Annotated in this window: 58 protein-coding genes; 27 read left to right on the forward strand and 31 right to left on the reverse strand. The window is 71.9% G+C overall.

Features of this window, described 5'->3' with window-relative positions:
* Positions 1–149: 149 nt before the first annotated feature.
* Genes AB0M30_RS34145 through AB0M30_RS34155 form a run of 3 tightly spaced genes read left to right on the forward strand, consistent with a single transcriptional unit; the run spans position 150 to position 2,532 of the window.
* The gene (locus AB0M30_RS34145; protein ID WP_364592463.1) at positions 150–1,412 is read left to right on the forward strand and encodes a sensor domain-containing protein; all 1,263 of its coding nucleotides are present in this window, start codon (positions 150–152) and stop codon (positions 1,410–1,412) included.
* A gap of 9 nt (positions 1,413–1,421) precedes the next feature.
* Positions 1,422–2,066, forward strand: coding sequence for a response regulator transcription factor (locus AB0M30_RS34150; RefSeq protein ID WP_364592465.1), 645 nt, complete (start codon positions 1,422–1,424; stop codon positions 2,064–2,066).
* A 55-nt stretch (positions 2,067–2,121) separates the two neighbouring features.
* Complete coding sequence (locus AB0M30_RS34155; protein WP_014466759.1) at positions 2,122–2,532, forward strand: secondary thiamine-phosphate synthase enzyme YjbQ; 411 nt, start codon at positions 2,122–2,124, stop codon at positions 2,530–2,532.
* Here AB0M30_RS34155 and AB0M30_RS34160 read toward each other — a convergent pair.
* Entirely contained in the window at positions 2,470–3,471 is a 1,002-nt protein-coding gene (locus AB0M30_RS34160; RefSeq protein ID WP_364592469.1) for an ABC transporter permease, read from the reverse strand. The genes AB0M30_RS34155 and AB0M30_RS34160 overlap by 63 nt on opposite strands.
* Positions 3,472–3,576: 105 nt before the next feature.
* On the opposite strand from AB0M30_RS34160, the gene AB0M30_RS34165 reads away from it, so the two are divergent.
* From AB0M30_RS34165 to AB0M30_RS34180, 4 genes are all read left to right on the forward strand, one after another.
* Entirely contained in the window at positions 3,577–4,272 is a 696-nt protein-coding gene (locus AB0M30_RS34165) for a haloacid dehalogenase-like hydrolase (RefSeq protein WP_364592472.1), read from the forward strand.
* A gap of 246 nt (positions 4,273–4,518) precedes the next feature.
* Positions 4,519–7,704 (forward strand): RHS repeat-associated core domain-containing protein, encoded by a 3,186-nt coding sequence (locus AB0M30_RS34170; protein WP_364592475.1) that lies wholly within the window; start codon positions 4,519–4,521, stop codon positions 7,702–7,704.
* A gap of 31 nt (positions 7,705–7,735) precedes the next feature.
* A complete protein-coding gene (locus AB0M30_RS34175) occupies positions 7,736–7,912 on the forward strand; it encodes a hypothetical protein (protein WP_364592478.1) in 177 nt (58 codons plus the stop codon).
* A 195-nt stretch (positions 7,913–8,107) separates the two neighbouring features.
* A complete protein-coding gene (locus tag AB0M30_RS34180) occupies positions 8,108–10,231 on the forward strand; it encodes a DUF2156 domain-containing protein (RefSeq protein WP_364592481.1) in 2,124 nt (707 codons plus the stop codon).
* A 589-nt stretch (positions 10,232–10,820) separates the two neighbouring features.
* Here the strand turns inward: AB0M30_RS34180 and AB0M30_RS34185 are convergent.
* Positions 10,821–11,495: a hypothetical protein gene (locus tag AB0M30_RS34185; RefSeq protein WP_364592484.1), complete on the reverse strand. Its 675-nt coding sequence runs from the start codon at positions 11,493–11,495 to the stop codon at positions 10,821–10,823.
* Positions 11,496–11,560: 65 nt separating this feature from the next.
* Between AB0M30_RS34185 and AB0M30_RS34190 the strand changes: the two genes are divergently transcribed.
* Positions 11,561–12,031, forward strand: coding sequence for a DUF4231 domain-containing protein (locus AB0M30_RS34190; protein ID WP_364592486.1), 471 nt, complete (start codon positions 11,561–11,563; stop codon positions 12,029–12,031).
* Positions 12,032–12,044: 13 nt separating this feature from the next.
* On the opposite strand, the gene AB0M30_RS34195 is transcribed toward AB0M30_RS34190, so the two are convergent.
* Both AB0M30_RS34195 and AB0M30_RS34200 read right to left on the reverse strand, forming a co-directional pair.
* Entirely contained in the window at positions 12,045–12,896 is an 852-nt protein-coding gene (locus AB0M30_RS34195) for a hypothetical protein (protein ID WP_364592489.1), read from the reverse strand.
* Complete coding sequence (locus AB0M30_RS34200; protein ID WP_364592491.1) at positions 12,896–14,644, reverse strand: proline--tRNA ligase; 1,749 nt, start codon at positions 14,642–14,644, stop codon at positions 12,896–12,898. The genes AB0M30_RS34195 and AB0M30_RS34200 overlap by 1 nt, the downstream gene beginning before the upstream one ends.
* A gap of 123 nt (positions 14,645–14,767) precedes the next feature.
* Between AB0M30_RS34200 and AB0M30_RS34205 the strand changes: the two genes are divergently transcribed.
* The gene (locus AB0M30_RS34205) at positions 14,768–15,121 is read left to right on the forward strand and encodes a VOC family protein (RefSeq protein WP_360182424.1); all 354 of its coding nucleotides are present in this window, start codon (positions 14,768–14,770) and stop codon (positions 15,119–15,121) included.
* A 90-nt stretch (positions 15,122–15,211) separates the two neighbouring features.
* Here the strand turns inward: AB0M30_RS34205 and AB0M30_RS34210 are convergent, their stop codons facing one another.
* Positions 15,212–15,748 carry a TetR/AcrR family transcriptional regulator gene (locus AB0M30_RS34210; RefSeq protein WP_364592494.1) on the reverse strand — a complete coding sequence of 179 codons (537 nt, stop codon included), beginning with the start codon at positions 15,746–15,748 and terminating at the stop codon, positions 15,212–15,214.
* A gap of 5 nt (positions 15,749–15,753) precedes the next feature.
* On the reverse strand, positions 15,754–16,206 hold the full coding sequence (locus AB0M30_RS34215; protein WP_364592497.1) for a nuclear transport factor 2 family protein: 453 nt from the start codon (positions 16,204–16,206) through the stop codon (positions 15,754–15,756).
* 84 nt (positions 16,207–16,290) lie between these two features.
* Between AB0M30_RS34215 and AB0M30_RS34220 the strand changes: the two genes are divergently transcribed.
* On the forward strand, positions 16,291–17,193 hold the full coding sequence (locus tag AB0M30_RS34220; RefSeq protein ID WP_364592500.1) for a 2-hydroxyacid dehydrogenase: 903 nt from the start codon (positions 16,291–16,293) through the stop codon (positions 17,191–17,193).
* Here AB0M30_RS34220 and AB0M30_RS34225 read toward each other — a convergent pair.
* From AB0M30_RS34225 to AB0M30_RS34235, 3 genes are read right to left on the reverse strand one after another with little or no spacing between them, the layout of a single operon-like run.
* Positions 17,174–17,344: a DUF397 domain-containing protein gene (locus AB0M30_RS34225; protein ID WP_364592503.1), complete on the reverse strand. Its 171-nt coding sequence runs from the start codon at positions 17,342–17,344 to the stop codon at positions 17,174–17,176. The genes AB0M30_RS34220 and AB0M30_RS34225 overlap by 20 nt on opposite strands.
* 16 nt (positions 17,345–17,360) lie before the next feature.
* Positions 17,361–18,194 (reverse strand): helix-turn-helix transcriptional regulator, encoded by an 834-nt coding sequence (locus AB0M30_RS34230; RefSeq protein WP_364592506.1) that lies wholly within the window; start codon positions 18,192–18,194, stop codon positions 17,361–17,363.
* Positions 18,195–18,249: 55 nt separating this feature from the next.
* The gene (locus AB0M30_RS34235; RefSeq protein WP_364592509.1) at positions 18,250–19,203 is read right to left on the reverse strand and encodes a GNAT family N-acetyltransferase; all 954 of its coding nucleotides are present in this window, start codon (positions 19,201–19,203) and stop codon (positions 18,250–18,252) included.
* 157 nt (positions 19,204–19,360) lie between these two features.
* Here AB0M30_RS34235 and yaaA point away from each other — a divergent pair, with 157 nt between their 5' ends.
* A complete protein-coding gene (yaaA, locus tag AB0M30_RS34240) occupies positions 19,361–20,107 on the forward strand; it encodes a peroxide stress protein YaaA (RefSeq protein ID WP_364592512.1) in 747 nt (248 codons plus the stop codon).
* On the opposite strand, the gene AB0M30_RS34245 is transcribed toward yaaA, so the two are convergent.
* The gene (locus tag AB0M30_RS34245) at positions 20,094–21,023 is read right to left on the reverse strand and encodes a GNAT family N-acetyltransferase (protein ID WP_364592515.1); all 930 of its coding nucleotides are present in this window, start codon (positions 21,021–21,023) and stop codon (positions 20,094–20,096) included. The two genes, yaaA and AB0M30_RS34245, sit on opposite strands and share 14 nt — an antisense overlap.
* 35 nt (positions 21,024–21,058) lie before the next feature.
* A complete protein-coding gene (locus AB0M30_RS34250) occupies positions 21,059–22,132 on the reverse strand; it encodes an FAD-dependent oxidoreductase (RefSeq protein ID WP_364592518.1) in 1,074 nt (357 codons plus the stop codon).
* Between the two features lie 83 nt (positions 22,133–22,215).
* On the opposite strand from AB0M30_RS34250, the gene AB0M30_RS34255 reads away from it, so the two are divergent.
* A complete protein-coding gene (locus AB0M30_RS34255) occupies positions 22,216–22,770 on the forward strand; it encodes a suppressor of fused domain protein (RefSeq protein ID WP_364592521.1) in 555 nt (184 codons plus the stop codon).
* Here the strand turns inward: AB0M30_RS34255 and AB0M30_RS34260 are convergent.
* The 3 genes from AB0M30_RS34260 to AB0M30_RS34270 are packed head-to-tail and all read right to left on the reverse strand — an operon-like array spanning position 22,767 to position 24,995.
* On the reverse strand, positions 22,767–23,300 hold the full coding sequence (locus AB0M30_RS34260; RefSeq protein ID WP_364592524.1) for a TetR/AcrR family transcriptional regulator: 534 nt from the start codon (positions 23,298–23,300) through the stop codon (positions 22,767–22,769). The two genes, AB0M30_RS34255 and AB0M30_RS34260, sit on opposite strands and share 4 nt — an antisense overlap.
* Positions 23,300–24,103 carry an SAM-dependent methyltransferase gene (locus tag AB0M30_RS34265; protein ID WP_364592526.1) on the reverse strand — a complete coding sequence of 268 codons (804 nt, stop codon included), beginning with the start codon at positions 24,101–24,103 and terminating at the stop codon, positions 23,300–23,302. The genes AB0M30_RS34260 and AB0M30_RS34265 overlap by 1 nt, the downstream gene beginning before the upstream one ends.
* A 46-nt stretch (positions 24,104–24,149) precedes the next feature.
* Entirely contained in the window at positions 24,150–24,995 is an 846-nt protein-coding gene (locus AB0M30_RS34270; RefSeq protein ID WP_364592529.1) for a LysR substrate-binding domain-containing protein, read from the reverse strand.
* A gap of 82 nt (positions 24,996–25,077) precedes the next feature.
* Here AB0M30_RS34270 and AB0M30_RS34275 point away from each other — a divergent pair, with 82 nt between their 5' ends.
* Positions 25,078–25,971 (forward strand): MBL fold metallo-hydrolase, encoded by an 894-nt coding sequence (locus AB0M30_RS34275; RefSeq protein WP_364592532.1) that lies wholly within the window; start codon positions 25,078–25,080, stop codon positions 25,969–25,971.
* Here AB0M30_RS34275 and AB0M30_RS34280 read toward each other — a convergent pair.
* From AB0M30_RS34280 to AB0M30_RS34300, 5 genes are all read right to left on the reverse strand, one after another.
* On the reverse strand, positions 25,961–26,863 hold the full coding sequence (locus tag AB0M30_RS34280) for a hypothetical protein (RefSeq protein WP_364592535.1): 903 nt from the start codon (positions 26,861–26,863) through the stop codon (positions 25,961–25,963). The genes AB0M30_RS34275 and AB0M30_RS34280 overlap by 11 nt on opposite strands.
* Positions 26,860–27,633: a hypothetical protein gene (locus AB0M30_RS34285; RefSeq protein ID WP_364592538.1), complete on the reverse strand. Its 774-nt coding sequence runs from the start codon at positions 27,631–27,633 to the stop codon at positions 26,860–26,862. The genes AB0M30_RS34280 and AB0M30_RS34285 overlap by 4 nt, the downstream gene beginning before the upstream one ends.
* Positions 27,630–27,785: a hypothetical protein gene (locus AB0M30_RS34290; RefSeq protein WP_364592541.1), complete on the reverse strand. Its 156-nt coding sequence runs from the start codon at positions 27,783–27,785 to the stop codon at positions 27,630–27,632. The genes AB0M30_RS34285 and AB0M30_RS34290 overlap by 4 nt, the downstream gene beginning before the upstream one ends.
* A complete protein-coding gene (locus tag AB0M30_RS34295) occupies positions 27,766–28,035 on the reverse strand; it encodes a hypothetical protein (protein ID WP_364592543.1) in 270 nt (89 codons plus the stop codon). Before AB0M30_RS34295 ends, AB0M30_RS34290 begins: the two co-directional genes overlap by 20 nt.
* Before the next feature lie 169 nt (positions 28,036–28,204).
* Complete coding sequence (locus AB0M30_RS34300; RefSeq protein ID WP_364592545.1) at positions 28,205–29,743, reverse strand: NAD(P)/FAD-dependent oxidoreductase; 1,539 nt, start codon at positions 29,741–29,743, stop codon at positions 28,205–28,207.
* Between the two features lie 287 nt (positions 29,744–30,030).
* Here AB0M30_RS34300 and AB0M30_RS34305 point away from each other — a divergent pair, with 287 nt between their 5' ends.
* From AB0M30_RS34305 to AB0M30_RS34315, 3 genes are all read left to right on the forward strand, one after another.
* Complete coding sequence (locus AB0M30_RS34305) at positions 30,031–30,993, forward strand: RIO1 family regulatory kinase/ATPase (RefSeq protein WP_364592546.1); 963 nt, start codon at positions 30,031–30,033, stop codon at positions 30,991–30,993.
* A gap of 342 nt (positions 30,994–31,335) precedes the next feature.
* Positions 31,336–32,904 carry a DEAD/DEAH box helicase gene (locus AB0M30_RS34310; protein ID WP_364592548.1) on the forward strand — a complete coding sequence of 523 codons (1,569 nt, stop codon included), beginning with the start codon at positions 31,336–31,338 and terminating at the stop codon, positions 32,902–32,904.
* 101 nt (positions 32,905–33,005) lie between these two features.
* Positions 33,006–34,181: an 8-amino-7-oxononanoate synthase gene (locus AB0M30_RS34315; protein ID WP_103335546.1), complete on the forward strand. Its 1,176-nt coding sequence runs from the start codon at positions 33,006–33,008 to the stop codon at positions 34,179–34,181.
* A gap of 144 nt (positions 34,182–34,325) precedes the next feature.
* On the opposite strand, the gene AB0M30_RS34320 is transcribed toward AB0M30_RS34315, so the two are convergent.
* Both AB0M30_RS34320 and AB0M30_RS34325 read right to left on the reverse strand, forming a co-directional pair.
* Positions 34,326–34,757 carry a GNAT family N-acetyltransferase gene (locus tag AB0M30_RS34320; protein ID WP_364592550.1) on the reverse strand — a complete coding sequence of 144 codons (432 nt, stop codon included), beginning with the start codon at positions 34,755–34,757 and terminating at the stop codon, positions 34,326–34,328.
* 17 nt (positions 34,758–34,774) lie between these two features.
* Complete coding sequence (locus AB0M30_RS34325) at positions 34,775–35,599, reverse strand: serine protease (RefSeq protein ID WP_364592553.1); 825 nt, start codon at positions 35,597–35,599, stop codon at positions 34,775–34,777.
* Between the two features lie 195 nt (positions 35,600–35,794).
* Between AB0M30_RS34325 and AB0M30_RS34330 the strand changes: the two genes are divergently transcribed.
* Together AB0M30_RS34330 and AB0M30_RS34335 are read left to right on the forward strand one after the other, a co-directional pair.
* Complete coding sequence (locus AB0M30_RS34330; protein ID WP_364592556.1) at positions 35,795–36,643, forward strand: M15 family metallopeptidase; 849 nt, start codon at positions 35,795–35,797, stop codon at positions 36,641–36,643.
* Between the two features lie 96 nt (positions 36,644–36,739).
* Positions 36,740–38,134, forward strand: a complete 1,395-nt coding sequence (locus AB0M30_RS34335) for a mycothione reductase (protein ID WP_364592559.1) — start codon at positions 36,740–36,742, stop codon at positions 38,132–38,134.
* A 13-nt stretch (positions 38,135–38,147) separates the two neighbouring features.
* On the opposite strand, the gene AB0M30_RS34340 is transcribed toward AB0M30_RS34335, so the two are convergent.
* Positions 38,148–39,365 (reverse strand): MFS transporter, encoded by a 1,218-nt coding sequence (locus AB0M30_RS34340; RefSeq protein WP_364592562.1) that lies wholly within the window; start codon positions 39,363–39,365, stop codon positions 38,148–38,150.
* 48 nt (positions 39,366–39,413) lie between these two features.
* Between AB0M30_RS34340 and AB0M30_RS34345 the strand changes: the two genes are divergently transcribed.
* The 5 genes from AB0M30_RS34345 to AB0M30_RS34365 all read left to right on the forward strand — a co-directional run bounded on the left by AB0M30_RS34345 (position 39,414) and on the right by AB0M30_RS34365 (position 43,379).
* Complete coding sequence (locus AB0M30_RS34345) at positions 39,414–40,097, forward strand: FadR/GntR family transcriptional regulator (RefSeq protein WP_364592565.1); 684 nt, start codon at positions 39,414–39,416, stop codon at positions 40,095–40,097.
* Between the two features lie 81 nt (positions 40,098–40,178).
* Positions 40,179–40,667, forward strand: coding sequence for a toxin-antitoxin system HicB family antitoxin (locus AB0M30_RS34350; protein WP_364592568.1), 489 nt, complete (start codon positions 40,179–40,181; stop codon positions 40,665–40,667).
* Between the two features lie 73 nt (positions 40,668–40,740).
* The gene (locus AB0M30_RS34355; protein ID WP_364592571.1) at positions 40,741–41,583 is read left to right on the forward strand and encodes a DUF4097 family beta strand repeat-containing protein; all 843 of its coding nucleotides are present in this window, start codon (positions 40,741–40,743) and stop codon (positions 41,581–41,583) included.
* 27 nt (positions 41,584–41,610) lie between these two features.
* Complete coding sequence (locus AB0M30_RS34360) at positions 41,611–42,576, forward strand: ATP-binding cassette domain-containing protein (RefSeq protein ID WP_364592574.1); 966 nt, start codon at positions 41,611–41,613, stop codon at positions 42,574–42,576.
* Positions 42,576–43,379 carry an ABC transporter permease gene (locus tag AB0M30_RS34365; protein ID WP_199191069.1) on the forward strand — a complete coding sequence of 268 codons (804 nt, stop codon included), beginning with the start codon at positions 42,576–42,578 and terminating at the stop codon, positions 43,377–43,379. The genes AB0M30_RS34360 and AB0M30_RS34365 overlap by 1 nt, the downstream gene beginning before the upstream one ends.
* Position 43,380: 1 nt before the next feature.
* Here the strand turns inward: AB0M30_RS34365 and map are convergent, their stop codons facing one another.
* The 3 genes from map to AB0M30_RS34380 form a co-directional block, all read right to left on the reverse strand.
* Complete coding sequence (map, locus tag AB0M30_RS34370) at positions 43,381–44,238, reverse strand: type I methionyl aminopeptidase (protein WP_364592577.1); 858 nt, start codon at positions 44,236–44,238, stop codon at positions 43,381–43,383.
* Between the two features lie 23 nt (positions 44,239–44,261).
* On the reverse strand, positions 44,262–46,052 hold the full coding sequence (locus AB0M30_RS34375; protein WP_364592580.1) for a penicillin-binding transpeptidase domain-containing protein: 1,791 nt from the start codon (positions 46,050–46,052) through the stop codon (positions 44,262–44,264).
* A gap of 84 nt (positions 46,053–46,136) precedes the next feature.
* Positions 46,137–46,991, reverse strand: coding sequence for a GNAT family N-acetyltransferase (locus tag AB0M30_RS34380; protein ID WP_364592583.1), 855 nt, complete (start codon positions 46,989–46,991; stop codon positions 46,137–46,139).
* A gap of 100 nt (positions 46,992–47,091) precedes the next feature.
* Between AB0M30_RS34380 and AB0M30_RS34385 the strand changes: the two genes are divergently transcribed.
* Complete coding sequence (locus AB0M30_RS34385; RefSeq protein WP_103335566.1) at positions 47,092–47,298, forward strand: DUF4177 domain-containing protein; 207 nt, start codon at positions 47,092–47,094, stop codon at positions 47,296–47,298.
* 464 nt (positions 47,299–47,762) lie between these two features.
* Here AB0M30_RS34385 and AB0M30_RS34390 read toward each other — a convergent pair whose 3' ends face one another.
* Positions 47,763–48,158, reverse strand: a complete 396-nt coding sequence (locus AB0M30_RS34390) for a VOC family protein (protein WP_364592585.1) — start codon at positions 48,156–48,158, stop codon at positions 47,763–47,765.
* Positions 48,159–48,162: 4 nt separating this feature from the next.
* Complete coding sequence (locus tag AB0M30_RS34395; RefSeq protein WP_364592588.1) at positions 48,163–48,957, reverse strand: AraC family transcriptional regulator; 795 nt, start codon at positions 48,955–48,957, stop codon at positions 48,163–48,165.
* Positions 48,958–49,041: 84 nt separating this feature from the next.
* On the opposite strand from AB0M30_RS34395, the gene AB0M30_RS34400 reads away from it, so the two are divergent.
* Both AB0M30_RS34400 and AB0M30_RS34405 read left to right on the forward strand, forming a co-directional pair.
* The gene (locus AB0M30_RS34400; protein ID WP_103343055.1) at positions 49,042–49,296 is read left to right on the forward strand and encodes a hypothetical protein; all 255 of its coding nucleotides are present in this window, start codon (positions 49,042–49,044) and stop codon (positions 49,294–49,296) included.
* 124 nt (positions 49,297–49,420) lie between these two features.
* Positions 49,421–50,218 (forward strand): alpha/beta hydrolase, encoded by a 798-nt coding sequence (locus AB0M30_RS34405; RefSeq protein WP_364592591.1) that lies wholly within the window; start codon positions 49,421–49,423, stop codon positions 50,216–50,218.
* A gap of 7 nt (positions 50,219–50,225) precedes the next feature.
* Here the strand turns inward: AB0M30_RS34405 and AB0M30_RS34410 are convergent, their stop codons facing one another.
* From AB0M30_RS34410 to dxr, 4 genes are all read right to left on the reverse strand, one after another.
* A complete protein-coding gene (locus tag AB0M30_RS34410) occupies positions 50,226–50,828 on the reverse strand; it encodes a class I SAM-dependent methyltransferase (RefSeq protein ID WP_364592594.1) in 603 nt (200 codons plus the stop codon).
* 34 nt (positions 50,829–50,862) lie between these two features.
* The gene (ispG, locus tag AB0M30_RS34415; protein WP_167384597.1) at positions 50,863–52,014 is read right to left on the reverse strand and encodes a flavodoxin-dependent (E)-4-hydroxy-3-methylbut-2-enyl-diphosphate synthase; all 1,152 of its coding nucleotides are present in this window, start codon (positions 52,012–52,014) and stop codon (positions 50,863–50,865) included.
* Between the two features lie 113 nt (positions 52,015–52,127).
* Complete coding sequence (locus AB0M30_RS34420; protein ID WP_364592597.1) at positions 52,128–53,363, reverse strand: site-2 protease family protein; 1,236 nt, start codon at positions 53,361–53,363, stop codon at positions 52,128–52,130.
* Between the two features lie 3 nt (positions 53,364–53,366).
* On the reverse strand, positions 53,367–54,569 hold the full coding sequence (dxr, locus tag AB0M30_RS34425) for a 1-deoxy-D-xylulose-5-phosphate reductoisomerase (RefSeq protein WP_364592599.1): 1,203 nt from the start codon (positions 54,567–54,569) through the stop codon (positions 53,367–53,369).
* Between the two features lie 94 nt (positions 54,570–54,663).
* Between dxr and AB0M30_RS34430 the strand changes: the two genes are divergently transcribed.
* Entirely contained in the window at positions 54,664–54,921 is a 258-nt protein-coding gene (locus tag AB0M30_RS34430; protein WP_364592602.1) for a DUF2631 domain-containing protein, read from the forward strand.
* The last annotated feature ends 12 nt before the right edge of the window (positions 54,922–54,933 follow it).

Raw genomic sequence — 54,933 nt, forward strand, 5'->3', positions numbered from 1 at the left:
CGGAATTGTCGGTGCCCACCGGTAGTGTGGAAATCGGGGGGCGCCCCCGCGCGGGGGAAGGCACCGAACACCACATCGGGGCGTTTCCGGAGCGCAGTCCGGGGGAAAACCGGATGGGCCCGTCGCCCGAGCCGGGCAACACTGAATCCGTGACCACCCTCGACCCACCCCACCCCCTGCGCCGCGTCTTCGGCCCCCTCGTCACGCGGGACTTCCGGGCCGAGTACCTCTGGCTGTGGCTCGCCGCCCCGCTCACCGTCTTCTCGCTGCTCAGCTTCCTCGTCCTCCTCGCGCTCGGCCTCTGGCTCACGCCGGTCCTGCTCGGCTTCCTCGTCCTCGCCGGCGCCGTCTCCTACGCCCGCGGCCTCGGCGCCGCCCACCGCGGCCTGGCGAAACACCTGCTCGGCGTCAGCGCCCCCGCCCCGCGGCGGCCCGAGCTCAAGCCCGGGCTGTGGAGCTGGGTCAAAGCGCGCGTCGGCGATCCCGCGGGCTGGCGGGCCGCCGGTTACCTGCTCCTGCGCCTGCCGCTGACGCTCGCCGGGCTCTTCACCGTCTTCACCGCGACCCTCTACAGCTTCGCCGCCACCACCTACTCCTTCTTCTGGTTCCCGCTCGGCGAACGGCAGCTGCCCATCTTCGACATCCGCGCCGACAGCTGGCCCGGCGCGCTCGCCTGGTCGGCGTCCGGGCTGCTCGTGCTGGTCGCGCTGCCGCGGGTGACGCACGCCTTCGTCGCCCTCGACCGGTTGCTGGTCGTCGGGCTGCTCGGCGAGCGTGTGCTGTCCGAACGGGTGCGCGACCTCGAAGCGAGCCGCGCGACGGCGGTCGAGGACGCCGCCCTGCGGCTGCGGCGCATCGAACGCGACCTCCACGACGGCGCGCAGGCCCAGCTCGTCGCGCTGGCCATGAAGCTCGGCCTGGCCAAGGACGAACTGGCGAACGCCGATCTCCCGCAGGTCGAAGAGCTGGTCACCGCCGCGCACGCCAACGCCAAGCAGGCCCTGACCGAGCTGCGCGACCTCGCCCGCGGCATCCACCCGGCGGCCTTGGACGCCGGCCTCGACGTCGCTCTCGCCACGCTCGTCGCGACGTCCGGGATCGACGCGCGGGTGATGGCGGACCTGCCGCGCCGGCCACCGCCGTCACTGGAGACGATCATCTACTTCAGCGCCGCCGAGCTGCTGACCAACGCCGCGAAACACGGCGGGATGACGCTGGTCGAAGTCACCGAGGAGCGGGACGTCCTGCGCCTGCGTGTCCGCGACAACGGCCCCGGCGGCGCGCGGATCGTGCCGGGCGGCGGGCTGGCCGGCGTCGCCGAACGGCTGCGGACGGTCGACGGCGAGCTGACCGTCACCAGCCCGGTGGGCGGTCCGACCGAAGTGTCCGCGCGGGTGCCGCTGCCCCGCTAGGGTCGCGGCATGCGGATCGTCATCGCGGAGGACTCCACCATCCTGCGCCACGGCCTCGTCGAGCTGCTCACCTTCCGCGGCCACGAAGTCGTCGCCGCGGTGAAGGACGCCGAAGCGCTGCGCGAAGCGGTCGGCACCCACGCACCCGATGTGTCCATTGTGGATATCAGGATGCCGCCGACGCACACCGACGAAGGCCTGCGGGCGGCGATCGCGCTGCGCCGCGAGCTCCCGGGCTGCGCGATCCTGCTGTTTTCCCAGTACGTCGAGACGAGGTACGCGGCCGAGCTGCTGGCCGACCGCGCGGGCGGCGTCGGCTACCTGCTCAAAGACCGCGTGGCCGAGGTCTCGGACTTCCTCGACGCGCTGCGCCGGGTGGCGGACGGCGAAACGGTCCTCGACCCCGAAGTCGTCAGCCAGCTGTTCTCCGCGACGCGCCGGACGGACGCGCTGAGCGGGCTCACCCCTCGGGAGCGCGAAGTGCTGGGCCTGATGGCGGAGGGCCGGTCGAACTCCGCGATCGCGGCGGAGCTGTTCCTTTCGCCCGGCTCGGTGGAGAAGTACGTGACGTCGATCTTCGGCAAGCTCGGCCTGCCACCGTCCGAAGGGGACAATCGCCGGGTGCTGGCGGTGCTGCGCTACCTGGATTCCTGACCGCCGGCGAAGGCGCACCCCGCGAAGAAGCCCGCAACTGCCTAGGCTGGACCGCATGTACTCCACCGAGATCGAGGTCCGCACCGGCTCCGAAGCCGTCGTCCACGACCTCACCCACGAAGCCGAGGCATTCCTGCGCGACGCCGACGCCACCGACGGGCTGCTCCACGTCTGGGTCCCGCACGCCACCGCCGGCCTGGCCATCCTGGAAACCGGCGCCGGCAGCGACGAGGACCTGCTGACCGCGCTCGACGAGCTGCTCCCCCGCGACGGCCGCTGGCGGCACCGGCACGGGAGCCCGGGTCACGGCCGTGACCACGTGCTCCCGGCGCTGGTGCCGCCCTACGCGACGGTCCCGGTGCTCGGCGGCGTCCTGGCGCTCGGCACCTGGCAGTCGATCTGCCTAGTGGACACCAACCTCGACAACCCCGTCCGCAAGGTGCGGTTCAGCCTCCTGGCGGGCTGACCGGCCCGGCCACAGCGCCACCAGCAGGCCTGTGGCCAGCAGGGCGCCGAGCACCCACAGCGCGGTCGTCACGTCCGGCGCGTCCGGCACGCCCTGCAGCAGGCTGCGCAGGCCTTCGGCCGAGAACCGGAACGGCGTCCACGACCACAGCAGCGCGCGGTAGGCCGGGTGCAGCAGCTCCGGCACCTGCCCGGCCACCGCGGGCGCGACCAGGTACAGCGGCGCGAGGACGGCCATCGCGCGCAGGCCCAGCAGGCGCAGCAACGCGGCCTGCAGTGCGGCGAAGGCCGTCGCGGCGAGGAAGACGAAGCCGAGGACGTCCGCGGTCAGCGGCAACGTCGAATCCCACAGCGTGAAGAACCCGGCCACCGCCGCCGTGATCAGCACGCCGGCCCCGGTCACCTGCAGGAACCGCGCCCCGGCCCCGATCGGGCGGCCGGTCCGCTTCGCGAGCTGCGTCAGCGCGAGCCCGGCGACGAGCGCGCCGATCCACGCCAGCGCGCTCGCGGCCAGCGGCGCGACCCGGCCCGCGACCCCCGCCGGGTGCAGGACCTCCTGCTTCGGCGCGCCGGCCAGCGCGGTCGCGGCGCCGGTCAGCGCCTGCTGGGCGACCTGGGTGCCGGCCGGGTTGACCGCCCCCGAAGTCACGACCGTCACGACCGTGGCGGCCGGTCCCGGCGCGAGTTCGAGCACGCCGTAGACCTTCTTGTCTTCCAGGAGCTGCCGCGCTTCGGCCGGGGTCGCGACGGTCCAGGCGAGCTGGCCGCCGCCGTGCGCGGCGATGCGCTGCGCGATCTCCGGCGGAGCGGCGACGGCGACCGGGACGCCGTCGGGTGCGACGGTCGCCTGCGCGCCGAAGGTGAGGAATCCGAGCACCACCGCCACCAGCGCGCCGGCCACGGCGGCGACCAGGGCGAGTACCCCCGCGGGACGGGTCATCACTGCCTCCACTTATTCGTCACTTGTTGAATTACGCCCCAAGGTACGACGCGGTCTCGTAGAAGTCAACGCGTGTTGAATAATGTCCCCGGTAGCCTCGGAGCCGTGACGAAGAAGCGGCTGGTGCTCTGGGACATCGACCACACGCTCGTGGACTTCTCCGAACTGGGCGCGGCCTGGTACGGGACCGCGTTCACCGCCGCGACGGGGGCGACCCTGCGCGTGCACCCGGTGTTCGGGGGCCGCACGGAACGCGCGACGACCACTGACCTGCTCACCGCGAACGGCTTCGAGGCCGCGGAGGAGACGATCCAGGCGCTGTTCGAGGCGCTGGTGGCGGAGTCGGAACGCCACCGGCACACCTTCGCGGAGACGGCCCGCGCGCTGCCGGGAGCAGCCGAGGCGCTGACCTCGTTCGCCGCGGGCGGGGACGTCGTGCAAACGCTCGTCACCGGCAACCTGCCGGAGATTTCGCGGCACAAGCTCGTCCCCTTCGGCCTGGACGAGCACCTCGACCTGGAGATCGGCGGCTACGGGACGCTGTCGGTGCACCGCCCGGACCTGGTCCCGCACGCGGTGGGCCTGGCGGCGGCCAAGCACGGCACCGAGTTCGGCGCCGACGCGGTGGTCGTCATCGGCGACACCCCGAACGACGTCCGCGCCGCAGTGGCCAACGGCGCGGTCTCGGTCGCCGTGGCCACCGGGCACTATTCCGCCGAGGAACTGCTGGCCGAGGGCGCGCACACCGTGCTCCCCGACCTGACCGACACCGAAGCGGTCCGGCGCGCGGTCCTCGGCTGAGCCGCGACCGGCGAAACAGCTTGCCCGCGCAAGATTTCCCGCCTGTCCTGCACGCGCAGGCGTCCGGTCTGCCGATCGGAGCAATGTGCGTGGCCCGCGTTAGAACGTTCGAGTGGTCCGGATCTTTCCCGCTCGCATCCCCGTGATCGTTGGTCATAAATTCGCAGGGTCTGGCGACATCGTGTCGCCCGGGGTGGAACCTGTGGGTTCCGAGGGGAGATTTACCTTATTATGCAACGGAAATCGTTGCGGCATTTTGTGCTGCGCACGATCACGTTCATTTCCGCGGGCGCGCTGATCGCCGCCGTTCCGGTGCCCGCGCTGGCGGCTCCGCAGGCCGGTCGGGGCGGCGTGCCGCTGCCGGTGTCGTGGACGCCGCCGGCGCGGGTGAACCGCACGCCGACCGGCGTCCCGGCCGATCAGGTGCCGGCGAGACGGGCGCCGAGATCGGGTGCGTCGATCCGGTCGGAGGTGTGCGCATCGAGCCAGTCGGGCACGCAGTCGTGGTTCGCGATGGACCGGTACGCGATCTCGGACCGCACGGAGTTGCTGGTCAACCGCTACAACGGCAACGCGGTCATCACCGACCGGGCGCTGACGATCAAGGGCACCGGCCTGAACATGTCGGTGGACGCGGTCTACAACAGCATCACCGAACGCCCCGGGGCGTTCGGGAAGTTCTGGACCGTCACCGGCGGCCCGGATGTCGAGCTGGACATCTATCCCGCCCCCGACCGGCGAGTGGTGTTCTACGACCCCACCGGGTATTGCGCGGTGTTCACGAAGAACGACGACGGCAGCTTCGCCACTCCGTCCGGCATGCACGCCACGTTGACGAAACTGCCCAACGGTACCTACTCCCTGACGCAGGACTCCTCGGGAGAAGCGTTGTCGTTCACCGGCGACGGACGGCTGTTCTCGCAGGCCGACCGCAACGGCCACACCATCACCTACCGCTACAACGCCTCCAACGGCACCCTCGCCTCGATCACCGACACCCAGGGCCGGGTCACGACCACCGCGTACGCCAACGGCCGCATCTCCGCGGTCACCGACCCGGCCGGTCTCACGGCCGGGGGCTACAGCTACGACGCGAACGGCCATCTCACGAAGATCACCAACCGGGCCGGCGACGCGATGACCTTCGGCCTGGACGCCGACGGGCGCGTGACGACGCTGACCACCACCTTGGGGCGCGTCTACACGCTGACCTACGACACCCGTGGCCGGGTCACGCAGGTCGCCGAGCCGAACTACGACGGCGTCGCCAGCACCACCGGCTATGTCTACGACAGCGACACGACCACGGTCACCGACCCCAACGGGCACAAGAGCACCTACACCTTCGACGGCGGCCGGCAGACCAAGGCCACCGACGCCCTCGGCCACGACCGCGCGCAGGCGTGGTCGGCGCACGGTGACGTGAACGCGCTGACCGACGCGACCGGCAACTCGGTCACCTACGACTACGACCCGCTCAACAACCTCAAGGGCGGCACGCTCCCCACCGGTGCGGCGATGAGCGTGGGCTACACCGACACCGCCCACCCGCACCTGCCCACGCAGGTCGCGGACTTCTCCGGCAACAAGGTGAACAGCACCTACGACAAGGCCGGCAACGTCACCAAGGTGCACTCCGACGCGCTCAACGCCGACGTCGCGAGCTACGAGTACAGCACCGGTCTGGTGACGAAGTCGACCGACGGCAACGGGCACGTCACCACCTACGGCTACGACAGCGCCGGCAACCTGACCACGGTCACGCCGCCGCTGCCGCTGAAACCCACCACCTACACCTACGACTCGCTCTCCCGCGTCGCGAGCGTGACCGACGGCAACGGCGTCAAGCTGGTCTACGGCTACGACAAGCTCGACCACGTCATCTCCGTCGCCAAGGCCGACGGCACCGGACTGGCCGCCTACACCTACGACAAAACCGGCAACCGCACCATCGCCCAAACCGCCGGCGCCACGCTCACCAACAGCTACGAACGGCGCCTGCTGACCCGCGTGGTGCGCACGGCGGGCACGACCACCGGCACCGCGACCTACCACTACGACCGCGCCGGCAACGTCACCGCCGTCGACGACCCGACCGGCTGGATCTACTACGGCTACGACGCCGCCAACCGGCTGACCTCGGTCAAGGACCAGGCGAACACGACCACCACCTACGGCTACGACAACTCCGACCACCGCACCTCGGCCACCCTGCCCGGCGGCAGCACCGAAACGATCGGGGTCGACAAGTCCGGCCGGCAGACCGGGATCACGGTCAAGAACTCCGCGGGCTCGACGCTGCTGTCGACCAGCTACCGCTACACCAAGCCCGACGGCACCGACACCGGACAGGTGCAGTCCCGCACCGACTCCACCGGCACCGCCGACAACACCTACGACGGCTTCGGCCGCCTCACCAAAGCCGGCAGCCGCACCTACAGCTACGACAACGCCGGCAACATCACCGCAGGCGACGGCCGGACCTACACCGTCAACGACGCCGACCAGATGACCAAGATCGACAGCATCACGGCCGGTTACGACGGCGCCGGCAACCTCACCACGACCAACCCCGGCGGCGACGCGCACTACAGCGACACCAACCAGCTGACCTCGGTCACGTCCAGCTCGGGCACGCTGTTCAGCGGGTCCTACGACACCCTCGACCAGACGCAGCCCGCTTCGATCACCGAGCGCGTCGGGTCGAGCGACGTCACGCACGTTTTCACCCAGACCGCGCTGGGTATTTCGCGGACCGTGGACAACGGCGCCGCCACCACCTACGCCCACGACGTAGACGGCAACCTGACCGGGTTGGCCGACGCCGCGGGCAAGCACCACAACGCCATCACCGACTACCAGGGCAGCGTCCTCGCCCTGGTCGACGACACGGGTGCGGTGACGGCCACCTACACCTACACGCCGTACGGGTTCAACACCGGCATCACCGGCCCGGCGGGCTCGGCCAACCGGCTGCGGTGGCTCGGCAGCTACCAGCTCGCCAGCAGCGAATACCTGACCGGTTACCGCCACTACAGCCCGGTTTATGCGCGCTTCACTCAACCCGACCCCACCGGGCAGGAAAACAACGCCTACGTCTACAGCCACGGCGACCCCGTCAACAGCAGCGATCCCAATGGGGACTACAGCTTCGGCGACCTCGGCCAGAACCTCGGTGGTCAGGTCGGCGGCTATGTCGCCGGAGTTGTCACCGCTGCGGCCTGTGGGGCGACCGCCGGCGCCGGCTGCCTGGTCGCCGGTGTTGTGGGGGGTGCCCTACTGGGCGCTGCGGGCGCCGGTATCGGCGCTGCCATCGGCGGCGCTCGAGGGTCGGACGTCGGCGACGCGCTCATCGATGGCGCGATCTCCGGCGCCACGAAGGGCCTCGCCGGCGGCGCGATCGGCAAGGCCTTCCGCTTTCTGAGGAAGTAGGCATGCAGGGACCGCACCGATGGAAGGCAACGTGAGCAAGAACAAAAAGAACTGGATCATCGCCATCACGTTGATCCCGGTGGCGGCAGTCGGCTTCTACTACACCCTCTCGGATCCTCCGATATGGTGGGTCGGCATCCTGGCTGCAGTGATCGGGCTTGCCCTCATGGTGCTGATGGGCTGGATAGCCATCCGTCCCGGGAAATAGCCTGAGGTCGGCCGAGGTGGGTGGGCTCGAGTCCGAGTCCACCCACCTTGGCATGGTCAGGTCCGACCGGCCGATGACCAGGCACATCCTCCTCAAGAGGGGGTCATCCCTCAGCCGAAAGGACGATACCCCTAGGGGAAATCTCGTTCCCTTGCCCGATGTCCACGGCGGCGGGAACTCGACAGACTCTTCCCCATGACTGACGCAGGGGCGGCGGCCGTGCCCGCCGGAGGGGGCCGCATCCGGAGCACGGTTGCGGTGTTGAGACAGCGGCTGCCGTTCACCAGCGGCGTCACGCTCGCGATGCTGGTGCTGGCCATCGCGAGCGGGGCGCTGTGGAACGCCGCGGAAGACCGTGCGGTCTACCCGTTCGTCGCCTACGGGCTGCCGTCGCTGGAGGCGGGCCGGTGGTGGACGATGCTCACCGGGCCGTTCTTCGCCGTCATCCCGTTGTACTACCTTCCGATGGTCGGCAGCTTCGCGCTCTTCGCCGGCTTCGCGGAGTGGAAGCTGGGCACCCGCCGCGCGATGGCCGTGACCATCGGCGGCCAGCTGGTCTCGGTGCTCGTCGCGACCCAGTTCCTCGCGCTGTCCCGCAACTCCGGCTGGCTGTGGGCCGAGCGGGTCGCGGGCAGCCTGGACGTCGGGTTCTCCGGCGGCGCGCTCGCCGCGGTGGCGATCGCCACCGCGACCCTGCGGCCGCCGTGGGCCCTGCGGCTGCGGGCGGGCCTGTGCGTGTACGCCGGGGTCGCGATCGTCTACGTCGGCACGCTGGCCGATCTCGTGCACTTCTTCGCGCTGCTGCTGGCGCTCCCGCTCGGCAAGCGACTGGTGGGCACGCGGCAGGCGGGCGAGGTGGCCACGCCGAACCTGCGGGAGTGGCGGGTGCTGGCCGTGGCCGGTCTGCTGCTGCTCACCATCGCCGAGATCGTCATGTTCCTGGTGCCGGGTGACGGCCCGTTCGGCTCGGACGACGGCGTTTCGCTGTCGGCGCCGGAGCTCGGCGTCCTGGTCCTGATGGTGGTGCCGATGCTCAACGGGCTGCGCAAGGGCAGCCGCGTCGCGTGGCGCTGGGCGGTCGGGCTGTCGGCGTTCGTGACGTTGCAGGGTCTGGCCGTCGCGACGCTCCTCGGGGTGGCCGACATCTTCGGCGGGGACTACGACACGGCCGGTCTGCCGCTGTTCTTCGTGGACAATCTCTTGTGGACGGTCGAGCTGGCCGTCCTGATCGCCGCGCGGCACGCCTTCCGCGTGCCTTCGCGACGCCGGCTGCGGCGCCACGCGCAGGGCCCGGGTCCGGCGCTGGCCCGGAGCCTGCTGGGGCGCCACGGCGGCAGCACGCTGTCGTGGATGACGACCTGGCCGCGCAACACCTACTTCGTCCGCGCGGACGGCCGGTCGTACCTCGCCTACCGCCGCCACGCGGGGGTCGCGGTCGCGCTCGGCGACCCGATCGCGCCGGACGGCACGGCGGCCGCCACGGTCACCGAATTCGCCGCGATGTGCGAGAACTCCGGCCTGGTGCCGTGCGTGTTCTCGGCGACCGAAGCCACCGTCGCGGCGACGCGCGAGCTGGGCTGGCAGCACGTCCAGGTGGCCGAGGACAACGTGCTGGACCTCGACGGCCTCGAGTTCCGCGGCAAGGCCTGGCAGGACGTCCGCTCGGCGCTGAACAAGGCGGCCAAGCAGGACATCGAGTTCCGGCTGGTCCGCCTGGCCGATCAGCCCGAGCCGATCCTGGCCCAGGTCCGGGCGCTGTCGGAGGAGTGGATGTCCGGCAAGGCCATGCCGGAGATGGGCTTCACCCTCGGCGGCCTCGACGAGGCGATGGACCCGGCGACCCGGGTCGGCCTGGCGGTCGACGCGGAGGGCACGGTCCACGGCGTGACATCGTGGCTCCCGGTCCACACGGGCGCCGGCAAGATCGGCGGCTGGACCCTGGACGTCATGCGCCGCAGCGCCCACGGCTTCCGCCCGGTGATGGAGTTCCTCATCGCCTCGGCCTGCCTGGCCTTCCGCGAAGAAGGCGCGCGGTTCGTCTCGCTCTCGGGCGCACCACTGGCCCGCACCAGCTCCGGCCCGACGCGCCCGGTCGACCGCGCACTGGAGTCACTGGGCCGCGTGATGGAGCCGTACTACGGTTTCCGTTCGCTGCACGCGTTCAAGGCAAAGTTCCAGCCGCGGCACGTCCCGCTGTACCTGGCGTTCCGCGACGAAGCCGACCTCCCGCGCATCGGGCTGGCACTGAGCCGGGCCTACCTGCCGGACGTCCGCCTGCGCCAGCTGGCCAAGCTGGTCAGCAGCTCCCGGACACGCTGATCCCCTGCGGCAACCGGCCCTCCGTCCGGCCGACGACCTGCTGGCCCGGGGTCAGCGGACCGTCGATCAGGCGGGGCCGGCGGCAAGGCAACGGCTTCCGCCGCGGCCATCCGACCGGCCGCCGCAACTCAACCACCCCGGGTGCTCCGGGATCAGCCATCCGGCAGCCCGGCCGCGACAACCGGCAAAGCCGATCAGCAGCTCCCGGACACGCTGATCCCCTGCGGCAACCGGCTACCCCGCCTGGCTGACGACGCTCCGGTCTCTCGGGACCAGCGCCCGTCGGTCAGGCGGGTTCCGGCCGCCCATCCACGGCAATCGCCGGGCCACCACTGGCCGCGACTGCCAACTGCAAGTCCCGCCGCGACAACCGCCCGGCCGCGGCAACCGGCACCGCCCGGCCGGCCCTACCACCACAATCACCGCGCCACACCCACCGACCAAACACCCGGCCGCGGCAACCGGCACTGCCCCCACCACTCGCCCATCACGGCAATCTCCGGGCACTGCCAACCGGAAGTCCCACCGCGGCAACCGCCCGGCCGCCGCGGCCAGCCAAACGCCCGGCCACGGCAACCGGCAAAGCCGATCAATAGCTCTCCGGCACGCTGATCCGCTGCGGAAACCGGATCTTCCGCCTGCTCACCACGTTCTGGTCCTTCGAAATCAGCCGCCCATCGGTCAGCCGGAGCCAGTGGCCGTTCCGCGAGTCGGTGAAGGCGAGCATCACTCCCGGGGTCAGGTGCGGGCGCCGCCACTCCTCGCGGATCGGCATCCGCCACTTCCCGGGCGGCAGGATGGCGTAGAGGTACTCGTCGTCCTCGATGTCCGGTCCCCGGTGCAGGGTGGAGCCGGTCATCGGCAGGTGGCGCACGAGGTCGAACGAGACGACGACGTGGTTGACCGCCTCGGCGTTCGCGTTCGACACGACCATGTACCCGTGGTCGCCGGCGTACTCGATCCACGCGGTGACCTTCGCGGCCTGTTCCTGCCGCTCGCGCAGGTCCCGTTCCCGCCGGTCCGCCTGGGCGACCCGGCCGTCGCGGATGGCGATCCACAACGCCACCACGACGGCGCCGATCGTGCCGATCCCGCCCACCCACTGCCCGGAAGCGCCCCACCAATTCGGATCACGCGGCTGGACCAGCCAGATCCACGCTTTCGCCAGCAACGGCCCGAACAGCAGCAGCACCCCGGAAACAGCCAGCACGCCGAACGCGAAGCCCCGGATCACCGCGAGCCGTCTCTCCGCATCACCGCTCATGCTGGGAGCCTGCCGAATCGGGACGCTCAGCGGAAGGGCGAACCGCCGGTGCTACCTTCGTCGTCGTGCCCGACGAGCCCCCCGGCGAACTCGCATTCCTGCGCTCCGAACTCGACCGGCAACTGCGCTGGTACTCGAAACGCCGCAAGCGCGACAAGCGGAAGGCGTTCGGCCTGCGGCTGTCGACGGTCCTGTTGTCCGCGGCGATCAGCGTCCTGCTCGGGCTGCGGAACCTCGGCGGCTACGCCGATCTGTTCGCCGACATCGCGCTCGGGTTGGGGGCGCTGATCACCGTGCTCGCGGCGGCGGACGCCTTCTTCTCCCACCGTGAGCTGTGGATACTCCGCACGCACACCGTCCGCGACCTGGAAGACATTTCGCGGGATCTGCGGTACTGCATGAGCAAAGACCTTCCGGAAGACGCGCTGAAGCGGGACGTCGAGCGGATCTACGGCGAGCTGAATAGGGCCATCGCGCGCGACAGCAAGAACTGGGACCGCCTGCGCGCACCCGCCGCCACGCAGCCGAAAGAATGACGCGGACGGCGCTCTAGCGGTACGTGGTCGGCGGCGGAGTCGTCATCCCCCGGTCCGCCACCGGCACGAACCGGTAGCTGCCCACGATCCGCACCAGATCCTCGCGGATCGAAGGCCCGGACCGGTCGCTGTCGGCATAAGCCACCACGACACCGGACGTCCCCGAATCCCCACCGAACGCCAGCGCTGCCACCAGTGCGTGCCGGGCCGCGCACTCCCCCGGTTGCGCCGGGGTCACCGAAGCGACCACGACCTTGGCGGGAACGGCAGCGCCGTCGGCCCGGGAAACCTGGGCGTCCGACACCGGGCCCACCTCGGGAACCCCGCCGTACGCGGCCGTCGCGAGGTCCGTGGCGGCCTTGCGGGCCGCCGCGTCGACGTCGGCCAGGGGTTCCGTGGTGACGCCCGCGCCACCCAGCGTCGCCTGGCCGCACTTGCCGAGGAACGCGCTCGTGATGAGCCTGATCCCGTCCCAGCCGTGCTGGGTGCCGGGCGCCGGCTGCCAGTTCGGCGGGACGTCGTAGGCGTACGCGCCGTCGCGACCCGCCACGGACTGCCAGCCCGCGACCACGGCCGGAACCGCCGCGCGCGGCGAAGGCGTCGCCACCAGCGGCGCGGGCGGCGGCGAGGACGATGCCGGATGCGGTTTGCCGACGCCCAGCGCGTTCAGCACGCCGGCGACCAGGGCGATGAACACCAGGCCGAACCACGGCGCCCGCCGCCACTTCAGCGGCTTCGGCCGCGGGCGGATCCGCTTTGGCCGCGCGCGCGGCGCGTCCGCGGGTTCGTAACCGCCGAACCCGCGAAGCGCCGCGTTGTCCTCGTAGCCCGGCCCGTCTTCGGGCCGCCGCGAGAACCGTCCCATCAGGAGCGGACGAGCTTGACCAAGTGCTCGACGACGGCGTCGACCGCGATTTCCTCGCGTTCGCCGGTGCGCCGGTCCTTGACCTCGACGACGCCGTTGGCCAGCCCGCGCCCGACCACGAGGATGGTCGGCACGCCGACCAGCTCGGCGTCGGCGAACTTGACGCCCGGGCTCGCCTTGCGGTCGTCGAGGATGACCTCGACACCGGCCGCGTCCAGCTCGGCGGCGAGCTTCTCGGCGCCGGCCGCGATCGTCTCGTCCTTGCCCGCGATGACGATGTGCACGTCGAACGGCGAGACCATGCGCGGCCAGATCAGGCCGAGGTCGTCGTGGTTCTGCTCGGCGAGCACGCCGACCAGCCGCGAGACGCCGACGCCGTAGGAACCCATGGTGATCCGGATCGGCTTCGAGTCGGGGCCGAGGGCGTCGAGCCCGAACGCGTCCGCGTACTTGCGGCCGAGCTGGAAGATGTGCCCGATCTCGATGCCGCGCGCGGCGACCAGGGTGCCGTGGCCGTCCGGCGACGCGTCGCCCTCGCGGACCTCGGCGGCCTCGATGGTGCCGTCCGGGGTGAAGTCGCGGCCGGCCAGCAGGTCGACGACGTGGTGGTCGACCTTGTCGGCCCCGGTGACCCAGGCGGTGCCGGGCACGATCCGGGGGTCGGCGAGGTAGCGCACGCCGTTGTCCTGCAGCGCCTTCGGTCCGATGTAGCCCTTGACCAGGAACGGGTTCTTCGCGAAGTCGGCCTCGTCGAGCAGCGCGACCTCGGCCGGCTCCAGCGACGCTTCGAGGCGCTTCATGTCCACTTCCCGGTCACCGGGGAGCGCGACGCAGACGAGGTCCCACTCCTTCGCACCCGGCTGACGCGCCTTGACCATGACGTTCTTCAGCGTGTCCGCGGCGGTGAACGTGCGGCCGAGGTCCGCCTGGTTCAGGAAGTTGACCAGTGACTCGATGGTCGGCGTGTTCGGCGTGTGGTGCACCTGCGCCTCGGGCCGGCCCTCGATCGGCTGCGCGGCCGGCGCGGGCGTCACGACGGCTTCGACGTTCGCCGCGTAACCGGACTCGGTGCTCCGGACGTAGGTGTCCTCGCCCGTCTCCGCGACCGCGAGGAACTCCTCGGACGCCGAGCCGCCCATGGCCCCCGACGTCGCCTTGACCACGACGTACTCGAGGCCGAGGCGGTCGAACAGCTTCGTGTAGGCGGCGCGGTGGGCCTGGTAGGAGCGCTCCAGGCCCTCGTCGTCGAGGTCGAAGGAGTAGGAGTCCTTCATGACGAACTCGCGGCCCCGGAGGATCCCGGCCCGCGGGCGCGCTTCGTCGCGGTACTTCGTCTGGATCTGGTACAGCGTGACGGGGTAGTCGCGGTACGAGGTGAACTCGCCCTTGACCGTCAGCGTGAAGAGCTCTTCGTGCGTCGGGCCGAGGAGGTAGTCGGCGCCCTTGCGGTCCTTGAGGCGGAAGAGGCCGTCGCCGTACTCGGTCCAGCGGCCGGTCGTCTCGTAGGGCTCCTTCGGCAGCAGGGCGGGGAACTGGATCTCCTGCGCGCCGATGGCGTTCATTTCCTCGCGCACGACGGCCTCGATGCGGCGCAGCACGCGCAGGCCGAGCGGCAGCCAGGAGTACCCGCCCGGGGCGACCCGGCGGACGTAGCCGGCGCGTACCAGGAGCCGGTGGCTCGGTACCTCGGCGTCCGCCGGATCCTCGCGCAACGTGCGAAGGAACAACGACGAAGTCCTGGTGATCACTGGGGGGCTCCCTGCTCCGGGCGGGTGTGAAAGTCCCGCTCAGGGTAGTCAACCACCCGGCCGTGACTCCAACGGGTTACTCGGCGGCCCGTTTTTGTCGGTGGTGGCCGCTAGCTTCGGGGCATGGCGATCCACATGGGCATGATCACGATCGACTGCGCCGACCCGCGGCGGCTGGCGGAGTTCTGGACGGCGGCGCTGGGCACGAAGGTGGCGCAGGACTACGGCGAGTTCGTGATGCTGGCACCGCCGCCGGGAGGCGGGCTGGCGGTGGGGCTGCAGCGGGTGCCGGAGGCGCGGGCAGGCAAGAACCGGGTCCACGTCGACTTCGGAGGTGACGATCGCGAGGCCGAGGTGAAACGGCTGGTGGAGCTGGGTGCGAAGGAGGTGGCGGAGCACGAGGTGCCGGGCCTGGCGTGGACGGTGCTGGTCGATCCGGAGGGCAACGAGTTCTGCGTGTCGGCGGGGGTGCACTGAGGGCTGGTTCGACTGGCCCGGCCGGCCCTCATCCGGGGTGCCCCTCATCCGGGGTGCCCCGAGCCGGCCTGCTCTCGCCGGCGTCCCGGGTCACCGGGCGGCGAGCACGCGCGCCCACGGTTCGTCGATGTCGGCCAGCCCCAGCACGGCGACCACGTTGTCGAGCATTCCGGCGCCGAACCAGTACCGCACGGCCTCGTCGTCGCCCAGCAGCTCCCGGACGGTGTCGACCTGCTTGGCGTAGCACCGGCGCACGGCCTGCCCCACCAGCGGCTCGCCGGCGGCACAGTTGGCGTGCATGAGGAAACGCAGGATGGTCCGGTCCGCGACGAGCGCGGCGTAGGCGCCGCGCGCCGCCTCCAGTGCCGCCTCGGTTCCGCCCGACGCCGGCGGGTGCGCGAGCAGGGTTTCGGTCATCACGACCGATACCTGGTCGACCGCCGCCGCGAACAGGGCTTCCTTGTTCGGGTACAGGCGGTAGAGGTACGGCTGGGAGATCCCGGCCCGGTCGGCTATCTCGTGCGTCGTAGTACCGTAGAAACCCTTCTGCGCGAAGCAATCGATCGCGGCGGCCACGACGGCCCGGCGTCGCTGGTCGCTCTTGGCGCTGGTGCCGGCGGCAGGCATGGGGGTCAGCCGCCGAAAGACACGCTGAGCTCAGGGTCGGCGGGCGTGAGGGCCTCGATCGCCACCAGCGGGTTCCAGTAGTCCAGGTAGTGGGTGATCAGCCCCTCGTCATCGGTCCGGACGACGGAGATGCACGTCTGCTCGTACGGCTTTCCGGTCGGCCGCGCGGTGCCCGTCGAGCGGAACTCGGCGATCACCAGGCCCGGGTCGGCCGTCTCGTGGAACACCAGGTCGACGAACTCGACGTCGAACGTCTCGGGAAACCCGCTCATGTGCGCGACGAGCGCGTCCCGCCCCGTCACCTTCCGGGGCACGCCGGCCGGCGCGTACGGGAACTCGAGCACTGCGTCCGGGGCGAACAGCTCCACCCATTCCTCCGTGCGTCCCGCGGCAGTGAGCCGCAGGTGCTCGGCCACGGAGTGCTGGGCGGCGGCGCGCCGACGGGCGTCGTCTGTCATATCGGCTCCTCAATTAGTGATAGACCTATAACGTAGCACGAGCCACCACGGGTCACCACGGACGACAGCGGGTAGAAAGGCGGCATGAGCGCTCGCGTATTGCTGCCCTGGACCGACATCGACGTGCCGGAGGGGCTCAGCGCCGCGTACTACGACGGCGTCGACGCCCCGCAGGCCGATCTCGGCGACGTCGAGTTCTACGTGCTGCCCTACGACCGCGGGCCGGAGCCCCCGAAGCTGATCAAGGAGCTGCCGGCGCTGCGGGTGGTGCAGTCGCTGTCGGCGGGGGTCGAGACGCTCGTGCCGCTGCTGCCCGAGGGCGTGCGCCTCGCGAACGGGCGCGGGCTGCACGACCTGAGCGTCGCCGAGCACGCCCTCGCGCTCGTCCACGCGGCGCAGCGGGACCTGCCGCGCTGGTTCGCGCAGCAGACGCGCGGTGAGTGGGTCCGCGAACACACGCGCTCGCTGGCCGACAGCCGGGTCCTCCTGGTCGGGTACGGCTCGATCGGGCAGGCCGTCGAACGCCAGCTGGTCGCCGCCGAGGCCGTGGTGACGAGGGTGGCGAGCCGCCCCCGTCCGGATGAGGACGTCCACGGCGTCGCCGACCTGCCCACGCTGCTGCCCGAGGCCGACATCGTGGTGCTGGTCCTGCCGGACACCCCCGCGACGCGCGGCCTCATCGGCCCCGGCGAGCTCGCCGCCCTCCCCGACGACGCCCTGGTGATCAACGTCGGCCGCGGCACGGCGATCGACACGGAAGCGCTCCTCGCCGAGACCCGCTCCGGGCGCCTCCGCGCCGGTCTCGACGTCGTGGACCCGGAACCGCTGCCCGCCGATCATCCACTGTGGACAGTCCCGGGCGTGGTCATCACCCCGCACATCGCCGGCGGGTCGGCGTCGTTCTATCCGCGCGCGAAGAAGCTGGCGGCGGAGCAGCTGCGGAGGTACGTCGAGGGCGAGGAGCTGCTCAACCTCGTAGTGCAGTGACGGCCGCGGCCCACGCGGCGCGCGAGACGGTCAGCTCGCCGTGCTCCCGGGCCTTCGTGTCCCGGATGCCGACCGAGCGGTCCAGCTTCACCTCGACACAGTTGGACTCAGCACCGCTGTAGCTCGACTTGCGCCAGACCATGTTCCCCACGCCGAGGCCTCCCGGGCTATCGCGCGACCTCCCGAAGCATGGCTCGGGTGTCGTCTTCACTCAGTGCCTTGCCAGCCAGGATCTTAGCCTGTTTCCGGTAGCTGCCGACTACCTGATCTTCGTGCAGGAACGCGGTGGCATGCGAGTTCTCCAGGTGCACGATCGAGGGCATGCCGGCGAACTCGTACAAGATAAATGAGCCGATCAACCCCCGGTGATAGCCGATATTCGCGGGCACGATCCGCACCGAGATGTTCGGCCTCTGCATCATAGTCAGCAGGTGATCCATCTGGTCCGACATCACGTCGGCACTGCCGATTTCTTCGCGGATCGCGATTTCGCCCACCAAAGCGATGAGCCGGACGGGATCCGGCCTCGTGAGAATCTCCTGCCGGTTCAACCGCGTGACCAGTCTGGTGTCGGCTTGCGGCAGCTCGATCTCCGAATTGGTCAGGATCGCCCGCGCGTAGTCCGGTGTCTGCAGGAGACCCGGCACGATCGCGAGCTCCCAGTTGGTGATGCGGGTGGCGGTGCGCTCGTACTCCACGATCCCGCTCAGCGCGGGCGGCAGATCGGACGGGTTCGAGTCCAGCCAGTTGTCGTCGCGGGCGTGCCTGGCCAGGCGCATCATGCGGTCGTACGTCACGTCGTCGACCCGCAGCGCGCCCAGCAACCTCGCCACGTCCTCCGGCTGCGGCACCCGCTGTCCCTTTTCCCACGCCGACAGCAGCTGCGGCAGAATCCGGACCATCCGGGCGAGTTCGCGCAGTCCCTTTCCCCGCGCTACTCGCACTTCGCGCAGCGAAGCGGCCAATGCCCTCGAACCAGGCGAGGTGGAAGTCGGCTTCATGTCGTGATGGTACGAATGCCGTCCATTCCCCGATCGGCGGTGGGGCGTCCCATTTTCAGGACAGCACGTACACGCGCCATTCGTCGTCGACGCGATATCCGCACCGTTCGTAGACACCCAGCGCGCGGTGCGCATTGTCGACGTCGACGTTGAGGGCGGACCGGTCGAATCCCGCCTCTTTGGCCGCCCGGAGGGTGTGCCCGAGCAACCCGGACGCGACGCCACGGCCGCGCAGCGCCGCCCGGGTTCCCACCCAGGTGGCGTAGTGCTCGCGGATGCCCGTCGCCTCGGTTTCGGACGCGTAGTGGTGGCTCAGCACGAAGGCGAGCACCTTTTCGCCGTCCAAGACGAGGAACGACAGCTCCGGGCGGAAGTCCTTCGAGCCGGTGACCAGGTGGCGCCAGGCGTCCGGCTCGTAGACCGTGCTGCCCCAGTGGCCGGCGAAGGTGTCGTTGCGGGCGTCGAGCGCGGCGAGGTCGTACTCGAAGGCGAACGGCACCGCCTCGAAGCCGTCCGGCAGCGGGGGCTGCGGCGGCAGGTCGGCGAGGCCGACGCGCATGTTGACCATCGTCCGGCCGTGCGTGTAACCCGCGCGGGTGAGGACGTCCGCGGTCCAGCGCTCGTTCTGGTGACTGCCGTGGTGCAGTTCGAGAGGCGCGCCCGGGAAGGCGCGCTCGTGCACCTCGCGGCTCGTGCGCGCGAACCACTCGGTCAGGTGACTGCCGACGGCGTCGGTGCGGTGCTCCGGGTGGACGACCGACTGGAGCCGGATCATGTGCACGGGATCGGCGGCGTCGCGGCGGCGGACCAGGCCGTAGCCCACGAGCCGGTCGCCCGCCCAAGCACCGGCGGTGGCGCGGAGCAGGTCGACGTTGGGGGCGTCCAGCTCGTCGCGGAGGTCTTCCGCGCTGAAGTGTTCACCCGTCCGGTCGACTTCCTCGGCGGCCGCGTACAGCCGGGCGAGGGCGGGAGCGTCGTCGAGGGCCAACGGGCGCCAGATCAGGTCCATCCCGGGAGGCTAAGCCGGGCGGCGGCGCCCGTGCACCCCGATTACCGGTCCGGACGAAAGCCCGCGGACACCGCCGAGAACCGGCCCCGCTCACCCGGCGCCCCGTCCGCCGTGGCTGCCCGGCCGGACCGGCACGATCGGCAAGTACGCTCGGGACGTGCTGGTGCTCCTCCCCCCTTCCGAAACCAAGGCCGACGGCGGCCGCGGCGGCCCCCTCGACCTCGGCGCGCTGTCGTTCCCCGAGCTGAACCCGACGCGCGCGAAGCTCGTCGACGCGCTGGCCGAGCTGGCCGCCGACGTCCCGGCCAGCATCGCGGCCCTGGGCCTCACCGAGCGGCAGGCGGGCGAGGTGGCACGCAACGCGGAGCTGTGGACGTCCCCGACGATGCCGGCGCTGCGCCGCTACACCGGCGTGCTGTACGACGCCTTGGACGTCAAGAGCTTCACGAAGGCGGGACTGGAGAAGGCCCACCGCCGCCTGGCGGTGACATCATCGCTGTTCGGCGTGGTGTCGGCCACCGACCCGATCCCGGCGTACCGCCTTTCGGGCGGCAACTCGCTGCCGGCGCTGGGCACGGTCCGCGGACTGTGGAAGCCGGTCCTCGAGCCGGTGCTGCAGGCGGTCGAGGGCTTGGTGGTCGACCTGCGCTCGGGCACGTACTCGGCGTTCGCCAAGCTGCGCCCGGACGCGGTAACGGTCCGCGTGGTGACGGAGAACGCCCGCGGCGAGCGCGTGACGGTGAGCCACTTCAACAAGGCGTACAAGGGCCGCCTGGCCCACGTGCTGGCGGCCACCCGCGCCGAGCCGTCCACTGTGGACCAGCTGGCGAAGGTGATCACCAAGGCTGGGCTGCTGGTCGAGCGCACCGGCGACAACGCACTGGAGCTGGTCACCGAGGGCTGACGGCCCGTTCGAACAAGGCCCCGGAGAGGCTGTTGACGACCCGCACGAGCCGGAAACCCTGCCGGCGGTAGTAGGCATGCAGCCGGCTGTTGGTGGTCCAGGCATCAAGCCGGACAAACCGTTTCCCCCGCCGCCCAGCCTCCTCGGCGGCTTCCCGGATCAGCCACGACCCAACGCCGAGCCCGGCAAAGCGCCGGTCAACGGCGAACCGGCCGAGGTAGAGCGCGGAGTGGGGATCATCGGCCGGGAGCCAAGAGGCGGGGGCAGCTTCGCCGAGGGTCATGGTGGCGACGGGAACAGCCTGGCTCGCGGGTCCGCCGCCGCCGAAGCCGCCGCCGCCCCCACGAACGCCGAAGCGGCCGCCGCCCGCGCTCCCGCCACCGCCCGCCCCGCCACCGCCGATGCTGCCGCAGCCCCTGCTACCGCCGAAGCCGCCGCCGCTCTCGCCGAAGTCGCCGCCGCCCGGACCGAAGCCACCGCCTTCGCCGCCACTGCCGCCACTGCCGCCACTGCCGCCACCGCCGACCTCACGGTCGCCGAAGCTACCGCCGCCTCCGCCACCACCGAAGCCGCCGCCCTCGCCCCTGCCGAAGCCGCCGTCCTCCCCGCCACCACCGAAGCCGAAGCTGCCATCGTCGAAGCCGCCGCAGCCCACGCCATCGCCGCCACCGCTACCGAAGCCGCCTCCGCCATCGCCGCCACCGCTCGCCGGGGTGGCCTCGGCTGCCGCGGAATCCCCCAGCAGCGGCACCGGCGCGGTCAGCGGGCCGGGCAGCTTTTCCGCCACCCGGAGACCGCCCGTCTCCAGGCCGGGGCGCAGTTCCTCCGCCCGCCACCGCGCTCCCGCCCATTGGTCGGTGCCCTGGGAGCCCAGCCAGTCACTCGCGCCGTCGAGGATCGCCAATACGGCGGGCAAATCCGCCTCCGTCGCCGTGCGGAGGCGATATCCGCTCAAAACCGGTCCGGGGCGAACGGGCTCAAGTCGAAGCCCGGGTCCTCGCCCACCGCGATCGCCGCCACCAGCTTTCCCGCGAACGGTGCGTTCGTGAGCCCGCCCGCGCCGAAGCCCGTCGACACGAGCAGGCCCGGGCGGATGAGGCCCAGCACCGGGAGCCCGTCCGGCGTGCCCGGGCGGAAGCCGACCCGGGTCTCGGCGAGGGTTGCGTCCGCGAGGCCCGGCGCCACCGCCAGCGCGTTCTCCAGCACCTCGCGCTGGCCGGCCGCCGTGACGCGGTAGTCGAAGCCCGACTCCGCCTCGCGCGTCGCGCCCGCCACCACCCGGCCGCCGCCGAACGCCAGGAGGTAGTGGCCGGTGGTCTGCGGGAGGACCACCGGCCATGCCGCCGTTTCCGTGCCCGGCAGGGCGAAGTGGCTGATCTGGCCGCGGTGCGGCGTCACCGGCAGGTCGATCCCCAGCGGCGCCAGCAGGTCCCGGCTCCACGCACCGGCCGCGACCACGACGCTGTCCGCTTCGAGCGGGCCGTCCGGGCTCGCCACCGTGCCGTCGGCGCGGAACGCGACCTCGCCCTCGACGAACTTCGCGCCCCGGCGCTCGGCGGCCGCCAGCAGGGCGCGGCGCAGCAGATGCCCGTCGACGCGGCCGGCGCCCGCCAGGTGCACCGCGCCGAGCCCGGGCGCCAGCGCCGGGAACAGCTCGCGTGCCTGCGCCGGGTCGAGGCGCCGGACCTCGCCGATCTCGGGGGCGACCGCCGCCCGCGACGTCAGGCGCTCGTGCGCTTGCGCCAGCTCCGCGTCGTCGGCCGAGACCACCATGCCGCCGACCACCTCGAACGACGAACCTTCGAGTTCCGCGGTGAACTCCCGGTAGTACCGGCCGGCGGCCGCCGCCAGCGGGTACAGCGCGTCCTCCCAGCGCGACGTCCAGGGACTGACGATGCCGGCGCCGGCTTCGGTCGCCGTCCCCGGGCGCGCCGCGTCCGCCACGATCACTTCCGCGCCGAGGCCCGCCAGGTGCCAGGCCGTCGCCGCGCCGCCGATTCCGCTGCCGATCACGAGCACTCGCATGGTCCCCACCCTGCCCGATTTTGCCGCGCCCGGGCCAACGGGATAACCCACGCCGACGCGCGGCCGGTCGTATGCTGCGCGCCATGCCGAGCCGTGCCGAGCGGTATTTCGCCCATCTCGACACCCTGACGGGGTCCGCCGCGCCCCGGCTGCAGCCCATCCCCTCGACGCAGCCCGGGCTCGACGACGTCATCGCGTTCGTCTACGCCGACCAGCCCGAACCGCGCTACCTGACCGGCGCGACCTACGGCCTTTCCCTGGCCGACCACCCGGACTGGCACGGCGTGCGGCCGGAGCTGTGGATCAGCGTCCGGTCCGACGACCCGACCTGGGCACTGGCCATCGGCTACCTGGCCGAGCAGCTGCGCGGGAGGTGCCCGTTCGTCTACGGCGACACCATCGACTTCGGCCAGCCGATCGCGCCGGAGTCGTCGATGACGGCGTTCGCCATTTCGGCGCCGTCCGGCCTCGACGCCCACCAGTACACGCTGATCGACATCGGCGGCGCGCCGATCAGCATCGCGGGCTGCTACCCCGTGCACGACACCGAGCGGAAGTACATCCGCGAGCACGGCATCGACGCGTTCTGGCAGCTGGACTGGGACCTCTACGACGTCCGCCGCCCACCGGTGGTCTAGCCGCGACGCCGCACGAGGTCGCCGACCGCGGCCACGAACGCCTCGACGTCCAGGTCGTCGTCCCAGGATGCCTGCAGCAGCAACCCTTGGTAGATGGCGACGAGCACGCGGATGAGAGCCGGCGGCGCGACGTTCCCGAACGCCTCGAGCTGCTCGTCCACACCTTGGCGGGCGAGGGCACGGATGCGGGGTTCGCGGACGGTCTCGGCCCACGCTTGCATCCCGAGGTTCCGCTGCGGCGCCGCGTCCGGGGCGGCGATGGCCCGCAGGAGGCCGAGGTAGGCGTCGAGGGGATCGCTCGCGGTCCCGAGGTCCGCCGAGCGGGTCGTGTGCCATTCCTCGACGATCGCGAGGATCACGTCTTCCTTGCCGGGGAAGTACCGGTAGATCAGCCCGGCGGACAGACCGGACTCCTTGAGGATGTCCTGCATCGACGTGCGGTGGAAACCGTTGCGGGCGAAGCAGCCGGCGGCGGCGTCGAGGATCTGCCGACGACGGTTCGTCAGGTGCTCCGCGCTGACCTTGGGCATTACCGGACCACCGCCCACGCGATCCGGTAGAACTCCGCGGCGGGCTCGTCCCGGCGGTAGCGGGCGGCCGCTTCCTTCGCCGACAGGTCGCCCTTCAGGTCCAGGCCGCGTTCGGCCAGGTAACCGGGCACGTCGGCGGGGTGGAGACCGAACGTCCACGGCTCGCCGGCCTTTTCGACCTCCCGGTGCCACGCGGTGTCGGCGCCGAGCGCCGCACGGTCGACGTAGGTGAAGATGATCGTGCTGCCGGAGGCGACGATCATGGTCAAGGCACGGAAGGTCGCGTCGACGGCCTGCGCGGTGAGGTAGTTCGTGACGCCCTCCCAGATGACCGCTGTGCGCCGGGCGGGGAGGCCGTCGAGGGCCACGGCGAGGCTTTCGGTGTTCAGATCGACGGGGACGTAGTGGACGTGCGGACGGTCGGCGAGGTGCTGCCGCTTGGCCCGCTGGGTGGCCGGGTGGTCGACCTCGTAGGTGGGCGGCATCCCGGGGACGCGGTGGGCGCGGCTGTCGTAGCCGGCGCCGAGCAGGAGAACCTGTTCCGGCCGGGCTTCGGCGAGGAGATCGTCGATGAGCCGGGTGCGGGCGACGGCGGACGTGCGGGGGCCGCCCGGATAGCGGCGGTCGATGAGCCGCGCGATGCCCTGGCCGACGGGCGGCACCGCGGCGGCCCGCACGAGCCAGCGGTAGCGGGCGGACAGGAACCGGATGGCGTGGTCGTCGGCGAAGAGCCGGTCGCGGCGCCGGGTCTCGAGGGCCCGGAAGAGGGCGACGTGCTCGGCGGTGCGGCTGCAGGAGCGCATGCGGTCAGCATAGTGAATGAACGTTCGTTTTCCAGTCCGACCCCGCTCAACCCCGGTACGCCGCCACAGCGAGCTGCACGAACGACCGGACCAGCGGCCCGGTGTCCTTCCAGGCGACGAGCACGGGGCTCGGCGCCATGTCGGTGAGCGGCACCAGGACCAGTTCGCCCGGCGGCCGGTGCCCGAGGGGCATCAGCCCGACGGTGCCGTTCCAGAGCACGGCCTGCAGGCACTCCTGGACCGCCCGCACGACCGGCCCTTCGCGGGGTTCGCCGCCGTGCCAGTAGGACTGCCAAAGCGGATCGGTGCCGTCCGGGAACCGGAACCAGCGCCGTCCGGCCAGGTCGGCGAGCGTGACGTGGGCATGGCCGGCCAGCGGGTCGTCCGCCCGCAGCACCGCGCCCACCGGGTCGGCGCGCAGTTCGTTTACCGCCAGGCCGGTCTCGTCGAAGGGCCCGCGGGTCAGCGCGACGTCGACCACTCCGGCACGCAGCCCGCACGTCGGGTCGGTGAGGTCCGCGTCGCGGACGCGGACCTCGACGTCCGGGTGCTGCCGCCGGTAGGCGTCGGCGAGCCGGGTCGCGGCCGGGTCGGCGCTGTCGCCGAGGATGCCGACGGTGAGGCTCGGCGCGCCCGCCGCCGTGGCGACGCGCACGCGAGCCTGGTCGGCCTGGTCGAGCAGCGCTCGCGCCTCGGCCAGGAGCGCCGTCCCCGCCGGGGTGAGCGTGACGCCCGCGGCGGACCGCACCAGCAGGACGGCGCCGACGTCGGTTTCCAGCTGCTTGATCGCCCGGCTCAGCGGCGGCTGGCTCATGTGCAGCCGCGCCGCGGCCCGGCCGAAGTGGAGTTCCTCGGCGACCGCGACGAAGTACCGCAACGTGCGCAGCTCCATGACCGGCGACGATATTCGCCCGGTATCGGCCCCACCGAACCGGTCTTGGACGCCGGCGCCCGGGCGGCGGTGGAATCGAAGCATGACCGAGCTGACCGATCCCGCCGTGCGCGTCTCCGGCGCCCGCGAGATCGCCCCCGACCTGCTGGTGATCCCGAACGACCACGTCGACCTGGTGCCCAACATCGGTGTCGTCGGCGGCACCGAGGCCGTCCTGGTCGTCGACACGGGCATCGGCACCGCCAACGCGGCGCAGGTGCTCGCCTTCGCGCGCGAAGTGGCGAAGGGCCGACGCCTGTACCTGACCACGACGCACTTCCACCCCGAGCACGCGTTCGGCGCGCAGGTCTTCGCCGGCGAGGCCACCTACCTGGTCAACCGCGGCCAGGCCGAGGACCTCGCCACCAGGGGCGCGGGGTACCTGGCGATGTTCCGCGGCCTGGGCGAGCCGATCGCCCGCCGCCTCGACGGCGTCCACGTGCCTGCGCCCGACGAGGTCTACGACGGCTCGCGGGACCTCGACCTCGGCGGCCGGACCGTCCGGCTGCGCCCGACCGGCCGGGGCCACACCGCCGGGGACCAGGTCGTCGAGGTCCCGGACGCCGGCGTCCTGTTCACCGGCGACCTGGCCGAGACCGGGCAGTTCGCCATCTTCCCGTGGTTCCCGCCGCACGACACGGACGTCTCGGGCGTCGGCTGGCTCGCCGTCCTCGACCGGTTGGTGTCGGCGGGGCCTCGCGTGGTCGTCCCCGGGCACGGCGACATCGGCGGGCTGCCGGTGCTCACCGACGTCCGCGACTACCTGCGGGAGCTGCGCGACGAGACCTGGCGGCGCCGGGACTCGGCGATGGACTCCGGCCGGCTCGTCGCGGAGGTCCGGGCGGTGCTCGTCGAGCGCCATCCGGAGTGGGCGGGCCGGGAGTGGATCGAGCCGGGCATCGGCTGCCTCTGCGCGGAACACGACGTCACGGCGTGACGAGCCATTCGACGATCGCCCGCGAGATGGCGCCGCCGGCTCGCTCGTCGTAGCCCTCGAAGCACGGCATCGAGTTGGCCTCCAGGAAGAACCACTCGCCGGTGGCGCGGTCGATCTTGAAGTCGACGCCCAGCAACGGGACGCCGCAGTGCGCAGTCAGCCGCGCACAGCCTTCGGTGATCTCCGGGGGCGGGACCGACGGGCGGTAGTCATTGGCCCCGCGGACGGTCCGGTAGTCGAGCACCGGCGAGTCGATCAGCTCGCCGAACGACCGGCCGCCCACGACGTGGACCCGCACGTCCGGCCCGACGATCCGCTCCTGGAACAGCACCGGCAGGTGGACGAGCCGCGGCAGCCGGGCCTCGTGGTGCGGTTCGAAGACCGTCGCCCACGTCTTCGTCGCGCTGGCGCCCTTGAAGATCGCTCCGGCACGGCAGCCGCGGACGAAATCCCGTGCCTCCTGCGGGTCCGAGGTGAGGCAGGTTTCCGGAATCCGCCACCCGCCGACTTCGCCGAGGGCCACCGAATGCAGCAGCTTGGTGAATCCCGACGCTTCGCGCAGCGGCGGGTTCATCACCTTGCCGGGCACGAATTCGAGGATCCGCGCCAGCGCCTCGGTCTGGCCCGCCGAGGCCGCCGCCAGCTCGTCGGTGGGCGCGGCGGAGGCGACCGCCACCAGCCGGCACCAGACGGCGGCGTAGTCCCCGGCCCGGTGGCTCTCACCGTCCAGCGACAACACGGTTTCGGCCGGGCACTCCAGGGAAATCCGGATGCTGCCGCGCATCGCCAGCGAGGGCAGGTCGACCGGCCGGAACGCGATCCCGGCCCGGCGCAGGGCCCGCAGACCGGCCGTGAAGGTCGGGTCGGCCGCGACACCGAGGCAAAGGATCACGGGGTGAGCCCGGCCAGCAGCGCCGCGTAGACCCGGTCCTCGAGGTCCGGGAACAGCTCGTGCCCCGGCCAGCACGAGACGTCGGCCAGCCGCGGGACAGCGGCCTGGAGTTCCGCGCGGAAGTCGGCGAACACCGTGCCCCGCCCGCGGAGCCAGCCGACGATCGGGGCCACCCGGTCCGCCGTTTCCCGGGCGAGCCGTCCTCCGGCGGCACCCACCTCGAAGACCTCAGCTCCGGCGACGACGAACCGGCGCGCGCGGCCGGGGTCGGCGATCTGGACGACGTCGAACCGGCTGCGCGGCGCGTCGGGATCCACCACTGTCCACTCGGGAATGCGGTACACCTCCCGTCCGGGCGCCGAACCGTCGTTGAGGAGCACCGTGCGCGGCGGCTCGACGACCCCGGCGCCGGCGAGTTCCAGCGGGTCCAGGCGCGCCAGGAAGCCGTGTTCCGACGGCCGGTTGACCACCGGCCCCGGCCACAGCGCCACCGCCGACCACAACGCCGCGTAGGTCTCGGCCGCGGCGAACGCGCGGTCCGGATCCGGCTCGTCACCCCAGCCGCCGGTGCCACGGTTGAGGATCCCGCTGACCTCGGCGCCGTCGAACGTCAGCCGCGTACGGCAGACCCGCTCCCGGGTCGCCCGCACCGAGACGCCGACCCGGCCGAACCCGTGCGCGACGACCGCCGGAATCCCTTGCCCGGCCGCGAAACCGGCGAACCGGGCCGCCGTCTCGTCCGTGTCCGGAGCGATGACCAGGAGCGTCATCGCCCGCTGGTTTCCCAGACCTCGAGGGCCGCCGCGACCTGCCAGGCGGTTCTCGCCAATTCGTCGGCGACCGGGGGCCGCGCTTCGGCCGGGATGAACGGTTCGCCGGGCGCGACGGTGCCGCCGTCACCTTCAGCGGAACCGGCCGGCATACCGCTCCGCGGATTCGCTGGTCTCGGTGTTCTCGCTGGTTTCCGTCATCTCGGAACGCTCGGTGCTCTCGCTTCCTTCGGTGCCTTCCTTTCCTTCGGAACTCTCGCTGGTTTCGGAACTCTCGGTACCCTCGGACCCGATCCGTGACGATTCGGGAATTCCGGCCCGGGCGGTCACGCCGAGGTAGCTCGCCGCGCGCCTTCTGATCTCGAGCGGGAAATCCGTGAATGCCGCGTGTTCGTCCATCATGACCCCTCCCGCGCCCCACCGCCGCTGGCCATTTCATGGGAGCACCGGTGGATCCGGGTGTCAACGCCGCTTCGCGCGATGCACCTGCATGGGGCAGCGCCGATTCGGCGGAAACAGTGTCTTTTTCACCGGATATGGAGCGCGGGCAATTCAGGATCACCGATTCCGGTCAGGCACCCGGGGCGCCGAGTACCGCCATCGCCGCGTTGTGGCCGGGGATGCCGCTGACACCACCTCCTCTCGCGGCACCCGCGCCGCACAACAGGATGCGTTCGTGGGCGGTCTCGACGCCCCAGCTGCCCGCCTGGGCCGGATCCTCCGCGTGCGGCCACGACAGGTCCCGGTGGAAGATGTGCCCCGCCGGAAGGCCCAGCTCGGCTTCCAGGTCCAACGGGGTTTTCGCTTCCACACAGGGCCGGCCGTCCGGCGCGGTGAGCAGGCAGTCCTCGATCGGCTCGGCCAGCACGCTGTTCAGCGAAGCCAGCGTCGCGCGCAACGCCGCTTCGCGTGCCTCTTCGTTGCGCCCCTCGAAGAGGCGGGCCGGCATGTGCAGGCCGAACAGGGTGAGGGTGTGCGTGCCGGCCGAGCGTTCGGCCGGGCCGAGGATCGACGGATCCGTCAACGAGTGGCAATAGATTTCGCAGGGCGGCAGCGTGGGGATCCTGCCCGCCGCCGCCTCGCGGTACGCCGCCTCCAGCTGCGTGAAGGTTTCGTTGACGTGGAAGGTGCCACCGAACGCGTCGGCCGGATCGACGCCGGGGTCACGCAGCCTCGGCAGCCGCGTCAGCACCATGTTCACCTTCAGCTGTGCGCCTTCCGGGCGTTCCGCCGGTTCCTCGCCCAGCAGCCGCGCGAGCGTCGCCGGCGCGACGTTCGCCAGGACGTGCCCGGCCCGGACGGCGAATTCGGTGTCGTCACGCCGGTAACGCACCTCGCCGTCCGGGTCGATCGCGAGCACCTCCGCACCGGTCATCGGGCGCGCGCCCGCCGCGGCGGCAGCCGCCGCGAGCGAACGGGTGACCGCGCCCATGCCGCCGACCGGGACGTCCCAGTCGCCGGTGCCGTTGCCGATCACGTGGTAGAGCAGGCACCGGTTCTGCCGCAGGTCCTCGCCGTCCGCCGGGGCGAACGTGCCGATCAGCGCGTCGGTGAGCACCACGCCGCGCACCGTGTCGTCGACGAACCACGATGTGAGCGCTTCGCCGATCGGCCGTTCGAACAGCAAGGACCACGCCTCGGCGTCGCCGAGGCGTGCGCGGAAGTCCACTTCGGACAGCAGTGGCTCGGTGAGCGTCCCGAACGCGCGCCCGGCGACGCGCCCGGTCAGCTCGTAGAACCGCTGCCAGGCCGAGAAGTCCGCTGTGGACCCGGTGACCGCCCGGAACGACGACGCCGTCCGGATGGCGTCGTCGTTGTCGACAAGGAGACCGGAGCCGCCCGACGGGGTGTAGGACGACATTCGGCGCCGTCGCAGCTCCACGTCGAGGCCGAGGTCGGCCACGATCTTCTTCGGCAGCAGGCTGACCAGGTACGAGTAGCGCGAAAGCCGGACGTCCACGCCCTCGAACGCACGGAACGAGACGGCGGCGCCACCGGTCTCATCCCGCCGTTCGAGCACGAGCACCGACCGGCCCGCCCGCGCCAGGTACGCGGCCGCCACCAGGCCGTTGTGCCCGCCGCCGACGATCACCACGTCGTAGCTGTCCATCTGCCGCCCCTCCTAGTTCGGCCTGCCCTTTCATCGTGACCATGCCGCGGGGCCGAATTCAAGGAAACGTCCGGAATACTCCTTTCGCGGCGGCCCCGCTAAAAATCCGGTTGCGCGGTGCCGGATAGGTCCGGCACCCTGAACGCGAGCCGGCAGGGAGCCGGTGGATGAGAACGGGAGGTGCCTGTCGTGATGACTGTCCGGGCCCTTTCGCGCCCTCGCCCACCCGCCCCCCGAGGCTGATCACGCGCCCGGTGGGGCACCCCTGAACAAGGAGAACCCCACCAGTGCGCCAGCACGACTTCGAAGACTTCGACCTGTTCGACGAGCAGCCCACCCGCCGCCAGGCGCGTTCGCGCCGCCGCGGGCGGTTCGACGAACCCGAGCCCACCCGCAGCGGCCGGCTGACCGAAGCCGAACGCGTCCGCCTCACGAAACTGCGCGACGACGCCTACACCGAAAACCAGCTGCCCGACGGGGCCGACCGCTGGTCCACCTGGGACGACGCCGAACACGGTCCGTCACCCCGGCCGGACTGGGTCGTCACCGAGCTCGCCGCGGTCGACACCGACCTCGGCGTCCTCAAGACCGGCAAGGAGGCCGACGTCCACCTCCTGCGGCGCGGGCTGCCCGGCACACCGGGCACGCTGCTCGCGGCGAAGCGCTACCGCAGCGACGAACACAAGCTGTTCCACCGCGACGCCGGCTACCTCGAGGGGCGGCGGATGCGCCGTTCCCGGGAGATGCGGGCGATGACGCAGCGCAGCGCGTTCGGCCGCAACCTCATCGCCGAACAGTGGGCGGTCGCGGAGTTCGCCGCGTTGAGTCGCCTGTGGACGCTCGGCGCGCCGGTGCCCTACCCGGTGCAGCGCGAGGGCACGGAACTGCTGCTCGAGTTCCTCGGCGAGGAAGACGGCACCGCCGCACCCCGGCTGGCCCAGGTCCGCCCGGACCCGGACGAGCTGAGGGACCTGTGGTTCCAGGCCACTGCCGCGCTCGAACTGCTCGCCTCCGAGGGGCTCGCGCACGGCGACCTCTCGGCGTACAACCTGCTCGTGCACCGCGGCCGGGTGATGGTGATCGACCTGCCTCAGGTCGTCGATGTCGTGGCCAACCCCGGCGGCGTCGAATTCCTGGCACGTGACGTGCGCAACCTGGCCGGCTGGTTCCACGGCCGGGGTCTCGGCGAGCACGTGACGAGGACCGGAGAACTGCTGGTGGAGCTCGTTTCCGCCGCCGGGCTGGAGTGAATCGTGGGCGGCGTCGCGACTGTGGCCTGGACCACGACTGCGACACCGCCCACAACCGGTGACCTCGATGAGTAGTCCTGGCTCCGGTTCGGGTACAGTGAGTACAGACCGCAACCGGCGGCGTGGATGAGTTGGTGTCCGTCGCCTCCAGAGTCGTGAGAAGGCACAGCCACCGAATGGCTCGCGGTGATCCGAAGTAATCCAAGCGGCGCGCAGTGTCGGCAAGCGATGACACGGTGTGCCGGGTCCGTCCCTGTGAACGCCCATCGCACACCATCTTGCCCTGCCTGCGCGCGGGCTGCCCGGGCCTCCCTTGCGACGAACCACGTCCGAGAGGCATTTGTGACCGTCACGTTCAACTCCGGCCCTTCCTCGACGTCCGCGCACGCGGGCCGTCCCGACCGTAAGCCGCGCACCCGCCCGGCCGGCGGCGACATGCTCCGCGACGACGCGGTCGAGCTCGTGGCCACCAAGACCTTCGCCGAGCTGGGCCTGCCGGAGCCGCTGCTCCGCGCGCTCAGCGAGGCGGGCATCAACAGCCCCTTCCCGATCCAGTCGGCGACCATCCCGGACGCCCTGGCCGGCCGCGACGTGCTGGGCCGCGCCCAGACCGGCTCCGGCAAGACCCTCGCCTTCGGCCTGGCCATGCTGGCCCGGCTCGCCGACGGCAAGGCCCGCCCGAAGCGCCCCCGCGCGCTGATCCTCGTCCCGACCCGCGAGCTGGCCATGCAGGTCGCCGACTCGCTGACCCCGCTGGCCAAGTCGCTCGGCCTGTGGTGCCGCACCGCCGTCGGCGGGATGGCCTTCGCCCGCCAGGCGGACGCGCTGTCCCGCGGCGTCGACCTGCTCATCGCCACCCCGGGCCGGCTGTCGGACCACGTCCGGCAGGGCACCGCGCACCTGGGCGACTGCAACTTCATCGCCCTCGACGAGGCCGACCAGATGGCGGACATGGGCTTCATGCCGCAGGTCCGCGAGATCATGGACCTCACCCCGCCGGGGGGCCAGCGGCTGCTGTTCTCCGCGACCCTCGACGGTGACGTCAACCGCCTGGTCCGGCAGTACCTGACCGACCCGGTCACGCACTCGGTCGCGCCGTCGACCGCCAGCGTGACGACCATGGACCACCACGTGCTCCAGGTCTCGCACCAGGACAAGCAGGACGTCATCACGCAGATCGGCGCCCGCGACGGCCGCACGATCATGTTCGTGCGCACCAAGCACCACGTCGACCGCCTCGCCGAGCGCCTGCGCGAGCAGGGCGTCAACGCGGCGGCGCTGCACGGCGGCAAGACGCAGGGGCAGCGCAACCGCGTCCTCGCCGACTTCAAGGAAGGCCACACCCCGGTGCTGGTCGCCACGGACGTCGCCGCGCGCGGCATCCACGTCGACGACATCTCGCTGGTGCTGCACGTCGACCCGGCGGCCGACCACAAGGACTACCTGCACCGTGCGGGCCGCACGGCGCGCGCCGGGGCGTCCGGCGTCGTCGTCACGGTGGCGACGCACGACCAGCGCCGGATGGTCCGCCGGCTGACCGACCGCGCCGGCGTGCGCGCCGAGTCGACCACGGTCCGCCCGGGCGACGCGGAGCTGACCCGCATCACCGGCGCCAAGGAGCCCAGCGGCGAGCCGGTCATCGAGCGGCGGCGCGAGAGCCCGCGCCGTGGCGGCGGTGGCGGTTTCCGCGGCGAGCGCGGCGGCGGCTACAGCCGTGGCGGCGAGCGCAGCCACAGCGGCGGCGACCGTGACCGTGGTGGCGAGCGCGGCGGCGACCGTGGTGGCTACCGCGGCGGCGACCGCGAAGGCCGTCCCGGCGGCTTCGGCGGCCGCAGCCGTCAGCCCCGCACGGGCAACGGCGGTGGCTACGGCCGTCCGAGCCGTGGTCCGCGTCGCGGCTACGACAGCTGATCGTCTCTCTTCAGGAAGCCCCGGACCTCGCGGTCCGGGGCTTCCGGCGTTTCCAGGCCCGCTTGGCGGAGCTTCGAGGTTCGGATGGGAGACTGCGGGACGTGACTACGCCGCCGACGCTCCCGCCCGAAGAGGTTTTCGACTGGCTCGACGTCGAAGCGGAGAAGCGGGCGAGCGCGGGACTGGTGCGGCAGCTGCGACCGCGTCCCGCCAAGGCCGATGAACTGGACCTGGCGGGCAACGACTACCTCGGGCTGGCCCGCGACAAGCGCGTCGCCGGGGCCGCCGCGGCCGCCGCGCTGCGCTGGGGTGCCGGGTCGACCGGGTCCCGGCTGGTCACCGGATCGACCGAGCTGCACACCGAGCTGGAGCTGGAGCTGGCCCGGTTCTGCGGCGCGCAGGCGGCGCTCGTGTTCTCGTCCGGCTTCGCCGCGAACCTCGGCGCGGTGACGGCGCTGTCCGGGGCCGAGTCCGCGATCGTCACCGACAAGTACATCCACGCGTCCCTGATCGAGGGCTGCCGGCTGTCGCGGGCCGACGTCGCCGCGGTCGCGCACTCGACGCCGTCGGCGATCAAGCACGCGCTGGCGACCCGCCGCAAGCCGCGGGCGCTGGTGGTGACGGACTCGGTGTTCTCGGTCGACGGCGACCTCGCCCCGCTCGACGAGCTGGCCGGGATCTGCCGTTCGCACAGCGCGGCCCTGCTGGTGGACGACGCGCACGGCTTCGGCGTCCTGGGCGAAGGCGGCCGCGGCGCCGTCCACGCGGCCGGACTGTCGGGCGCGCCCGACGTCGTCACGACGTTGACGCTGTCGAAGTCCCTCGGCGCCCAAGGTGGTGCGGTGGTGGGGCCGCGCCGGGTGATCAAGCACCTCGTCGACACGGCGCGCAGCTTCATCTTCGACACCGCGTTGGCGCCCGCGAGCGCCGCGGCCGCGCTGGCGGCGTTGCACGCGTTGAAGGAAGAGCCGGGCATGGCGGGGAAGGTCCTCGAGAACGCGGGCAACCTGGCGATGTCGTTGAAGGCGGCCGGGTTGAAGGCGAGCGTGCCGGACGCCGCCGTGATCTCGGTTCAGGCGCCGTCCGCGGAGACGGCAGTGGCGTGGGCCGCGGCGTGTGCGGAGCAGGGCATCCGCGTCGGGTGCTTCCGGCCGCCGTCGGTGCCGGACGGGATCTCGCGGCTGCGCCTGACCGCGCGGGCCGACCTCACGGAGTCCGATGTGGACCGTGCGGTGAAGGTCATCACCGCGACGGCACCGCGCGGCGCGATCGCCTGAGCCGTACCGGAAGGGTCAACACGCGTGATTCCGGAGTCGACACGCGTGATTCCGGAGTCGACACGACGGGGGCCGGGGGTGCCTGCCGTGTCGTCGCGTCAATCACGCGAGTCGACCCTTCAATCACGCGAGTCGACCTGCTGATCACGGGCGGCGGCGCATTTTGATGTGGGGGATTCCGTCTTCGTCGGTGTACTCCGGTCCTTCGGGGACGAAGCCGTAGCGGGCGTAGAAGCCTTGGACGTACGTCTGGGCGTCGAGGACGTACTCGCCCGGGGTGGTCAGGGCCGCGTCCATCAGGCGGGCGGCCAGGCCGGCGCCGCGGGCGGGGGCCGCCGTCACCACGCGGCCGATGCGGCGGATGCCGCCCGGGTCGAGCAGGACCCGCAGGTACGCCAGGACCGCGCCGTCGTCCTCGAACCACAGGTGGCGGGTGTCCGGGCGCAGGTCACGGCCGTCGAGCTCCGGGTACGCGGCCTTCTGCTCCACGACGAACACGTCGACGCGCAGGCGGAGGATGTCGTGCAGCTGGGCGGCGGTCAGCTCGGGACCGGTCGCGTCGTGCAGGGTCGGCATACCCCTGCTTAGCACGCTCAGCCGAGGAGGCGGGGCTTGGCCTGGGTCTCGATGTCCTTGGCGTAGGTGGAGACGCGCGTATAGACGCCCGGCTTGCCCGCCTTCGCGCAGCCGTCGCCGAAGGAGACGATGCCGATCAGCGTGTCGCCGACCACGAGCGGGCCGCCGGAGTCGCCCTGGCAGGCGTCGACGCCGCCCTCGGGGTAGCCCGCGCACACCATGGTCCGCTGGTCGTAGACGCTGTAGTCGGAGTGGCATTCGCTGTCCGAGACCACCGGGACCTCGCCACTGCGCAGGTAGTCGGAGCGGGCGCCGCCGTCGGCGATGCGGCCCCAGCCGAGCACCGTCGCCTGGGTGTCCTTGGCGTACAGCCCCGTGTCGCCGCTGCCGGGCAGCTTCGCCGGCCGGTAGTCGAACTGGCCGCGCACGGTCAGCACCGCGACGTCGGCCCCCTGCGTCGGGTCGGTGTAGCTCTGGCTGACCCAGACCTTGGAGACCCCCAGGACCTGCCCGTCGCTCGTGCGCTTGTCCTCCCGGCCGGCCACCACGCGGATGTCCTGCTTCGCGACCGCCTTGGCGCAGTGCGCCGCCGTCGCGACCGAGGTGGAGCTGACGATCACCGCGCCGCAGAACTGGTTGCCCCCCGCGTCGGTCAGGTACACCGCGTACGGGTGGTCGGCCAGGGAAGCCTGGTTGCCGCCGACGATCCGCGCCTGGTTGCCGGACCCGGCGGCACCCGGCTCCGCCGCCGCCGTGCCCGTCACGACCGGGACGGCGACCGCGGCGACCGCGAGGAGCGCGCCGCTCACGAACAGCAGGGATCGGCGGGACTTCACGGACATGGGTCTTCCCCTTTTCGACGCGGCACTTATTCGAAGCAGCACTTTTCGGCGCAGCACGGAGCTGAGCACTCGGCACCCGGACGACTCCGGTGCGTGAACGACTTCCGCTCAATACCCTAAGCCGAGGGGGCCCAAAACGGTGTCACTGGAACGGGTGGTCTCCGCCCGGGGACCGCTTTCTGTCAAGCTGGCCGGATGTGGCGGAAAGCAGCGGCGGGGGCGGTACTGGCCCTCGCCATGAGCGCGTGCTCGCCGGAAGCGCCGCCGGTGCCACCGCCCGCACCTGCGCCGACGACGAGCGCGCCCGGCACCGCGGCTCGGCCGGCGACGGCGTCGAGCGCGCCCGCCGCCGGCTGGCAGGTGGGTGCGCGGCCGCTCCCCCGCCGTTCCGACGGCTTCGGCGAGGTCGAGCCGACGCCACCCGAACTGGTGAATCGGGCACTTCCGACAAAAGACGTGCTTCCCCCACCCGCGGGCGCCGCGTACGCGTCGACGATCAGCGCCGTGCCCGCGGACGTCCTCGCGCGCAGCACCTGGCAACCCGGCTGCCCCGTCAAGGCGGCCGACCTGCGCTACCTGACGTTGTCCTTCTGGGGCTTCGACGGCCGCGCGCACACCGGCGAAATGCTGGTGAACGCCACCGGCGCGGCAGGCATCACCAAAGTCTTCGGGCAGCTGTTCGCCGCGCGCTTCCCGCTCGAAGAAATGCGCGTGACGGGCCCGGCCGAGCTCACCGCGCCGCCGTCCGGGGACGGCAACTCGACGAGCGCGTTCGTCTGCCGCCCGGCCCGCGGGCAGACGACCTGGTCGGCGCACGCCTCCGGGCTCGCCGTGGACGTCAACCCGTTCTGCAACCCCTACACCCAGGGCGAACTCGTGCTGCCCGAGCTCGCGTCGGCGTACGTCGACCGCTCGCGCAAGCGGCCTGGCATGGTCCTGGCCGGCGACGCGACCGTGCGCGCGTTCGCGGCGATCGGGTGGAGCTGGGGCGGGAACTGGCACAGCCCGACCGACCGGATGCACTTCACCGCCACCGGCCACTGACCACGTAATACGACGTTAAGCACAGCGGGGAACACCTGCCTTCGCGGCGAGGTTGGCTAGGGTGAAACGACCGGACCCGGACCCGCGGAGGATGCAGTGCCCCACTACGACCTGGTGATCGTCGGGACGGGATCGGGGAACTCCATCCTCGGCCCGGACTTCGCCGGCAAGAAGACGGCGATCGTGGAGAGGGGCACCTTCGGCGGCACCTGCCTCAACGTGGGCTGCATCCCGACGAAGATGTTCGTGTACGCCGCCGACGTCGCGTACACGCCTTCGCACAGCGCCAAGTACGGCGTCGACGAAGAGCTGAAGGGCGTGCGCTGGCGCGACATCCGCGACCGCGTCTTCGGCCGGATCGACCCGATCGCCGCGGGCGGCGCGGAGTACCGGCGCCACCACGAGGACAACGCCAACGTCGACGTCTACGAGGGCACCGGCCGCTTCACCGGGCACAAGGAGCTGCGGGTCAGCTTCGCCGACGGGCGCCCCGACGAGGTGCTGACCGCCGACCAGTTCGTGCTCGCCGCGGGCGGCCGTCCGGTCATCCCGGACATTCCGGGCCTCGACGGCGTCGACTACCACACGTCCGACACCGTGATGCGGCTCGACGAGCTGCCCGGGCGGATCGTCATCCTGGGCGGCGGGTACATCGCGGCCGAGTTCGCGCACGTCTTCGCCTCCTTCGGCGTCCAGGTCACGCTGGTCAACCGCTCCGGGCGGCTGCTGCGCTCGGAGGACGAGGACGTCAGCGCGCGCTTCACCGAACTGGCCGCCGAGCGGTTCGACGTCCGCCTCGACCGCAAGACCGTGCGGGCGCGCCAGAGCGAGAACGGCATCGCGCTGGACCTCGAAGGACCGCAGGGCGCCGAGACCGTCGAGGGCGACGTGCTGCTGATCGCCACCGGCCGGAAGCCGAACTCCGACCTCCTCGACGTCGCCGCCACCGGGGTGACCACAATGGACAGTGGGCACGTCGTGGTCGACGCCTACCAGCAGACCGCGGTCGAGGGCATCTACGCGCTCGGCGACCTCTCGTCGCCGCACGAGCTCAAGCACGTCGCGAACCACGAAGCCCGCGTGGTGCAGCACAACCTCCTGCACCCGGACGAGCGGATCACCGCCGACCACCGGTTCGTGCCGCACGCCGTCTTCACCCACCCGCAGGTGGCCTCGGTCGGCCTCACCGAGCAGAAGGCCCGCGACCTCGGCGTGTCCTATGTGGTCTCGAAGCAGGACTACGCCGGGATCGCCTACGGCTGGGCGATGGAGGACACCACGGGCTTCGCGAAGCTGCTGGCCGACCCGGCGACCGGGCAGCTGCTCGGCGCGCACATCATCGGCCCGCAGGCGTCGTCGGTGATCCAGCCGCTCATCCAGGCGATGAGCTTCGGCCTCGACGCGCGGAGCATGGCGCGCGGCCAGTACTGGATCCACCCGGCGATGCCGGAGCTGATCGAGAACGCGCTGCTCAACCTGCCCCTGGACTGACCCGGGCGCGGGCTCAGACGAAGCGGTGGCGGCCGGCGAGGGCGCCGAAGGTCAGCTGGACGCCGAGCAGGCCCAGCAGCATGGCCAGCGGCACGGTCCAGCCGCCCGCGAGGTCGTGCAGCAGGCCGAAGAGGAACGGGCCCAGCGCGGCGAACAGGTAGCCGAAGCCCTGCGCCATCCCGGACAGCCGGGCGGTGTCCGCGCCGGTCCGCGCGCGCAGCGCGATCACGGTCAGGGCCAGCGAGAACGTGCTCATCCCGAGCCCGACGAGGATGCTCCAGAGCAGCGGCGACCACGACGGCGCGAGCATCAGCCCGGCTGTCCCGGCGACGCCGAACACGCCCAGCCCGACGATCCACCGGCTCTGCCCGCGCTGCCGGGCCGCCATCGGCGCGACGACGAGGCTGATCGGCACGGCGATCAGCGAAACCAGGCCGAACAGCAGCCCGGCGTCGTCGCGAGGGACGCCCGCGTCCATCAGCACCTGCGGGAACCAGCCCATCGCCGCGTAGGCGTAGAACGCCTGCAGGCCGAAGAACGCCGTGACGATCCAGGCCAGCCGGTTGCGCAGCAGCGAGCGACCGCCTTCGGCGCCGTCGGCGGGCCGCGGTGCCCGGCCGGTGCCGCGGGCTGCGAGGATCCAGGCCAGCAGTGCGACGACGGCCAGCGCGGCCCAGCCGCCCAGCGCCGGGCGCCAGCCGCCGAGGGCGTCGCCGAGCCGGGGCGTCACCGCCGAGCCGAGGGCGCCCCCGCCCTGCAGCGCGGCGGTGTAGACGCCGGTCAGCAGGCCGATGCGAGCCGGGAAGGAGTCCTTGATGACGACCGGGATGAGCACGTTGATCAGGGCGATCCCGGCGGTGGCGACCAGCGTCCCGCCGAGCACCACGGCGGGTCCGTCGAGCACGCGCAGCACCAGCCCGGCGGCGAGGGCGGCCAGCGCGACCGCGATGGCGGCGCCGACCCCGGCCCGGCGGGCGAGCAGCGGCGCGGCCAGCCCGGCCCCGGCGAAGCAGAGCGTCGGCAACGTCGTGAGCAGACCGGCCCAGACGACGGAAGCGCCCAGGTCGGAGCGCATTTCGGCGAGCATCGGCCCGACGCCGGTGATCGCCGGGCGCAGGTTGAGGGCGGTGAGGACCACCGCGACCGCGAGCAGTGCCCCGGCGGCGACCACGCCGGGCGTCCGGACCTCGGCGACGCCGTCCAGTTCGGGTTCACGGTGTTCGACGTGCATGCCCGCTACTATCGCATACGTAGGATGATTGGATGAAGGGATAATCCTGTGCCTCTGGCCACCACGCGCCGAGCAGGCCTCGTCGACCAGGTCATCGACCAGCTGCGGACCGCGGTCACGCAGGGCGAATGGCCGATCGGCGAACGCATCCCGACCGAGGCCGAGCTCGTCGAGCAACTCGGCGTCGGGCGCAACACCGTCCGCGAAGCCGTCCGCGCGCTAGCGCACACCGGGCTCCTGGAGGTCCGGCAGGGCGACGGCACCTACGTGCGCGCCACGAGCGAGGTCTCCGGCGCGATCCGGCGGCTCTGCGGCTCGGAACTGCGTGAAGTCCTGCAGGTCCGGCGCACTCTCGAGGTCGAAGGCGCGCGGCTCGCCGCCGTCGAGCGGACCGAGGACGAGGTCGCCGCGCTGTGGTCACTGCTCGGCCGCCGCGAGGTCGAACTGCGCGAAGGACGCTGGCAGGACTTCGCCCGCACGGACGCCGAGTTCCACTGCGCGGTCGTCGGCGCCGGCCACAACCGGCTGCTGACCGAGCTCTACCGCGGGCTGACGGAGGTCATCGCGGCCAGCATCGCGACGACGTCCAGCATCGCGCCGGGGGCGGACCACTCGCCGGAGATCGGCCACGAAGGTCTCGCCCGAGCCATCGCCGACCGGAACCCGGACCGCGCCGCCGCCGAGGCGTGCGAGTTCCTCGACGAGCTCCTGGAGCGCATCGAACGCGCCTGAACTGCGGGTTTATTGATCGATGACCCCTAAGGGTGCCATTTCAGGGTTGTCGTGGCACCACCGCGGTGCCACAGTAGTGCCATGGACCTGACGCCCTTCGTGGACAGCCTCCGCCGCGAGTTCGCGGTCGCCGCCGAGGCGGCCGGCGAGGACGCTGTCACCCTGGCCGAACGGCTGGCCTCCCCGCTGGAGTCCGCCATCCGGCTCACCCTGCTCGACGCCCTGTCGGCCGCGGCCGACGAGATCACCCGCGACCTCGCTCCCGGCTCCGTCGAAGTACGCCTTCGCCGCCGCGAACCGGAGTTCGCGGTTTCCGTGCCCACGTCGCCCGAACCGGCTCCGGCGGAGGTCCCGCCGCCGCCCGAGGCCGACGACGGCGCCGTCTCCCGGATCAACCTGCGGCTGCCCGACCAGCTGAAACAGCGCGTCGAGGAAGCCGCCGGCCGGGAGCGCATCTCCATCAACGCCTGGCTCGTCCGGGCCGCGAGCAGCGCGCTGGGGACCGACCGCGGCCGCCCCACCCAGCGCCGCTCGGTCTTCGGCGAGAAGTACACCGGCTGGGTGCAGTAACCCCCTTTTCGCCGTTGCCTTTCACGTCTCCGGCCTGCGGAGACGCCATCGAGCACCCCAGGAGGGCGCAGCCATGCCTGTTTTCCCCACCCCCGAGCCGATCACGGCCACGATCGACGTGAGCGTCGCGGACGTCCGGATCGTCGCCGGTGACAGCACGGAAACGACCGTCGAGGTCACCCCGGCCGACCCGGGCGACAACGAGGACGTCAAGGCCGTCGCGAAGACCCGCGTCGAGTTCGCCGGCGGTGAACTGCTGGTCAAGGGCCCGAAGTACGTCACCAAGCTCTGGGGCAAGGGCGGCGCCCTGCACGTCACCGTCGAGCTGCCGGCCGGTTCGCAGATCAGCGGCACCGCCGCGATGGGCGACTTCCGCGTCACCGGCCGCGTCGGTCCCAGCCGCTTCAAGACCTCCGTCGGCGACATCCACCTGGACGAAGCCGCCCGGGTCGAGGCGAACACGGCGACCGGGGACGTCACCGTCGAACGCGCCACCGGGCACGCCGAACTCGGCACCGGCTCCGGCGAGCTGCGGATCCGCGAGATCGACGGCACCGCGGTCCTCAAGAACTCCAACGGCGAGACCCGCGTCGGCGAAGTGACCGGCGACCTGCGCGTCAGCACCGCCAACGGCGACATCCTCGTCGACCTGGCCCACGCGGGCGTGCACGCCAAGACCGCCGCCGGCGACATCCGGCTCGGCGAGGTCGTGCGGGACCGGGTCGTCCTCGAAACCGCCGTCGGCGAGATCGAGGTCGGCATCCGTGAGGGCAGCGCCGCGTGGCTCGAGCTGAACTCGCTGACCGGGTCCGTGCGCAACACGCTCAGCGCCGCCGACGGACCCGGCGCCGGCGCCGAGACCGTCGAGGTCAAAGCCCACACCTACACCGGCGACATCGTCATCCGCCGGGCCTGAAGACTCCACACACGAAGGGGAAGATCCATGGCAGACGCCATCGTGGCCGAGGGACTGGTCAAGAAGTACGGGAAGGTCACCGCGCTCGACGGGATGACCTTGTCGGTACCGGAAGGCACGGTGCTCGGCGTGCTCGGGCCGAACGGCGCCGGGAAGACCACCACCGTCCAGATCCTCACGACGCTGCAGAAGCCGGACGCCGGCCGGGCGACGGTCGCCGGGTTCGACGTCGTGAAGGACGCGCACGAGCTGCGTTCGCACATCGGCGCTTCGGGCCAGTACGCCGCCGTCGACCCGGAACTGACCGGCGCCGAGAACCTCGAGATGGTCGGCAGGCTGTACCACCTGGGCACCAAGCGGGCCAAGGCGCGCGGCCGGGAGCTGCTCGCCCGGTTCAGCCTGGCCGACGCCGCCGACCGCCCGGTCAGGGGCTACTCCGGCGGCATGCGGCGCCGCCTCGACCTGGCCGGCGCGCTCGTGGCCAACCCGCCGGTGCTGTTCCTCGACGAGCCCACCACCGGGCTCGACCCGCGGGCCCGCACCGACCTGTGGGACGTCATCACCGAGCTGGTCGCGGGCGGCACCACGCTGCTCCTGACCACGCAGTACCTGGAGGAGGCCGACCGGCTCGCCGACAGCATCGCCGTCGTCGACCACGGGCGCGTGATCGCCCGCGGCACGGCCGACGAGCTCAAGGACCTCGTCGGCGGAGAGCGGATCGAGCTGACCGTCGGCACGCACGACGACGTCGCCGTCGCGCAGCGGGCGCTGGCCCGGCTGGCGAGCGGCGAGCCGCAGGCCGAGGGTTTCCGGCTCACCGTCCCCGTGTCCCACGGCGCGAAAGCGCTTACCGAAGCGCTGGCGCTGCTGGCGGCCGACGGCGTCGACGTCCGCGACGTCGGCGTCCGCCGCCCCACCCTCGACGACGTCTTCCTCACCCTGACCGGCCGCGAAACGGCCGAGCCCGCCGAACTCGCGAAGGAGGCCGTGTGATGAACGCGGTGCAGATGGCCGTGACCGACGGCGTGACGGTCGCCAAGCGCAACTCGATCAAGATCTTCCGGTCGCTGGACCTGCTCGGGTCCCTCGTGTTCACGCCGGTGATGTTCGTCCTGCTCTTCGGGTACGTGTTCGGCAGCGTGATCGACATCCCCGGCCTGTCGTACCGCGAGTTCATGCTGCCGGGGATCTTCACCCTCGCGGTGGCGATGGGCGGCATCGTCACCGGCTACGGGCTGACCGACGACCTGCAGAAGGGCATCATCGACCGGTTCCGCTCCCTGCCGATGTCGCCGGCCGCCGTCCTGATCGGGCGGACCACCGCCGACCTCATCCTCAGCACGGCGAGCCTGCTCATCATGGGTCTGGTCGGCCTGCTGGTCGGCTGGCGCATTCACACCGGCGTGCTCGAGGCGCTGGGCGGGATCGTCCTGCTGCTGGCCTTCTCCTACGCGCTGTCGTGGGTGATGGGCGCGCTCGGCCTGGCCGTGCGCAAGCCCGAGGTGTTCAACAACGTCTCGATGGTGGTCGTCTTCCCGCTGACGTTCCTGGCCAACACCTTCGTCGACAGCGGACGGCTGCCCGGCCCGCTGCGCGCGATCGCGGACTGGAACCCGGTTTCGGCGGTCACGCAGGCGGCGCGGGAGCTGTTCGGCAACACGAGCGCGGCCCTCCCGCCGCGCGACGTCTGGCCGATGCAGCACGCGCTCCTGGCCTCGGTGCTGTGGATCGCGGTGCTGCTGGTGGTCTTCGTGCCGCTCTCGGTGCGCTGCTACAAGAAGGCCACCAGCCACTGACTCAGGGCAGCGTGAGGATCTCGCTGCCGTCGGCCGTCACCACGAGGGTGTGCTCGAACTGGGCCGTCCACTTCTTGTCCTTCGTGGTGACGGTCCAGTCGTCGGACCAGATGTCGTAGTCGATGGTGCCCAGGGTGATCATCGGCTCGATCGTGAAGGTCATGCCCTCCTCGATGACCGTGTCGACGGAGGGCTCTTCGTAGTGCAGGACCGTCGGGGGCGTGTGGAACGCCGGGCCGACGCCGTGGCCGGTGAAGTCGCGGACCACGCCGTAGCCGAAGCGCTTGGCGTAGGCCTCGATGACCCGGCCGATGACGTTCAGCCGGCGCCCCGGCCGGACCGCCTTGATCGCCCGCATGGTCGCCTCGCGGGTGCGCTCCACCAGCAAGCGGGCTTCTTCCGAGACGTCGCCGGCCAGGAAGGTCGCGTTCGTGTCGCCGTGGACGCCGCCGATGTAGGCGGTGACGTCGATGTTGCAGATGTCGCCGTCCTCGATCACGGTCGAGTCCGGGATGCCGTGGCAGATCACCTCGTTGAGCGAGATGCAGCACGACTTCGGGAAGCGGCGGTAGCCCAGCGTCGAGGGGTAGGCGTGGTGGTCGAGCAGGAACTCGTGCACCACCTTGTCGATGTCGTCGGTGGTGGCGCCCGGCTTGACGGCCTTGCCGCCCTCCTCCAGGGCCTGGGCCGCGATGCGGCTCGCGATCCGCATCGCCTCGATCACCTCGGGCGTGCGCACGCCGCTGCCGGTATCCCGCTTCGGCGCCGGCTTGTCCACGTACTCGGGACGGGCGATGGAACTGGGGACGTCACGGCGCGGCGTCTGGACGCCGGGAACGAGCGGGGCACGAACGGACATGCCTCCACCTTACGACGGTCCGGTCAACCGATCCCCGCCAGGAACCGGTGCGCGGCCTGTACCGCCGGTTTGGACGACCCGGCGTCGGTGAGGAGGACGGCGAACGCCAGGTCGCCGCGGTAGCCGACGAACCACCCGTGTGAGTGGGAGCCGTCGCCGAACTGGGCGGTGCCGGTCTTGCCCGCGACGTCGGGGATGTCCCGCAGCCCGGTCGCGGTGCCCACCGTGACGACGTCCCGCATCATCCCGCGCAGCGCGTCGAGGACCTCCTGCGACGGCGGGTCGCCGACGTTCTTCGTGGCCGCCGGCATGCCCTTGACGATGGACGGCGACGGCACCTTCCCGGCCTGCACGGTGGCCGCGACCAGCGCCATGCCGAACGGGCTGGTCAGCACCCGGCCCTGGCCGAAGCCGTTCTCCGCCCGCTGAACGGCGGAGTCGCTGGCCGGGACGTCCCCGGTGACCGTGGTCAGGCCCGGGACGACGAAGTCGGCGCCGAGGCCGAAGGACCGGGCGGTGTCGGTGAGCGACGAGCCGGCGAGACCGGCGGCGAGCCGGGCGAAGGTCGTGTTGCAGGACCGCGCGAACGCCGTCTTCAGCGGCACCCGGCCCAGGTCGAACCGGCCTTCGTTCGGCACGACGCGGTTTTCGATCGTCGTCGTCCCCGGGCAGTCGACCGGGCTGCCCGCCTCCACCTCCCCCGCCGACAGCGCGGCCGCCGCCGTGACGATCTTGAACGTCGAACCCGGCGGGTAGCGCCCGGACAGGGCCAGCGAGCCCTCCTCGTCGGCGGCGGCGTTCTGCGCCACGGCGAGGATGTCCCCGCTCGAGGGTTGGATCGCGACCAGCGCGGCGGAGTACGGCTCGGGTTCGAGGGCCTTCTCGGCGGCGGCCTGGATCTTCGCGCTGAGCGTGCTGGTGACGGCGGGCGCGGGCCGCGGCGGCTCGGCCATGAGCTCGGCGGCCTCGCCGCCGGTGACGTCGCGGGTGACGATCCGCCAGCCCGCCGCCCCGGCCAGCTGCTGCTCGACCAGCGCGCGGATGCCCGGCAGGACCTGCTGCCCCGACCCGCGGGTCACCGGCAGCAGCCGCTCCTGGCTGGCGAAGCGGACGCCGGGCAGATCGTAGATCGCCGGCTTGACGCGCTGGTAGTCGCCGGCGCGCAAGGTGATCACCGGGTAGGCGTCGCCGGGCTTGGTCTTGCTCATCCCGTCCAGCACGGACCGGCCGGTGACCGAGGGCTCGTACCGGTGCAGCGCCTTGGCCAGCGTCCCGGCGACGGCGTTCGCGTCGCCGGCCTTCTGCGGGTCGACGACGACGCCGATCACCGTCTGCGGGCGCATCAGCGCCCCGCCGTCGCGGTCGAGGACCGGGGCCGTCTCCGGCAGCTGCGGCAGCAGGCCGAGGGTCTGGCCGACGGCCAGCTGGGGGTGCACGACCGTCGGCTGCCAGTGCACCTGCCAGCCGTTCTCGGCCGCCCGCAGCTGGGCGTCCGCGCGGTAGGACCAGGTGCGGCCGTGCGGCAGGTGCCAGGTGAGCCGGTAGCCGGCGGTCACGACGTCGCCGTCGGGCTGTTTCACCTCTTCGTCGTCGACGTCGAGGGCCTCGGGTTCGAGCACGCCGCGGACCTGGCTCAGGACGGTCTTCGCGGCGTCGGGTGAGTCGGTGTTCGCCGCCGCGGCGGCGACGTCCCCGGACGCGACGGCGTCCAGGAAGGCGGAGAGGGCGTCCTCGGGACTGTCGCCCGAGCACCCGGCCGTGGTCGCGGCGACGAGCAGCAGCACCGCGAGAGCACGGTGTCGACGTGCGCTCATGGCCGGATGATGCCTGGTCAGAGCGTTGCGGCGGCTTCGCAACACCGCCACGGAAGGGTGGTTGGGAGAGCGTTGGAACAGCGTTTAGAACAGCACTGTCGCGTACTGGCCGACCTGCTCGAACCCGATCTTGCGGTAGGCCGCGAGGGCGGGGGTGTTGAAGGCGTTGACGTAGAGGCTGGCGGTGCGGCCGAGGCCGCGGACGAGCCGGTTCACGACCGCGGCGGTGCCGGCGGTGCCGAGCCCGTCGCCCCGGCGGTCGGGGTGCACCCAGACGCCCTGGATCTGCCCGACGGTGGCCGACATGGCACCGATCTCGGCCTTGAAGACGACCTCGCCGTCCTCGAAGCGGGCGAACGCGCGGCCGGCCCCGATCAGCTCGGTGACCCGGGCGCGGTAGCTCGCGCCGCCGTCACCACTGCGCGGATCGATGCCGACCTCCTCGATGAACATCGAGACGGCCGCGGGCAGGTACCGCTCGAGCTCGTCCGGCCGGACGGGCCGGACGTGCGGATCGGCGGCGACGAGCGGGGTGCTGTCCAGCGCCATCAGCGGCTGGTCGCCGCGGACCTCGCGGGCCGGGCCCCACTCGCCTTCGAGCTCGTCCCACAGGCCGAGGACCTGCTCGGCCGGGCCGACGAGCGAAGAGCAGGTGCGTTGCCTTCTCAGGGCGCGGTCGGCGAAGGAGCGCAACGCGGGCGCATTGCCGCGCAAGGGGATGAGGTTGGGCCCGGAGAAGCACAGCCCTTGGAGCCGCCCGGCCCGGACCGGACGGCTGTCGGCGGCCCAGAGCTCGCCACCGAGCCGCCACGGGTCGAGGCCCGCGGCCTCGACCCGGGCGCTGACCATGCAGCTGCCCACCGGGTCGGCGGCCAGCGCGGCACGGACCGCCGGATAGTCCCGATCATCGAGCAGCCGTGCACCTGCAAGCCGCAACACGGGCTCCAGGGTGCCAGATTCGACTGCTAAACGGAACGCAAGCCTTCCGACACGGTGAGATGAACAGCCGCCGCCGGGCGTTCCGGGCAGTATCGGAGGTATGCAGCGTTATGCGTACAAGGTCGTCGAGGTCCGCGAGAAGCTGCTCGGCGGCAAGATGTCGGGCGGCAAGCTGGAGAAACTGCTGAACGACCACGCCGAGGACGGGTGGCAGCTGAAGGCCATCACGGCCACCGAGGTGAAGGGCCGGGTCGGGCCCGGCGGGGTCGAGGGGCTGCTGGTGACGTTCGAGCGGCCGGTGCAGTAGCGGGGCGCGGACAGGCGGCGGCTCGGCGGCAGACCAGCCCAGCCGGGGGCCGGCCGGACCAGCCGGGCGCACCCCGGACCGGCCGTGCGGCAGCCGGGCACACCCCGGACCGGCCGGGCAGCAGCCGGGCACACCCCGGACCGGCGAGCGCAGACCAGCCCAGCCGAGCAGCAGCCGGGTGCCAGACCGGCCCGGCGGCGCGCAGTCCAGCCCAGCCGGGCGCCAGCGAGCGGCAAACCGGCCCAGCCGGACGGCAGCCGAGCGCCGCACGCCGGACCGGCCGGGCGCAGACCAGCCCAGCCGACCAGCAGCCGGGTGCCAGCGGCCCGGCGGCACGCATTCCAGCCCAGCCGGACGGCAGCCGAGCGCTCCAGACCGGCTTAGCCGAGCGCCAGACCGGCCAGGCCCAGCGCAGGCAAGCCCGGCCGGACTCGCCGCCGCGCCCTCACCCTGCGGGCTCCCGCTCAGGCCGCGCCGCGGTAGGTGCCGATCGTCCAGGCGTTGCCCTCCGGGTCGCGCAGGCTGAACGTGCGCGAGCCGTACTCGGTGTCCGTCAGCTCGGCCGTGATCTCCGCACCGGCGGCCTGCACCCGCGCGTACACCTCGTCGACCTTGTCCGACACCACGTACACCGCGGAGGCACCCGGCTTCATCGCGTCGTGGACGCCGTCCGGCGGGCGGACGCTGCCCAGCATCACCGCGCCGCCCTCGGGCCAGCGCAGCTCGGCGTGCGCGATCAGCCGATCCCCCTCGGGCACCACCAGCGCTTCGGTGAAGCCGAGGACGTCGACGAGGAAGCGGACCGCGGCCGGGGCGTCGTCGTAGCGGAGGGCGGGCCAGACGTTCGGTTCAGGAGTCATGCCGTCAGCTTCGCGCCACCTCTGCCTCCTGGTCTTGGAGGAACGGGAGCTCCTCGGCGATCCACGTCCCCGGCGTGCACCCCGCCAGGGCGCGCCATTCGTTCGTCAGGTGCGCCTGGTCGTAGAACCCGCACTCCGCCGCCAGCGCCGCCAGGTCCGCGCGCCCGCGCCGCAGCAGGCGCCCGGCCCGCTCGAACCGCAGCACCCGCGCCGCCTGCTTCGGCGCCAGGCCCAGCTCCGCGCGGAAGCGCTCGCCCAGGTGGCGGCGGCTCCAGCCGACCTCGTCGGCGAGATCCGCGACGCGCACCCGCCCGTCCGCACCCCGCAGCCGGCGCCACGCCTCCCCCAGCTCGGGCGGCGGCGCCACCGGCTCGACGGCCCGGGCCGCCAACACCTCGTCCAGCAGCGCGAACCGCTCGCGCCAAGGCAGCTCCCTCAGCCTTTCGGGCAACCAGCCGAGACCGAACTCCGCCAAGTCGGCCACCTCGCCGCTCAGCTCGGCCGCCGTCACCCCGAACAGCGTCCGGACGCCCAGCGGGTCGAGCTCCAGCTGCACCCCCTCCTGCACGCGGTCCTGCCGGATCAGCACCGCGCTGGTGTGCAACCCGCCGACCAGCGCCTGCAGGCTCTGCCCGGCCATCCGCACCGGCCCGGCGAGGCTGATGACGAGCGTCACATGCCGGGACGGCAGCCCGCGGTGGACGGCCAGCGTGACGTCGTCCTGCGCATACCCCACATAGCGCGTGACCAGGGGCCGCACCACCGGGTGCGGCTCGTGGAGAGCCCAGGTCACGCTCACGAATACGAGCCTAATCGTCACCACCGACAGTTCCGCGTCTGCTAACACGGACAGTGCGTCCCCACCGCGGAAGGAAACACCCCGATGACGATCCAAGAGCAGGCGCAGCAGCTGGAGCTGCTCGCCGACCAGGTGCCGACCGGCATCGCGCTCGCCACGAAGAGCGACCTCGAAGACCTCCAGGCCCACGTGCTCGGCCTGCTCGGGGAGACGTCCTCCGCGACCGCGATCCAGGGCGCCATCCAGCTCGCTTCCCAGCAGATCGACGAGGTCGCGGCCGCGCTCGAGAACGTCCGCCTGCAGATCCGCGACGCCGCCCAGCACCACCTCCAGGGCTAGGGCGAGCGCGCGGGCTCGTCGGCATCGGCCGGCCGGCCGCGTTCGATCCGCGGTGCTCACCCGGCCCGGGGCAGTGTCCGTGCGGTGTCAGGCCGGTGTCAGGCGCGCCGCGCACAGTCACCGCATGACCAAGAACAGCACTGCCCCGATCACCGCGGACTGGACCGGCCTGGTGCCGGTGGACGACACGGCACTGGCCGTCACCGACACCGGCGGGCCCGGCCTCCCCGTGGTCTACCTCAACGGCCAGTTCGCCACCCAGGGCTACTGGCGCCGCGTCCTCGCCGAACTCGGACCGGAGTTCCGGCACATCACCTACGACGAGCGGGCCCGCGGCAAGTCGCGGCGCTCGGCCGACTACTCGTTCGAAGCCGCTGTCCGCGACGTCGACGCCGTCCTCGCCGCCCGGGGCGTGGAGCGGGCGCTGGTGGTCGGCTGGTCCTACGGCGCGGTCGTCGCGGCGCATTGGGCCGAGCGCAACGCGGACCGGGCCATCGGCGCGGTCCTGGTCGACGGCGCCTTCCCGCACGACTGGCTCGACGACGCCATGGAGCAGCGGATCCGCAAGCTGTTCAAGCGGATGAGCTGGTTCCTGCCGCTGCTGCGCCCGACCGGGCTGGCCCCGCGGATGACCGCGGCCCAGCAGGCCGAGAGCAACATCGAACTCGGCAAGCTGTCCCGCGAGCGCGAGCTGGCTCCGGTGCTGGACGGCCTCACGGTCCCGGTGCGGTACGTGGTCGCCTCGGGCACGTCGCTGGGCAGCAAGGGCGACGAGCAGGAGCGGATCCGCGCCGCCCTCGACGCGGTGACCGCCCGGAAAGCGAACATCACCAGCGAGAAGGTCGCGAGCAACCACGGCGCCATCCTGCGCAAGGACTTCCGCGCCGTCGCGGACGCGGTCCGCGGTCTCGCGGCCCGCTGAGAACCGATCACCCGGGCGGAACACCGGTTTCGTAGTGCGAACCGACCGAGGGCTGGCCCGTGTAGTTCGGGCCGGCCCGGTCGTCCGCGCCGAGGTAGCGGAAGGGCAGCGAGCCGGCGAAGGGGCCGTCCCGCCGGATCCGTCGTGCTCGCGAGTCGTACGTGAAACCGGCTTCGCGCAGCGCGCGCAGAACCCGGCGCGCGCCGCCCGGCGCCTCGATGCCCGCGACGTCGAAGTTCGCCACGAACACGCCGCCGTCGGCGAGCCAGGACGCCGCCCGCAGCAGCGCGCCCAGCTTGTCGCCGACGTAGTGGAGGCCGTGCACGCAGGTGACGAGGTCGAACCGGCCCGCGGGTTCCCACGAGGTGATCGACGCCGTCTCGAACCGCACGGGCCCGGCCGCCGCGAAGTAGCCGACGAGGTCGACGCCCGTGATGTCCAGGTCCGGCCGGGCCTCGGCCGCGTCCAGGAGCGCCCGCCCGCTGCCGCAGCAGAGATCGAGCCAGCGCGCGCCAGGCGGCAAGCTCAGGACATCGAAGCCGAGCACCCGCGAATAGCCGTCGCGACCGGCCAACCGGCGCTCGCGGTTCATCGCGCGGTTGGCCACCACGGCCGACGCCTCGAGAGCGTCGTCCGAAAGGAGCTCAGCCAGCGGTGACCACCGGCGCGCCCTCGCCGAGGGACTCGCCCGCCTCTTCGGCGATGCGCATGGCCTCTTCGATGAGCGTCTCGACGATCGCGTGCTCGGGCACGGTCTTGATGACCTCGCCCTTGACGAAGATCTGGCCCTTGCCGTTGCCCGACGCGACGCCCAGGTCGGCCTCGCGGGCCTCGCCCGGACCGTTCACGACGCAGCCCATGACGGCCACGCGCAGCGGGATCTCCATGCCCTCGAGCCCGGCCGTGACCTGCTCGGCGAGCGTGTAGACGTCGACCTGCGCCCGGCCGCACGACGGGCACGACACGATCTCCAGCTTGCGCTGCTTGAGGTTCAGCGACTGCAGGATCTGGATACCGACCTTGACCTCTTCGACCGGCGGCGCGGACAGCGAGACGCGGATCGTGTCGCCGATGCCCTGGCGCAGCAGCGCGCCGAACGCGACGGCCGACTTGATCGTGCCCTGGAAGGCCGGGCCCGCCTCGGTGACGCCGAGGTGCAGCGGGTAGTCGCACTGCTCGGCGAGGATCTCGTAGGCGCGCACCATGACCACCGGGTCGTTGTGCTTCACCGAGATCTTGATGTCGTGGAAGTCGTGCTCGGCGAACAGCGACGCCTCCCACAGCGCCGACTCGGCCAGCGCTTCCGGCGTCGCCTTGCCGTACTTGTCCATGATCCGCTTGTCGAGCGAGCCGGCGTTGACGCCGATCCGGATCGGCGTGCCGTGGTCCTTCGCGGCCTGCGCGATCTCCTTGACCTGGTCGTCGAACTTCCGGATGTTGCCCGGGTTGACGCGCACCGCCGCGCAGCCGGCCTCGATCGCGGCGAAGACGTACTTCGGCTGGAAGTGGATGTCGGCGATCACCGGGATCTGCGACTTCCGCGCGATCGCGGGCAGCGCCTCGGCGTCGTCGGCCGACGGGCACGCCACGCGGACGATGTCGCAGCCCGCGGCGGTCAGCTCGGCGATCTGCTGCAGGGTCGCGTTGACGTCGGAGGTGAGCGTCGTCGTCATCGACTGGACGGAGATCGGGTGGTCGCTGCCGACGCCGACCGGACCCACCTGGAGCTGGCGGGTCTTGCGACGCTCGGACAGGACGGGCGGGGGCAGGGCGGGCATACCGAGTGCGACGGTCACGGTTTCCAGCGTACCTACCCCTACTGGGCCACCTTCACCATGTCAACCGTCACGGTGAGCAGCATTACGCCGGGGGTGAGCGGTCCCGGGCGGACCGCACCCCCTCCGTGGGACTACTGGCCGATCCGGATCGGGTTGACGATGTCGGCCGTCACCGTGAGTAGCGTCACGGCGCCGCCGATCAGCACCAGCGCCATCGTGATCCCGGACAGCTTCGTGTAGTCGACCGGTCCCCCGGCCACCTTGCCCCGCCGCGCGCGGATCCAGTCGCGGACGCGCTCGTACCAGACCACCGCGATGTGCCCGCCGTCCAGCGGCAGCAGCGGCAGCAGGTTGAACACGCCGATGAAGAAGTTCAGGCTGGCCAGCAGGAAGAAGAACAGCACCCAGAGGCCCTGCTCGACCGCCTGGCCGCCGATCCGGCTCGCACCGACGACACTGACCGGGGTGTTCTCGTCGCGTACGCCGCCGAAGATCGCGCTGACCACGGCGGGGATGCGCTGCGGGAATTGGACGAGCCGCTGCGCCGTCTCGGCGAACATCGTGCCGGTGAAGCTGGCGGTGGCGCCGACCGCGGCGACCGGGCCGTACTGCGTCGTCAGCTCCGGCCGCTGGGGCGAGGCGCCGATCATGCCGACTTCCTTGACGGTGACGCCGTTCCAGCGCTGCACCTTCGGCACGTCGACGACGAGCCACAGGGCCTGACCGCCACGCTGCACCTGGAACACCGTCCGGCCGCTGGTGGCCTGCACGGCGGCCAGCATCTCATCCCAGGTCGCGACCGGCTTCCCGCCGACCGCGGTCACCTTGTCGCCGGGCCGCAGCCCGGCCGTCGCCGCCGGGGTCGGCGCGTCCGCCGCGCAGCCGGAGTTCTTGGCCTTGGACTGGGCCTCGGCCTGCTCCTTCGTCGTGGCCGACTGGGCGCAGGAGGTCGAGGCCAGCACCGGCTCGGTCGGGGTGGGCGCCAGCTTCGGCAGCCCCATGGTCACGGCCATCAGGTAGAGGACCAGGAAGCCCAGGATGAAGTGGGTGATCGACCCGGCCGACATCACGACGGTGCGCTTCCAGGTCTTGAACCGCCACATCGCGCGCGGCGCCTCGTCCGGGGTCACCTCGTCGAGCGCCGTCATGCCGGCGATGTCGCAGAACCCGCCGAGCGGGATCCACTTCAGGCCGTACTCGGTCTCGCCGCGGCGCCAGGAGAACACCGTGGGCCCGAAGCCCACGAAGTACCGGCGGACCTTCATGCCGAAGGCCTTCGCGGTGACCATGTGGCCGGCCTCGTGCAGTGCGACTGAGACGCAGATCCCCAGCGCGAAGAGCACCACACCGATGATGTAGGCGAGCACCCGCTACTTCCCCTCGATGATCGAACCGGCCCGCGCACGAGCCCACCGCTCGGCCGCGAGAACGTCCTCGACGTCGCGTGGTTCGCGACGCCATTCGTCGGCGGCTCCCACCACCTCGGAAACAGTGTCCACTATCGACGTGAAGCTGGTGTTCTGCGCCAGGAAGGCGGACACCAGCTCCTCGTTCGCGGCGTTGTAGACCGCGGGCAGGCAGCCGCCCTCGGTGCCGCAGTGCCGGGCCAGCTCCACGGCCGGGAAGGCCTCGTCGTCCAGCGGCTCGAACGTCCAGGTCGCGGCCTGGTCCCAGGTGCACGCGGCGGCGGCGCCGGGGACCCGGTCGGGCCAGTGCAGCGCGAGCGCGATGGGCAGCCGCATGTCGGGCGGGCTGGCCTGGGCGATCGTCGAGCCGTCGGCGAAGGTCACCATCGAGTGCACGATCGACTGCGGGTGCACGGTGACGTCGATCTTCGCGGGCTCGATGTCGAACAGCAGCGCCGCCTCGATCAGCTCCAGGCCCTTGTTGACCAGGGTGGCGGAGTTGATCGTGATGAGCGGGCCCATGGACCAGGTCGGGTGCGCCATCGCCTGCTCGACGGTGACACCGGCCAGCTCCGCGCGCTTGCGGCCGCGGAACGGGCCGCCGGACGCGGTGAGGACCAGCCGGGCGACCTCGCTCCGGTGCCCGGCGCGCAGGGCCTGGGCGATGGCGGAGTGCTCGGAGTCGACGGGCACGAGCTGCCCGGGCTTGGCGGCGGCGAGCACCAGCGGCCCGCCGGCGATGAGGGACTCCTTGTTGGCCAGGGCCAGGGTGGCGCCGGTGGCGAGCGCCCGCAGCGTCGGCTCGAGGCCGCGGGAGCCCGGCAGCGCGTTGAGGACGGTGTCGACCTTGACGGCGTCGATCAGCTCGGTGACGGCGTCGGACCCCGCGAAGAGCCGCGGGAGCTTGAACTCGCCCTGGGCGTACCCGCGCTTCTGCGCTTCGGCGTACAGCGCGAGCTGGACGTCTTCGGCGGCCGTGGCCCTGGTCACGGCGACGGCCTCGACGCCGTGCGCGATCGCCTGCGCGGCGAGCGCGGCCGGATCGGCCCCACCCGCGGCGATCCCGGCCACCCGGAACAGGTGCGGGTTGCGCGCGGCGACGTCGAGGGCCTGCACGCCGATGGACCCGGTCGAGCCGAGCACGAGAACGCTTCGCGAGGTAGTCATCGCCGGTCATTGTCGCGCGGGGCGTCTCCGCGGCGCACCCGGAGGTGTGGGATCATCGGCGGGTCCGAGGTTCACGGGGTTTGAGGAGTTCATCGTGGCAGGCAAGGCGGTCGAGAAGAGGCGGCCCGAGGTCGACCCGCGCGACGAGCCGTCCGCGGCCTGGGGCTGGCACGGCTCGTTCCCGAAGGCCACCCGCATCGCCGGCTGGATCAGCGCGATCATCCTGCTCGTGATGATCAAGGGCAACCACGAGAACAACACCGAGAACGTGTGGCTGGTCGGCCTGGCGCTGTTCCTCGTCCTGCTGCTCGTGCTGGACATCCGCAAGCAGCGCACGGCCTGGCGCAAGTAGTTCGTCATTCGC

Origin of the sequence: Amycolatopsis sp. NPDC051716 (assembly GCF_040681595.1) — a bacterium.
Lineage (GTDB): Bacteria > Actinomycetota > Actinomycetes > Mycobacteriales > Pseudonocardiaceae > Amycolatopsis.

What these genes read in the sequence shown, in the direction of transcription:
- AB0M30_RS34150 (WP_364592465.1), top strand. Translation starts at nt 1,422, where the DNA reads ATGCGGATCGTCATCGCGGAGGACTCCACCATCCTGCGCCACGGCCTC.
- AB0M30_RS34155 (WP_014466759.1), top strand. Translation starts at nt 2,122, where the DNA reads ATGTACTCCACCGAGATCGAGGTCCGCACCGGCTCCGAAGCCGTCGTC.
- AB0M30_RS34160 (WP_364592469.1), bottom strand. Translation starts at nt 3,471, where the DNA reads ATGACCCGTCCCGCGGGGGTACTCGCCCTGGTCGCCGCCGTGGCCGGC.
- AB0M30_RS34180 (WP_364592481.1), top strand. Translation starts at nt 8,108, where the DNA reads ATGACTGACGCAGGGGCGGCGGCCGTGCCCGCCGGAGGGGGCCGCATC.
- AB0M30_RS34185 (WP_364592484.1), bottom strand. Translation starts at nt 11,495, where the DNA reads ATGAGCGGTGATGCGGAGAGACGGCTCGCGGTGATCCGGGGCTTCGCG.
- AB0M30_RS34195 (WP_364592489.1), bottom strand. Translation starts at nt 12,896, where the DNA reads ATGGGACGGTTCTCGCGGCGGCCCGAAGACGGGCCGGGCTACGAGGAC.
- AB0M30_RS34205 (WP_360182424.1), top strand. Translation starts at nt 14,768, where the DNA reads ATGGCGATCCACATGGGCATGATCACGATCGACTGCGCCGACCCGCGG.
- AB0M30_RS34210 (WP_364592494.1), bottom strand. Translation starts at nt 15,748, where the DNA reads ATGCCTGCCGCCGGCACCAGCGCCAAGAGCGACCAGCGACGCCGGGCC.
- AB0M30_RS34215 (WP_364592497.1), bottom strand. Translation starts at nt 16,206, where the DNA reads ATGACAGACGACGCCCGTCGGCGCGCCGCCGCCCAGCACTCCGTGGCC.
- AB0M30_RS34220 (WP_364592500.1), top strand. Translation starts at nt 16,291, where the DNA reads ATGAGCGCTCGCGTATTGCTGCCCTGGACCGACATCGACGTGCCGGAG.
- AB0M30_RS34230 (WP_364592506.1), bottom strand. Translation starts at nt 18,194, where the DNA reads ATGAAGCCGACTTCCACCTCGCCTGGTTCGAGGGCATTGGCCGCTTCG.
- AB0M30_RS34235 (WP_364592509.1), bottom strand. Translation starts at nt 19,203, where the DNA reads ATGGACCTGATCTGGCGCCCGTTGGCCCTCGACGACGCTCCCGCCCTC.
- AB0M30_RS34250 (WP_364592518.1), bottom strand. Translation starts at nt 22,132, where the DNA reads ATGCGAGTGCTCGTGATCGGCAGCGGAATCGGCGGCGCGGCGACGGCC.
- AB0M30_RS34255 (WP_364592521.1), top strand. Translation starts at nt 22,216, where the DNA reads ATGCCGAGCCGTGCCGAGCGGTATTTCGCCCATCTCGACACCCTGACG.
- AB0M30_RS34260 (WP_364592524.1), bottom strand. Translation starts at nt 23,300, where the DNA reads ATGCCCAAGGTCAGCGCGGAGCACCTGACGAACCGTCGTCGGCAGATC.
- AB0M30_RS34265 (WP_364592526.1), bottom strand. Translation starts at nt 24,103, where the DNA reads ATGCGCTCCTGCAGCCGCACCGCCGAGCACGTCGCCCTCTTCCGGGCC.
- AB0M30_RS34270 (WP_364592529.1), bottom strand. Translation starts at nt 24,995, where the DNA reads ATGGAGCTGCGCACGTTGCGGTACTTCGTCGCGGTCGCCGAGGAACTC.
- AB0M30_RS34275 (WP_364592532.1), top strand. Translation starts at nt 25,078, where the DNA reads ATGACCGAGCTGACCGATCCCGCCGTGCGCGTCTCCGGCGCCCGCGAG.
- AB0M30_RS34285 (WP_364592538.1), bottom strand. Translation starts at nt 27,633, where the DNA reads ATGACGCTCCTGGTCATCGCTCCGGACACGGACGAGACGGCGGCCCGG.
- AB0M30_RS34290 (WP_364592541.1), bottom strand. Translation starts at nt 27,785, where the DNA reads ATGCCGGCCGGTTCCGCTGAAGGTGACGGCGGCACCGTCGCGCCCGGC.
- AB0M30_RS34295 (WP_364592543.1), bottom strand. Translation starts at nt 28,035, where the DNA reads ATGATGGACGAACACGCGGCATTCACGGATTTCCCGCTCGAGATCAGA.
- AB0M30_RS34300 (WP_364592545.1), bottom strand. Translation starts at nt 29,743, where the DNA reads ATGGACAGCTACGACGTGGTGATCGTCGGCGGCGGGCACAACGGCCTG.
- AB0M30_RS34320 (WP_364592550.1), bottom strand. Translation starts at nt 34,757, where the DNA reads ATGCCGACCCTGCACGACGCGACCGGTCCCGAGCTGACCGCCGCCCAG.
- AB0M30_RS34325 (WP_364592553.1), bottom strand. Translation starts at nt 35,599, where the DNA reads ATGTCCGTGAAGTCCCGCCGATCCCTGCTGTTCGTGAGCGGCGCGCTC.
- AB0M30_RS34330 (WP_364592556.1), top strand. Translation starts at nt 35,795, where the DNA reads ATGTGGCGGAAAGCAGCGGCGGGGGCGGTACTGGCCCTCGCCATGAGC.
- AB0M30_RS34340 (WP_364592562.1), bottom strand. Translation starts at nt 39,365, where the DNA reads ATGCACGTCGAACACCGTGAACCCGAACTGGACGGCGTCGCCGAGGTC.
- AB0M30_RS34350 (WP_364592568.1), top strand. Translation starts at nt 40,179, where the DNA reads ATGGACCTGACGCCCTTCGTGGACAGCCTCCGCCGCGAGTTCGCGGTC.
- AB0M30_RS34355 (WP_364592571.1), top strand. Translation starts at nt 40,741, where the DNA reads ATGCCTGTTTTCCCCACCCCCGAGCCGATCACGGCCACGATCGACGTG.
- AB0M30_RS34360 (WP_364592574.1), top strand. Translation starts at nt 41,611, where the DNA reads ATGGCAGACGCCATCGTGGCCGAGGGACTGGTCAAGAAGTACGGGAAG.
- AB0M30_RS34365 (WP_199191069.1), top strand. Translation starts at nt 42,576, where the DNA reads ATGAACGCGGTGCAGATGGCCGTGACCGACGGCGTGACGGTCGCCAAG.
- map (WP_364592577.1), bottom strand. Translation starts at nt 44,238, where the DNA reads ATGTCCGTTCGTGCCCCGCTCGTTCCCGGCGTCCAGACGCCGCGCCGT.
- AB0M30_RS34375 (WP_364592580.1), bottom strand. Translation starts at nt 46,052, where the DNA reads ATGAGCGCACGTCGACACCGTGCTCTCGCGGTGCTGCTGCTCGTCGCC.
- AB0M30_RS34385 (WP_103335566.1), top strand. Translation starts at nt 47,092, where the DNA reads ATGCAGCGTTATGCGTACAAGGTCGTCGAGGTCCGCGAGAAGCTGCTC.
- AB0M30_RS34390 (WP_364592585.1), bottom strand. Translation starts at nt 48,158, where the DNA reads ATGACTCCTGAACCGAACGTCTGGCCCGCCCTCCGCTACGACGACGCC.
- AB0M30_RS34400 (WP_103343055.1), top strand. Translation starts at nt 49,042, where the DNA reads ATGACGATCCAAGAGCAGGCGCAGCAGCTGGAGCTGCTCGCCGACCAG.
- AB0M30_RS34405 (WP_364592591.1), top strand. Translation starts at nt 49,421, where the DNA reads ATGACCAAGAACAGCACTGCCCCGATCACCGCGGACTGGACCGGCCTG.
- dxr (WP_364592599.1), bottom strand. Translation starts at nt 54,569, where the DNA reads ATGACTACCTCGCGAAGCGTTCTCGTGCTCGGCTCGACCGGGTCCATC.